Source organism: Nocardia sp. JW2, assembly GCF_051843015.1.
Classification (GTDB): Bacteria; Actinomycetota; Actinomycetes; order Mycobacteriales; family Mycobacteriaceae; genus Nocardia; species Nocardia coubleae.
Genome location: NZ_JBPXLK010000008.1, coordinates 57,264 through 114,934 on the forward strand (window position 1 = coordinate 57,264; position 57,671 = coordinate 114,934).

Here is a 57,671-nt window from a genome sequence, read left to right on the forward strand (position 1 = left end):
GAGGCGTGCGGCGGCGCGGTGACCCCTGCCATGATTCTCTCCGTCAGCGCGGTGACGGCCCGGGGCGTCCACCGGTCAGTGTTCGCAGGAGAGCAGCGAAAGCGTCATCGATGGCGTGCGGTTGTGGTCGGCCCGACGGCGCCAGGGTGTTCCAGCGCTGGAGATTCAGCGCGACGGAGGCTTGGCGGGTTCGGTCGGCGCTGGTCAGGGAGATGGCGCCACCACCCCAGACCGAGCCGTCGTGACCCCAGAAGGTGCCACGGCCGGGAACCTCCATCCGGTGCAGGCCGAGCCCGTAGTCGACGGTCTTGCCTTCGAAGGAGATCACCGCGACCGTACGCTGCATCCGTTCCAGCATCGCGCGGCTGATGATCTCACCGGCGAGGAGCAGATCGAAGAACCGGTTGAGGTCGGCGACGGTCGAGATCAGGGACGCCGACGGGCCTACCCACGACATGTCGTAAACGCTGTAGTCGCGCGGCGGGTCGATCATGCCGAACCACGATTCGTAATGGTGGGAATGTGGTCCATCGATCTCGGGACCAGTGGGCAGTTCGGTATCGCGCAGACCGGCACGTTCGATGACATTTCGGGTGATGAACTTCTCCGCCGAAGTCGCCGTGACCGACTCCATCAGCCGACACAGCAGCAGGTAATTGGTGTTCGAGTACACCCCCGGCGGCTTGCCGGGGACACCGACGGCCGGGGCGGCGACGCCCAATTCGATCAGCTCGTCCCAGTTGAACTTGCTGAACCTGTTGTCGTCCAAGCTTTCCGGTGTCGTCCTCGCCAGATCGGGGAACGCGGACAGCGACGGGTAGGCATGTGGGAGGTATTCGGCGAGACCACTGGTGTGGTTGATCAGCATCTCGACCGTGATCGCCGCACCGCGCTCGCCGGGGACCAGCTGCGGCAGATAGTGGCCGATCGGTGTATCGAGCCCGATCTCGCCGGCTTCGACAAGTTGCAGCACGGCCGCGGCGGTGAACGTCTTGGTGATACTGCCGACACGATGTCGCATATCTGCCGTCACCGGACGACCGGTGGCGAGGTCGGCGACCCCGGCAGCGCCGCGCCAGATCTGCTCACCGGCTCGCGCTTCGGCGAACACTCCCGGCACTCCGGCGCGATGCACCGCCTCGAGTGCGGCCTGTAGTTCGTCGGGATCAAGAGAATTACTCATGGCAGATGTCCTCTCGCGGTCGTCGCCTCGGCTGAGGCGAACACCACTATCGGCCGAGCGGACCCGTCGAGTATTGAGAAAATGTTCCCCACGCCCGGTGGCGGTAGCGCGCGATATCGGGCAGATAACGCGTGGCGAGCACCCCGGGTGTGCTGCCTGCGAAGATGGACACGTCACGGTGCAGATGCGCCTGATCTGCGTAGCCGCCATCCGCGGCGACCTCGGCGGCGGACCGACCCGCCAGCAAACCGTCTACCGCACAGCGGAATCGGACCAGCATTGCCGCACGTTTGGGGGTCAAGCCGATCTGCGACTCGAACCTCGACCAGAGCCGTTTACGGCTCCACCCGCACGACTGGGCGAGGTCGGCGACGCGTACCTGCCCACGGGCGGCGAGTATGTCGTTCCAACAGGCGACCACCTCCGAATCCGGCACGCGGCGCAGATCACTATGTGTCAGAAACGATTTCGTCAGAGCGAACCGCTCATCCCAGTCCGCGGCAGCGGCCAATGCGGCCCGCAGACGGCGAGCATGTCCACCCCACAGCTCCTCTGCCCCGACCACGCCTGAACCCAGATCACGCGGGCTGACGCCCAAGAGCGAATAGGCGCGCACCGGCGACATGCGGATCTCGATACACTCGGCTCGCGCGCAACGAACGCGCATCGCCGCGAGCGCGGGTCCGGCGACGAGTCCGGTCAACCTCTGCCGCCCGACGCCGTCGTCGACCACGAGCTCGGTATCTCCGAAGTGGATCACCACGGTGACCGCCGGCGCCGCCGCGACACGCAGGTCCAAGCCCTGCCCGATGCGGAAGCCGAGGATCGCTGCTCCCACACGCCTACCCTTGGACGGCCTTGCGAAATCCCATCCGGTGCCACCGAACTCCATTGCTCCCACCCAACCAGGCTAGTGACGTCCACGACCATCTGGTCGGCGCACCCGATCCCGGATCCCCGCACCCAGCGACGGACTCCCAGCCGTCACCGCGCCGCCAAGCCATGAACGCGACTGTCCATTTGTTGCCACAGACCTCGATCACCTGTGCCTGTACGAGCTCCTCGGGCCGGGACAGGGCGAACCGGAATCTTCTACGCTCTGAGCCATCCGGACAGCGCCCGCGTATTGTCCGAGCCGTTCCCGAGGAGGCCGGATGCCGGACAAGACGCCTACACGCGCGATAACGGGGTGGACCGTTGCCCTGTGGAGCTTCACGGCGGTGGCCGGTGGGGTGATCGTCGGAGGGCTTCTGCACGAGCCGGAACCTGAGCTCACCACCGCGCCGCCCACCGCCGCTGTTTCTGTCACGCCCGAGGCGGAGCTGCCGACGCCGGTCCGGGTTCGCCCGTCGGTGACGTTTCCGACGCAGATTCCCGGCTGTTCGAGTGTCGAAGCGCCGTCGTCCGACGAGACGTATGGCGCAGTCTTCGGTCCCGGCGAATACGACAACCCGGCCTATCCGTGGTTCTCCGGACGGAAGGCTGTCGCGATGTCGACGGCGCTGCGTGCCGCGCTGCCGACCGATGTGACGGTCGGATTCGGGTCGCCCGACCGATCACTGCTGTTCGAACCGATCCTCGGGGAACCCGACAGCCCGTTCGGTGGATTCACCGGTGCGGGAGCGGACCTGCGGCGCGGCGCGGGTGCCGGGTCGCTGTGGGTCACCGTCGAGCAGTCCGAAGAACCGGTCCCGGCGTGCACGGCGGGTTGGCTCGACGAGCGGCGAACCATGCCGGACGGTTCGACCGTCGACCTGCACGACACCTGGGAGGAGCTCGACGGTATCCGGACATTGTCACGCAGCGCCCAGGCCTATCGTCCCGACGGCAGCCGGATCATGGTCATCTCCACCGACGCGCCGTCCGGGTCGATGCCGACCGGAACCGTACCGCTCACCAAGGACGAGCTGGTCGCGATCGTGCTCGCCGACGGGCTCGGTGTCGGCGATCCGATTCCGCCGGGCACGATCGAACCGCCGCCGCCTTGTCATGTGCGAGTGGACAATTCGCCGACACTGGACGAAGCGGTGGCAGCACGGGTGAACGCGGCGCTGGCCGGTGCGCTCGACGGGAACAGCACGGACCGCCCGCTCGGCGACATGCGACCCGACGACTTCGGTCGGGGCGGGCTGTGTCAGACGGTTCGGGTCACGACGCCGGGGCAGCCATCCACGCTGACCGTGTCGATCGCCGCAGGACAACCGATGCCGAACACTGAACCCGAGCATGGCGGTTCCGCACGGACCAGCGCCGACGGCACCGTGATCGAAACCCGCGAGGACTACTTCACCACCGCCGATCAATCCGGGCGCACCGCAGAAGAATTCGTGCGGACCGTCGTTCTCACCAAACTGGACGGCACCCGCATCGACGTCACCTGTCGCGCAGAAAGGCCGTCGTCACCGATGCCGTTCGAACAACTCGAGAAGATCGCTCTCGCACCGGGTTCGGTGACGCCGTGACGACGCCGGGACTACGTGGGCTCATCGTCGCCGCTGTCGCCGCGCTCGCCACCGGCATCGGGGCGGTGGTGGTGTTGTCGCAACCCGCGGATTCCACTCGCAAGATCACCGGAACCAACAGTGCCGCACCGGGTCTGGCCTGGTCGGTGAGCGCGGCCGAGTTGTCCGGGTCAGCAGATGCGGTCTTCCGCTCGCCGGTATTCGGCACCGAATTCGATTCCGGCAGTTCCGGTTTCGTCGCGACCGACGACATCCTGGTGACCGTGGTCGGCACCGAGGACGCCTCGACCCTGTACGGCATCGATGCATACGACGGGAGCATCCGCTGGCGTGCGCCCGCCGCCGATCTCGGTGGTTGCGCCGACGTGCCCGTCGACGGGCACCTGGTGTGCTTCACGGGGTTCAGCGCCGACGGTACGGCAGTGGTCGGCTACGACCTGTCCACGGGACAATCGACACGCACCCCGATCGACTGGTCTCCGTTCGCGATCGCGGCCACCGAAGACCGGGTGTATCTGGTGGAGGGCAACGCGGAAGACGACGACGTGCGCGTGCGAGCGGGCACGCTGCAGGACCCGGATCGGTTCTGGACCACGCAGTTCGCGCTGGGCGGCGCCTGGGAGGACGTGTTGATGGACATCATCATCGACGTCACGCACGGCCAGGGCGTGCTCGCGCTCAGCAGCGACCTGGCAGGCTTCGCCCTCGACACCGGTGCGCCCACCTGGACCACCACCCGCACGGGCTGCGGCTGGTCGAGCGCCCTCGCGGGTGCGCTGGTACGACGCGTCTCCTGCGACACCGGCACCGACATCCTCGACCGCACCGGCAAGCCACTGGCGACGACCGAAACCCCCGGCCGCACCCTGCTCGATCACCCCACCGACGACACCATCCCCGTCGTCCTCGGCAACCACGCCTACGACCGCCGCACCGGCGCCACCGTGTGGACCTCCCCCGACCTGGAGGCCACTTCCACCTCGACACTGGTGGCCGTCGTCGACGACACCGCCCTCCTATCCGACCCGGAAGCCCAAACGCTGACAGCTCTCGACATGCACACCGGCCACCGCCGCTGGCAACGCCCTCACTCCGCCCCCATCGAGACCGTCGCCACCACCACCGACTCGATCGTCATCACCCACCCCAGCGGCCTCACCGCCCTCGACCCCACCACCGGCGACCCACTCTGGGAAATCCCCTTCCGCGCCGTTCACCCAGACCCCCACGCCCTCACCGGAGACGGCACACCACTCCCCCAGCCTGACGACCGCCTCGTCTACGTCAGCGCACGAACAGCCATCGGCCTACGCCCGCTGCCGTGATAGCGCAAATCCGAAGCGAGCAGGGTCGAATGCGGTCGCGACTGTTGGGTCACGCCGCTCCCCACCAATCTCCGTGCCGCGCCGAGCAAACCGCGGTCATGGATGTGAATTCAGCACGTTTGCGCTAACTCGTTCCTGGGTAAAGTCGAAATCCGTATGCTGACCCCTGCCTAATCCGGGTCACACAAGGGGCCAACCATGTTCGAGCAACGACCACAGCCGCCCACGCACCCGCGATATGTGTCAGCACCAGCCAACGCACCGAACCGGAATCCCTGGTGGGCGGCCGTACTCATCGGCATGTTCGCCTTCTTCCTGCTCGTCCGCGACGGCAGCAGTACGGGCGGCGCGCTGACCGCGATGCTCGTTCTCGGTGTTCCACTCGCCCTTGTCGTGCTGATCGTGCGCGCACTGTATCGAGTCGGTGAACCACGGCCTGCACCAATCGCTTTCGTCACACCGTCCATGCCACCGGGCTCCCGGTCCGCGCCGCCGCCGGGTTGGTACAACAACCCGGACGGTGACGACGAACGCTGGTGGGACGGGCGCGACTGGACCGAACACACGCGTCGGCCGAACTAGGGCGACCTCGGCAGGGACGACCCGAACTCGCGGGTGGGGTCAGTTCTGTACGTGCGGGTAGGCGTCGGAGCGGTGCTGGAAGGACAGGGCTACGAGGTTACGTCCTCGGCCGCCGCGGATTCAAAGGCTCGGCGGAGGATGTCACCGGCGTCCCAGTCGTCGGGGCCGGCGAGGACGATGGAGGTATTCGAGGAAGGTCACCGAGTTCCAGTGATTCACCTGTGGCCTTGTCGACCGGGTGGCCCAGGCGAGCTTGGTTCCGCTCGGTATCGGGAGCCTGAAGCAGATCGGGTTCACTAGCGCCGGACAGCTCGTTGTCGTAGGCCTTAACGAGGTCAGTGTCATCGCAGTTGCGAATCGCCGCGAGGGAAATTGTGTCGATCGAGGTGAGAATAGGAGGCGGATGGTGCGACCCGTACTGCGACGTTCGGCCTCGCCTGCCACGGCTCGCTAGGCTTCGCGACGGTGCATTCGCCACACGGACGGACCACCATCGAGCGTGATGTGGTCGACCACCGAGAACCCGAATCGTTGGTACAGCGGGAGGTTTCGTTCGGTCGAGGTATCCAGCCAACAGGCATGTCCGGCTCGATCGAGTTCGGTGAGGCCATGTTTCATCAGCGCCGTGCCGAGGCCGGTTCCCCTGGATTGTGGTGTGGTACCGATGGTGGCCAGCAGCCAGGCGCCGTCGGGCACCGGCAGCGTCGACATTCGTTCCTCGGCCACCAGCAGGTGGTCCAGTCCGTCGCCGTGCAGGTGCGCGATTTCGGCCGACACCGATGCGCTCGGCGCTGGGGCGTCGGGCGGTAGGAAAGCGATCACGCCATGGCCGGTGGTGTCGATGTAGGCCCTCCCGTACGGAAGCGCCATGTGTTCGAGATAGATGCGCTGTAGCGATGAGATGCGTTGTAGGTGATCGTCTTTCGCGACGCACCAATTCGTCCACGGGTAGTCGGCGAAGGCCTCGCCGAGCACCTGCGCGGCACGGTCGAGGTCTGGGGTGGACAAGGGGCGGATTACTGTGGGCATAGCCAATTTGTACCCATGTACAAATTGGCTGTCCAGTCTATTTCCCGCTCGCGTACGATCGCACTCCGATGTTCGGTGTCCGAGGCCGAACGACACGTGCGATGGAGAGATCGATGGCTTATATGGCCCGCGCCGCGCGCCGTCAATCGATCGTCGAGGCGGCAGCCACGGTGGTGGCACGAGATGGACTGAGCGCGGTGACGGCGCGCACCGTCGCGAGCGAGCTCGGCGGCTCCCAAGGACAGATTCACCATCACTTCTCCTCGACCGACGAACTCGCCGCCGATGCGTGGCGGCAGTACGCGGCCCGCGAGATAGCGGCCTACCAGCACGCGGTCCTCGACCTCGAGCCGGCCGCCGCGCTGACACTGTTCTTCTCCGACCTGGTCGGCGACGGCGAGGGTCACGCACTGGCTCGTTGGGCCGAGGCCGGTGCGCACGCCCAACTACGCGGCCCGGTCGCGAGCAGCTATGTCGAAACCCTCACGCAATTGACCGACGTCCTCACGGCCGTGCTGTCCCGTGCCGTCGCCGATGCGACCCAAGCGCGAGCGGCCGCCGCTCGCCTGCTGATGCTCGGTGTCGGTCTCGCCGGAGTTACCCGGATCACCGATAACCCGCCGGTGCCGATCCAGACGGTCATGGCTTCCGCGATTCGCGCCGAAATCCCCTGACAGATGCGTCGGGGCCTCGCCGTTCGGGGTTCCGAATCACCGCAACCTACGACCTATCGGTCGGACGGCAAGACCGCGTTGATCAGGGCGCGGGCTGCGCGGCCAGTGCGTTCTCGGTCGCCCGTGATCACACGGTCTTGAATGATGCCCCGCAGTCCCGAGACCAGAAGCGTCGACACCACTTCAGGATCTCGAGCCAATCCGGTCCTGCGCAGCGCCGCTGCGAGCTCGTCGACGAAGGTTGCGATCGCGGTATTCGCATAGTCCTGATACGGCGATTCCGGCGCACACGCGGCACCGAGCACCTGCAACAGCACCCGCACGCTGTCTGCCTCCGCGCCGTCGGAATTCAGATCGAAGAAGCCGATGAGCCGCTCACGTAGCTGCGCGGGTTCGACCACGTCGGCGAAAACGCCGGCCAGGTCTGGTCGCTGTGTTGCCAGGGCCTGGACCAGCAACTCTTCTTTGGTGTCGAAGTAGTAGATCAGCATCCGCGAGCTGGTCCCGAGCGCGGCGGCCAGCGGGCGCAGGGACAGTTCGGTCAAACCGTGCGAAGCGATATACGCGACGACACCGGCCAACAGCTCGGCGCGTTTGCGGTGGTCGAGAGGACGAGCCATAGGTTGACTGTACCGACTGCTACAGGTATTCATGACGGCATGAATGTACCGATCGCTTCAGAAACTGCGGAAGGCGTGGTGGTGACCGCGTACGCGGCGACTACCGCACTCGCCGACACCATGGACGAGACCTGGTCACGTCTGCTGCGCGGCGAGAGCGGAATCCGTGCGCTGCCTGCGGAATTCCTCGCCGAGCACGATCTGCCGGTTCGGATCGGCGGACCGCTGGTCATCTCGCCCGACACCGAGCTGACGCGGATCGAACAGCGCAGGAATTCCTATGTCGAACGTATGGCTCTCGTCCTGGGAAGGCAGGTCTGGCAGGCGGCGGGCGCGCCGGACGTCGACCGCGAGCGCCTCGCTGTCGCCATCGGCACCGGCCTCGGCGGCGGTGACGCGCTGGTCGATGCCGTCGACGCGATGCGGGCTGGCGGCTACCGCAAGGTCTCTCCGCTGGCCGTGCCGATGGTGATGCCCAACGGCCCTGCTGCCACCGTCGGGCTCGAAATCGGCGCGCAGGGTGGTGTTTTCGCACCGGTCTCAGCCTGCTCGTCGGGGTCGGAAGCGATCGCGCACGCGTGGCGGCTGATCCGAACCGGCGAGGCCGACGTGGTGGTCACCGGTGGCGTCGAAGGACACATCGACCCTGTCCCCATCGCGGGCTTCGCGATGATGCGGGCGATGAGTACCCGCAACGACGAGCCCGAGCGTGCCTCCCGGCCCTTCGACCGCGACCGCGACGGCTTCGTCTTCGGCGAAGCGGGCGCTCTGCTCGTGCTCGAATCCGAGCGGCACGCGAAAGCACGGGGCGCGCAAATCCATGCCAACGTGCTCGGCGCCGGTATCACCTCCGACGCCTTCCACATCGTCGCCTCCGATCCCGCCGGCACCGGAGCCGCCCGCGCGATGCGCAAGGCCATTCACGCTGCCGGACTGTATGTTTCCGATATCGACCACGTGAACGCGCACGCGACGTCGACATCGATCGGTGATGCCTCCGAAGCAGCCGCTATCACCGCCGTCACTCCCCATGCCTCGGTGTATGCACCGAAATCCGCGCTGGGGCATTCGATCGGCGCGGTCGGCGCGCTCGAATCGGTCCTCACGATCCTGAGCCTGCGTGAGCAAATCATCCCGGCCACCCTGAATTTCGAAAATCCCGACCCGGCGATCAATCTCGACATCGTCGCGGGCGAGCCACGACCACAGCGAATCGACTACGCACTCAACAACTCGTTCGGATTCGGCGGACACAACGTCGCACTTGCGTTCGGCAAAGCATAAGCGCACTCACCGGCTCCCTGGGCGGTTGGCTATTGCATATGATGCGGTGAGGGTCGGCCGCATCCATCGTCGGTGTCGGGACCGCGAGAAACATCACCCAGAGGGGATGAATCGAGTGACGCGCCCGCGCCGTCGTCAGCTTCTGGCAACTTCGAACCGGGCACAGCGAGACCTGCCTCTACCGGTCGGCGAATGGTCACCGAACGTCGGGTGGGGTCGTGACCGGCCACCGTGGAGCTTGCCTGGATTCCGGTCCTCGCCCCATTTCAGGCAATCATCACCGTAACTAGACTTGCCGACGCTGAGATCGCCACCGGGCTCGAGGAGGATACGGGTGCCGCCCAAATCGAACAACCGACGGCGCCCCACCCAAGACCGCGCCAAAGCAACACGCGAGGACATCCTCGACGCCGCCGCGGCACTGTTCGGCGAACGCGGCATCACCGACACCTCCACCAACCGCATCGCCGCCGCTGCCGGGGTCAGCATCGGAACCGTCTACCGATACTTCCCCGACCGAGCGACGATCGTCGAAGAACTACTCACCCGCATCCAGAACAACATCGAACGACGATTCACCGAACGCGTCCACGACCTCTCCCACACCCCGGTGCGACAACTGGTCTCGGGGGTTTTGGCGGCCATCGTCGACGAGATGGTCACCGACGTCCCACTCGTACGCGCGCTGATAGCCGGGTTGAACTTCTACAGCAGCGGCATGCCCGAGCTCGAAGTACGCCTACGCCTGCTGGTCAAAATGCAGATCATCCAAACTCTCGGACCCGGCGACGACGACGAGTACGACGTGCTGACCATCACGATCATCAGCGCGTGTTTCGGCATCGTCCTGCGCACCGCCGTACTCGAGGACCGGCGCGTACGCGACGAGGTGATCGCGACGACCTCCCGACTGGTCGCGGCATTCGCCGACACCGAGATCCAAGCCCGCGCAACCGGTTGATTTCTCGACACGACACGGCGACTGGGCCTGAGGCCGTGAAGGCCGCAACCGGATGTTCTGGATCGGCGCGAATAGCCGCGATCGACGTTGCGAGCTCTATGCCGGGTTCGCCGCGGTGCGCGAATTCCCGCCCGTCCCCGGTATCGCCGCCGGAGAGGAACAGTTTCACACATCCAGGCGTGACCCGGTCACGACCGATGAACCGAACGCGACAGACATGTACTCGGCGAAGTAGGTAACCAGCTCCCGATGCGTTCGGGTGCCCACGATCCGGTCCCTCAGCTCACCGTCGGTGAATATCAGAATGGTAGGCAGGGCGGTGATCCGATAGTCCTCGACCACCCTCGACCAGTCGTCGTACTCCATTGTCGCGCAAGAAATCGACCGCCCCTGGGTTCCGGCGAATTGCTCGAATACCTGTCTGATCTTGTGCGAATTCGGGTCGCGACCGCCGTGAAACAGCACCGCAAATAGCGGGTCTCGGCGTTGCACGATCTGGCGAAACGTGGTTGCGTCGGCGATTGTTTCGATCATTGTGCCCATACTCCATTTACCGGTCCCTACACACCCTCGGCCGGATGACCGCCGCCCCTCTCCCACAACCACGAAGGACGGGCCCGGCGACGACGATCGACCCCGGGCCCGGGCCCCTCCGAACACTGTTTCGTGCCGGTGGTCAGAGCGAGGAACCCGCGCGATCCCACGCTTTGTCACCGAATCACGAGTTCAGCGAACAAATCACAGGCAGAAGCTGACCTCGAGCGGACCCAAGTGGATGGGCAAGCACACTTCCACCGAGCCGGACACCGGAGCAGCCGTCGGAGCCTCCGCCGACGCCACGCCGGCGCCGATCGCCGTCGCCGACATTGCGATCGCCGCCGCCGCCAGCGGCCGATAGATTCTGGAACTCATACTGCCATCCTCGATAGTGCGATTGTGATGCGTCCCATGAGCGGGACCGGTCACATCAGATCATGACCCACGAGTAATGTCACGCTTACAGAAATAATTCGCGCTACTAGGCCGGGTATGTACAGCTCGTTCGACCAGAAGCCGGTCACAGGCTAATTTCTCAGCCAGAACACTCTTCTATATCAATGGAACTCGGGGGCATGTGCTCGAATTTTCACAGCACGAGTACGACCTGAAAACTTTTAATATAAATCCATAAGCTTTCACCGGAACCGTTGTAGGTTGCTCCATGGGTAAATCATCAGGACAGAACAGCCATGTCCGAACATACAAACTTGCAGTCGACTCGTTCATGCGGTTGACCAACGAAATAGGATTGCGCCCTGCGGATAGTCACGTGCAGGCGCCTCGTTCTCCTGCTCGCAGAATGCGCCGGTCGTCGACGACATGGCCGCGTAGGTCGGGGCGAGGAGCGCGGTCAGCTGGGTCCATGGCCGCAGATGGGTTCATCAATCCGATCCCGTCGCTGACCGCGCGTCGTCGCGCGAAGCTCTCACCGGACACCCCTCGACCTCAGTCGCCCAGCACGACCAGCCGCTCCGTCACACACGCCAGGGAGGCAGTCATGACCAGCTCCGCAACTGGCGGTTCAGCTGTCGGACCTGGTCCAGGTCCGGTACTCGGCCTCGCGGGACGGGGTGCCGTTCCATGGATGGGCCAGGAAGTCCTCGTCGCGTACTTCGGTCCGACTCGGGAGGTGGGCGCAGACGCAGGTGATGGTCAATGTGGCTGTGCGGGAGCCGAGTTCGTCGGCTTTGAGGTCGTGAGCCAGGTCGGTGGCGACCGGGAGGAGGTCGTTCATCGTCGCCGTGCCGGGCAGGCAGAGCTCGAGGTACAAGTCGACCGCGCCCGGTCGCTCGGGCGACAACGCCGATCTTCCTGCCGCTATACGGACATCCGGTGGGAGGCGGGTGCGCTGCATGAACTTCGACAGGTCGAATCCGGCGATCGTCTGTGGGCCGGTCACGAATTTGCCCTGGCACGCCAGAACGGTCTGCGGCGGCTCGGGTGGGGCGGTCTCGTCGGATGTTTGACAGGCGGCCATCAGCGCCGCCGCGACGATCCAGATCAAGGCTGTCGCGCGTCTCATCGGGAATCAGGCTAGCTGTTGCGGGTCATGACCGTGTAGGCAGCGCCACCCACCCTTGACCACGCAGCGACCGCCGAAGCCTCCGGCACCGATCTCATCGACCCGCCACCCCGGCGACGACGCTGCGATTGTCGGCAGAAGCCTAGGCCGCCTTCTCGACCGGGCGAGGTCCGCGCGAAGCGATCGGCGCACCGATCAGCGGCCGCCCGGTTGCGACCGCCAGCGCGGTGCCGACCACCCCGATCAGTCCGCGCAGACTCGGCGCTGAGATGCTCGACGACAGCACGGTTCGCGTGCTCGGTGGCGCCAACGGATTGGCAGCGATACGGTCCGACAACCAGCCCAAACTCATCGGGGTCGACAGCGGAAGCAACGTGAAGTGGTCACTCATGCGGTCGCGTACGTAGGTGACGTGGGTGCCCGCCGCCCGGTACCGTTCGACCTGCTGGTCGACACTGCCGCAATGGATCACCTGATCATCGACCGGCTGCATCACCAGCAGCGGACAGGCGGGGGCGGACAAACCCAACCGCAGATCGTCGAGCACTGCTCGGATCTTCGGCTCGGCGAGAATCTCGTCGAGCGGACGCCGTAGGTGCTCGTCGAAACTCTGTCCCGACATCCGCAGCAGCGCGACAATCGGCGGTAGTTTCTCGACGGCTGCCAGCAACGCCTGTCCCTCGGGCAGGATATCGGCATCGAGGGCAGCGTCGAGGTCCGGATACAGCCGACGCAGTGCCGCCACCACCATCAGCGGAAAACCGGAGAATCGACTGCCGTGCAGGCGAAGAAACACTTCGCCGGGATCGCCGACCGGTGCGCCGAGCACCGCACCCACCAGGTTCAACTCGGGCGCGTAACTCGGAGCCATCTCGGCGGCCCACGCACTGGCCATGCCACCACCGGAGTACCCCCACAACGCGATCGACGTCCGCGGATGCAGGCCGAGCGGCATGAACGACAGCGCGGCCCTTGCCCCGTCCAAGCTGCGATAGCCCGGTTCCCGCGGCGCGCCGAAACTTCCCTTCATACCACCGTGATCAGCGATACCGACCGCCCAGCCACGCCGGAGCGCGTTCGCGATCAGCGGCCATTCGAGCCGGGTGATCGAACCCGGCGCCCGCGTATGGTGGCGCAACACGTAGGACGGCGCACAACGCTCGGTCACCGAGTCGATTGCGGACTGGAACAACAACAGCGGACGGCCCTGGTCCGCGACAGCCCCAGCCGGGAGCACGACGGTGGTTATCGCGATCTCCGCGCGCCCGAAAAGGTCGTTGCTGCGGTAGGCCAACTGCCAGGCTTGGACCTGCTGCCGGACCGATCCGAACAGTGACAGTTCGACTCGCCTGCTCCGAATCAACGAGCCCGGTGCGTAGGCGGCGATATCGGCGGGACAGCGCATGAAGGGGTCGAGAGAGGGGAGCTGCGGGACGTCGCGGTGCGGTTCGGCACTTCTCGGGCCTGGTGAATGTTCAGTTTCGGACACGATTTCAGGGTCTTCCTGGGTTCGACAGACGAGCTGTGCGATATCGAAGCCCGGGTCCACAGACCCCATCTCACAAACGGCCGAAGGCGACCTTGCCCACTACCGAGCCTAGGCAGCTCCCACCCACTTCGTGCGCAACAGGACACCAATTGTGTTACCTCACATCAGTTTCGGCACACAGGTTGTATCCCGACGCAGCCTCTGTCCCCGCTGAGCAATCGCCGAAAACCCGTGGGTATCGGTTGGTCGAGGTTTTGGTTCAGCATCAGCGGGTGACGCTCTGCGCGAGGCGTCCATCGACCCCGCCACAGGAGCTAGTGGGTGGCGGCCGCTGAGTGCCGAGCCTTTCTGAACACCCCTCCTGGCCCGAATACGTTGCCCGCGAACCGTTGTCCCATGAGAGCGTCTGTGTCGGTGTCCGGGTGCAGGCCGTCGGGAAGTGGATGGCGCCGTGCGTCGCGCCGGCCGTAGAGAGTGCGGCCGTCGAGGTAGTGCAGGTTCGGGTCCTCCTCGGACCTGCTGTCGATGATCTCCGCCAAGGCATCCCGAATGACCCCAAGGGTCAAGCGGCCCAAGGTGGTATCGCCCTTCTTTCCGGTCGCGATGAACTGCACGGAGTCGGTGCCCAGCGTGGTCGGATCGATCGCACCGGGGCCGGGGGTGTCCTCGTGGATCGGGCACCGGATAGGCGAGATCAGCAGCAGCGGCGTGACGGGGTGGCCGTCACGGATGGTGTCCAGGAAACCGTGAACGGCGGGAACGAAGCTGCGCAGCCTCATGGAGTCGTGGTTCACCACATTGATTCCCAGCTTGACACTGATCACGTCCGCTGGAGTGTCACGCATGTGGCGCGCCATGAACGGATCCACGAGCGCGCTGCCACCGAAGCCCAGGTTGCGCAGCTGCGCGCCGCCGCGCAGCGCCGCGACGACAGGCCAGATGCGAGTGGGGCTCGTGGCGTTGGAGCCCTGACTGATCGAGCTGCCGTGGTGTAACCACAGCGGACCGCTCGGCGGTGCGGGCTGCAGTGAGGCGTCGGACCGCAGTGCGATCAGATCGATCTGTTCGTTGTGCGGGAGCCAGATCTCGACCGTTTTCTCGCCGGGCGCGAGAGCGGTGATGGTGACGAGTTCAGGAGCCCCCGGCACGAACGTTCGGGTGCCGGTGTGCGGGTCCATCTCGATGGTGTCCCCGCCGGTGAGGACGTGGGAATGGTGGAAGACGTCGTCGACCACCACGTCGATGGCACCGCGGGCGCGGGTCGCGCCGCGGTAGCTGACGCGGGTGGCGTGCACGTGCATACCGATGTCGACGCTCGTGGTACGCACGGCGACTCGGACCCCGGAAGGCTGCGCTTCCATGAGGGTGAGCTGCGGATCGGCGAACCGCTCTCGGATCGGTCGGGGAAGTCTGTGGGGACGTACGCCGCGCTCGGACGATTCCAGTTCTACTGCGCCGCAGATCAATTCATCGGTGAGCTGGGTGGTGAACATGGAGTTGCTCTCTCGCGGGCAGTGCCGCGATTGTGCCAATGGGCGAGGAGGAAGTCGAGGGCGTCGATCAGTTCCGGCCACGACTGCTCCGCCGGTGGCATGCTGTGGGCGAAGTTCCCGCTGCGTTCGAGGTTCAGAAATCCGCTCAATGCGCTACCCATGATGCGGGTGGCGTGAACCCGATCGGGGACGGCGATGTCGTAACCGAGCAGGACGGCGTCGGTCACCTGCACGATTCGGCGCGCGGCGCCCGAATCGACGGCGGCCTGTCCTGCCCGTCGCTGCAAGGACGCCCATCGGCCTGGATGTTCGGTCGAGTACTCACGGTGCGCCGCACCGGGGGCTAGCCAACGCGGTCGTCCCCCACCGCTTCCCGCTTGACAGCTGGACGCAGGCGCGGACCCATCCGGACGTCCAGGAGGAGAACCATCCTTCGACCGCCCGAAGTCTTGCCTCACGTAGTGACCGTCTGACAAGATTGGGTCACTACCTAGGAGCGCACATGCCCCGACCTCTACTTCCCGACCGCCGGCGGCGCATCCTTGCCGCAGCACAACAACTGCTGCTGGAAAAGGGATGGCCCGCAACGACGGTGTCGGCGATCGCCGCTCGGGCAGGTATCGGCAAAGGTGCCGTCTACCTGGAGTTCCCGGACAAGCCCGCGATCCTCGCCGCGGTCCTGCACGACCGGATGCGGCAGTTGAGCGCCCAAGTGCATACCCGGGTCGTCGAGACTTCGGACCTCGTCGATCTGCCGGCGGTCTACCGGTTCGGGGTCGAAGCTCTCCTCGCGGACCCGTTGATGTGCGCGCTGTACACCGGTGATCAGAACGTGCTCGGCGACTACGTGCACACCGTCACAGACGACCGCTATCTGCAGCGCCAGGACTGGCTCGGTGACTATATCGCTCGCCTTCAAGACATCGGCGTCATCGACGCGACGATCCCCGCCGACACCATCACCCAGGTACTCAGCGTGTTCACCGTCGGTCTGATCCATGCGCCGGGAACGCTCGGCGCCACCAGCGCTGAAATGCTCTCTGCCGCGGTGGGTCTGTTCGCTGATCTCGTCGGGCGCGGTCTCGCCACCGGCCTCCCCACCGATCCCGAAGCGGCGCGTGCAGCGCAGCTCGAATTGCTCGGACGGCTGGAAACCCAACTCGATCCGCAGGCGGCGCCATGACCGACATTTTCGACACCTACACCGACGTGACTGTTGCCGGTGGCCCGGTGCGGCTCTATCGCGCAGGCGATTCCGGCCCGCCGCTGCTCCTGCTGCACGGCGGCATGCTGGACACCGCCCAGGGTGTATGGCGCCGGATCGTGCCCGACCTCGCCGCCGACCACCGCGTCTACGCCATAGATCTCCCCCGCCACGGCAACAGCCGCCCCTGGGAAGGAGTCCTCGATGACACCTTCTACCGGCGGTTCCTCCACGAGCTGCTCGACACCCTCGACCTGCCCCGAGTGGCGATCATCGGTATCTCACTCGGCGCGGGCGTCGCAACCGGATTCGCCTTGGACCACCCTGAACGGGTCACCGCCCTGATCGCCATCGGCCCCGGCGGAATCGGCGAAAAACGCACAGCACAATTCCTCACCTGGTTACTTATCCGAACCCCCGGCGTCCTGCGGCTCACCAGCCGATACCTGGCGCGACATCCCGCTTCGATCCGCCAGTCGATGATCAGCACACTCACCGCGGGCGCAAACACACCCGATTTCGACACGATCGTCGAGCTGGCAACCGCCGAAGCCGTAGCGAAAGCCGAACACGGCGAACCGGTCCTCGACGACTGGATGACCCGCGCGTACGGCCCGTTCGCCATGCGCCTCAACCGTTTACCGGCCCTCCAGCACCTCACCACACCCACACTGTGGGTCCGAGGTGGCAACGACCGGCTCGTCGGCGCGGCCGAGATGTCGGCAGCGGCTGCCGCAACACCGAACAGTCGCCTGGTCACCATCCCGGACGCCGGGCACATCGTCACCTACGACCAGCCCGAGGAATTCAGTCGTCTCGCCCGCGAGTTCTTGGAGGCGACACTCGATCACTGCTGACCATGAAGCCGACCCCGAACGCACAGCCCACACCCGGCTGTTCGTTGGCGCTGTCAGTCGTCGTACGGCACAAGATCCGGAGGGCGAGCCCACTCGTACTCGCGTTCAACATGGCATATCCGCGCCCTGTACCCCAGGTAAAACCGTTCGCGGCCGTCGCGTTGAGCGGCCACGTGCACGATGTTCTCCCGCCAGTTTCGGAGGGCATCGAGATCGCGCCAGTACGACACGGTGATTCCACAGTGCTCGTCTCGCGCGAACTCCATTCCCAGGTACCCATCGATCTTCGTAGCAAGGTCGGCCATTCGTGCCGCCGCCTCTTCGTACCCAGCCAAATCCACAGGGTCGTCCGACAAGGCCGTGGTGAGAATCGCGGCGACATACGGCGGCGATGTTCCACGAACAAACGGCAGCGCACTCCACGACGTCATGGTTCCTCCCACCGCCTCGCCCCTGCAGGGTTGAACCAGGGAATCCGACCAAGAGACCGGAACTGTTCCGGCACGGCACCGTTCGCTACTCGAGGTGTCACCGCGTCGTCACAGCACTCCGAACAAACCCCGCAGTGAATAGTCCCGTCACGATACATCGAAAGCTCTACAACGACTTACAACTACGGACCGGGCTGCCTCCGGCACAGCAGACAAGGTTTTCTTCTACGCTACGCATCAGGGGCCAGGACCGAGCCTTCGCCTTTCTCGACGTCGACCATTCCGTCGCCGCGCTGCCGTCGGGAATCCTGATCAGCGTCGTGGTTGCGGCCGTACTGCGCTACGGGATGGCGTTGTCGCACGAATGGTTACCTGGTCGGCGTTCGCCGCACAGGAAGCCGAGATCACCGGCGTTCCGGGCCGGGGCGAGCGAGCCGATGGCAAAATCTATCGCGGTGATCAGTCGAGCTGTGTCGTGGCCGGCACGTTCTCTGACACGCAGGCCCAGGACGGTGGTGAACAGGGATTCGACTGCGGCGTCGATGTCGAGATCAGCGGGCAGTTCCCCTGCAGGGCGTCCGCGACGGAGCACATTGCGGAGCGAGTCGCGAGTAACTTCGAAGGCGCCTTCGATGCGCTGCCGCACTGCGGTATCGGTGGTGCCGAGTTCGGTGGCGGTGTCGACCACGAAGCACCCGTCGGCGTCCTCCGCCCCCGGTGCGCCACTGATCATCCAGATCATCCAGTCCTGCAACGCTTCTCGGCATGAAGCCGCCTGTTCGAGGCGACTGCTGACCCTCGCCGCACTTGCGGTGTGGACCCACCGCCCCTCCGATAGAGACGCCGGATAACCAGCTCGCGAAGCGGCTGAGCAACTGCATTTCGTTTCGGGGGATCGGTTCCGTAAACACGGGAGCGGTCCCCTGCCCACATCCGCTCATGCCGACCGCATTTCCGGACATGCCAATGAGCCTGTGTCGCGGGACGATTGGGGGCGCCGTCCGATTATCGCCAGCAAGCCGCAGACCACGCACCGATAGTGATAGTCGTGACCACACCTTCCGAAGACTCCCCCAGGCTCCTCCTCGAGCGCATGTACCAGGCCGAGGCCGAGTATCTTGCCGCTGGCGGACCCGGCGCAGCGTCATTCGCCACGCTTGCTCCGTTCTTCGGTCCAGCCGTCGTGCTGCGGCAGGCAGACTCTCTGCCCTACGGGGGAATCTGGCACGGCCACGACGGTCTTGAACGCTTCTTCCTCGCGATGAGCGCGACCTGGGACCGATTCGAACTGGCTGAACAGACGTTCCTGTCCGATTCGGCAATCGCCGATGCCTGTTTGCCGCCCACTCGCGAGCTCTACGGCGCGACCCCCAGGAATCATCTTCCGCTTGATAGCGATCCAGCACAAAGAGCTTGGCAATGAGCCCCCGAAAACCGTTGGAACAGCGGTGCTCTGTGTCAGTACCATGCTGCCGAACCCCGTGGTCTAGTTAAGGACATTCCGCTGTACATCCAGTGAGAACACCCCAGCGCTGAACCGTCGCGCATATGCGCCGCGCTCCTTTTTGCTGCGAACATCTCACTGAAACGGGTGTACTTCTATGCTCAAAATCTGGGTGGTCGTGCCCACCTGCCTGCCCATCGTTCTCCGACGTTGCCGCTCGTGCGCGTCCGAGCGCTTCCGGGCAAGCGGAAAATTCCGCGTCAACGCACACCACAAGCTCATCGACGCTTGGCTACTCGCGCTGTGCACCAGTTGCGGGGAAACCACCAAGCTCACGGTCCTGGAGCGAGTGAACGTGCGCTCGATACGACCTGAGCTGCTGGACCGGCTACATGACAACGACCTCGTTTTGACCACTGAGCTGCTCCAGGAACCAGTCGTCCAGCGCCGCAACCGCATAGCCCTCGACTGGGATAACGCCTGGCGCCTCGACGTCGGCGAATCGGACCACCTGGACTGCGAGCTGGTTGACGTCACGGTCCGTTTTCTGGCCCGGATCCCGGTCCGGCCGGTGCGCCTGATCGCTGAAGGTTTCGGTCTTTCGCGGGCCGAGGTCGACAGACTCCTGACGGAGGGGAACCTGGTTTCAGCAGTCCGGCTGAGCGGCAAACGCTCCGGCGACTTCACCTTCACGCTCAAGCGCTGAGCCAGGCCGAATCGCTACCTACCTTGCGAAATTCAGAGAAGAATTCCATCGCCGTGTGCGGGTCACGCCGTTTGGCCGCCGTCGACGACTAGGGCGTGGCCGATGATGAAGGCGGCTGGGGCGGAGCACAGCCATAGGACGGTTCCCGCGATCTCGTCGGGGGTGCCCATGCGGCCGATGGGTTCTTGGTCGATGACCTGCTGCCGTCCTTCGGGTGTGCCGCCGGAGAATCGGTCCATCATTTCGGTGTCGATGATGCCGGGGCAGATGGCGTCGATGCGGATCCCGGTGGCGGCGTAGTCGAGGGCGGCGGATTTCGTGAGGCCGATGATGCCGTGTTTGGCTGCGGCATAGGCGGACTGGCCTCGGAAGCCTTTGACCCCGGCTCCGGAGGACGTGTTGACGATGCTGCCGCCGTGCTCGCTCATCAGCGGGATCTGGTGCTTCATGCACAGGAATACTCCGCGCAGGTCGACGGCGAGGATGCGGTCCCAGTCGTCGACCGAGATGTCGGCCAGCGGCGCGACGGGTTGTTCGATGCCTGCGTTGTTGAAGGCGACGTCGAGGCGGCCGAAGGTCTGGATCGTCTGGTCCAGGGCCGTGCGCACGTCGTCTTCGTCGGTGACGTCGCAGCGGATGGGCAGTGCGGTGCCGCCGTTGTGTTCGATTCGGCGGGCGGTTTCCTCGATGCCGTCGGCGTTGATATCGGCCACGACGACGCGGGCTCCGGCCCGGGCGAAGGCCAGGGCGGTCGCTCGTTGGGTCGGTCAGCGGTCGGTGATGCGGCTCGGCTGATCGGAAGTGTGCTCGGCGAAGGTGGTGTCCGCCCAGTTGGCGAGCAGGGTCATCGCGTCCGCCGAGGGGCTGCCGGATCGGACGGTGTAGAGCGTGAGCACCAGACCGGGGTCCGCGGGCAGTGGCATCGTTTCGTAGTCGATCGTGATGTCGCCGACGACAGGATGGTGGAAGCTCTTGGTGCCCGTGTAGTGCAGGCGCACATTGTGTTTGGCCCAGCGCACCCGAAATTCGTCACTACGAGTGGATAGTTCGCCGACCAGGTCGGAGATGCCGCGGTCGTAGGGGTCGCGGCCGGCGTCGGTGCGGAGCAGGTTGACCGAGGCGTCAGCCATCTGGTCCCAGTCCGGATAGAACTCGCGGGCTCGGGGGTCGAGGAAGCAGAACCGGACGAAGTTGACCTGCTTGCTCAGGTCAGGGTGCAGCGGATCGGGGTAGAGGGGGGAGTAGAACGCGTAGGCCAGCCGGTTGGCGGCGACGAGGTCGTGGCGGGCGTTGCGGATGAACGCGGGCCCGGTGAATCCGTCGAGCAGCCGCTGCACCATCGGCCGCACCGTTTTCGTGGTCCGTCGTTGGCGGGTGCGCTGCGGGCTGGTGAGGGCGTTGCGGTGCAGATCGAACAGGTGTGAACGCTCGGCCTCGTCGAGTTCGAGCGCTCGAGCGATCGCGTCCAACACCGACTCGGAGACGCTGTTGACCTTCCCGCGTTCGATCTGGGTGTAGTAGTCGACCGAGAGCCCGGCCAGGGTCGCGACTTCCTGCCTGCGCAGGCCGGGAACACGCCGTTTCCCGGCGTCGTAGACGGGCAGTCCCACCTGGTCGGGAGTGATCTTGGCTCGGCGCGAAGCCAAGAACCTGCCGATCTCTGCCGCACGCTTGCTCGACTCCATGTGTCCGAGGCTAGGCGCCTGGCCTGCGTGTTTGCCAGGTGTTGATGAGAGGGGTGCTGCCGGCACCCCCCCTGAACTGCACCTCCCACAAACCCGATCGACGGCGTTGCATGGAACACGAAGCCCACGGACATGCCGACACGACCGGAACAGCACCAGATCAGCGGCCCGGCCCGTGTGTGCTGACCATGCACCGCCTCGACGACAGGAGTCCGATGCGATCGACCCGGCTGTTCGTCGCAAGAGCGCAGGAGGACACGTTCATGCAGATCCGGATCGGCACCGCCGCGGGAGAAGCAGGCGGCCACCTGTACGACAACGCCACGGCCCGCGACTTCGCGTCCCTGCTACCGCTCACCCTGACCGTCCACGAGCTCGGCGGGCGGGAGAAGGCAGCCACCCTCCCCCGCGAACTCGCCGACGGCCAGGGCCGAGCCGAGTACCGCGCGGGCCAGCTCGGTTACTGGGCGCCCAGCCACGACCTGGCCGTCTACTACCGCGAAGACGGCTTCCGCGTCCCCTCGCCCGGGATCGTGATGATCGGCGAGATCGAGTCCGGCCTGACGGCGATCACCGCCGAATCCGCCGGACTCACCCTCACCATAACTGCCGCCTGACCCCCAGAAGGAGCACCGCATCGTGAATCCCACCTACGACTTCACCGAACAGGTCGCCTTCGTCACCGGTGCCGCATCGGGCATGGGACTGGCCACCGCGACCGCCTTCGCCCGCGCAGGTGCCGCGGTCACCCTCACCGACGTCGACGACGCCGCCCTCGAGACCGCGGTCACCGAGATGCGCGCCGCCGGACACCAGGTACTGGCGGTGCACTGCGACGTGGCCGACGAAGATCAGGTCGCCGCCGCCGTGACCGCGACCGTCGAGCAGTTCGGCCGCCTGGACTTCGCGTACAACAACGCGGGCATCCAGTCCCCGACCGTCGACGCCGCCGACGAGCCCGGCGAGGTGTTCGACCGGGTCACCGGCATCAACCTGCGCGGAGTCTGGGCGTGCATGAAACACGAACTCGCCCAAATGCGCGAACAGGGCTCCGGAACGATCGTGAACTGCTCCTCCCTCGGTGGGCTGGTCGGGCTACCCGGCCGCGCCGCCTACCACGGCGCCAAACACGGCGTTATCGGCCTGACCCGTTCCGCCGCACTGGAATACGCGCCACGCGGCATCCGGATCAACGCCATCTGCCCCGGCACCATCGAAACCCCCATGGTCACCGCCATGTTCGACTCCGGCGACCTCGACCCCGCCCGAGCCGCCGCCGACGAACCCATCGGCCGCCTCGGCACCGCCGAGGAAATGGCCGCGGCCGTGCTGTGGCTGTGCAGCCCCGGCTCTTCCTATGTCGTCGGCGTCGCGCTTCCCGTCGACGGCGGCTACACCGCCCGCTGACCCGAACACCGAAAGGACACCCCCATGCGTGGAGTAGTCATGTTCGCCCCTGGCGATGTGCGCGTCGTCGACCGTGAAGACCCCGAGATCGTCGAACCAACCGACGCGATCATCCGGCTCACCGCCACCTGCATCTGCGGCTCGGACCTGTGGCCGTACCGCGGCATCGAACCGGTCGAGCACACCCTCATGGGTCACGAATACGTCGGCGTTGTCGAAGAAATCGGTGCCGACGTGCACACCCTCAAGGTCGGAGACTTCGTCGTCGGCTCGTTCTGCATCTCCGACAACACCTGCGAAATCTGCCGCTCCGGATTCCAATCCCGCTGTGTACACGGCTCTTTCGTCGCCGCAGCGATCGGCACCCAGTCCGAACTCGCCCGGATCCCCTATGCCGACGGCACTCTCGTCGCTACGCCGACGATGCCCGAACCCGAGCTGATCCCGTCGCTGCTGGCCGCTTCCGACGTACTCGGCACCGGTTGGTTCGCCGCCGACGCCGCAGCCGCCGGACCCGGCAAGACGATCGCCGTCGTCGGTGACGGTGCCGTCGGGTTAATGGGTGTGCTCGCCGCGAAACAGCTCGGCGCCGAACGCATCATCGCCATGTCGCGCCATGCCGATCGCCAAGCCCTCGCACGGGAATTCGGCGCCACCGACATCGTCGAAACCCGTGGTGACGAAGGCGTCGCCGCGATCAAGGACCTCACGAACGGGCTCGGCGCCCACGGTGTCATCGAAGCCGTGGGCACGCAGGAATCGATGATGCAGGCCATCAACTCCACCCGCCCCGGCGGGCGCGTCGGCTACGTCGGCGTCGCCCACGACGGCGTCACTCTGCCCGCCGACCACCTCTTCTTCGCCGAAGTCCACCTCCTCGGCGGCCCCGCCCCCGTGCGCCGGTTCCTGCCGGACCTCATCGACCGCATCTGGAACCGCAGCATCGACCCCGGCAAAGTCTTCGACCTCACTCTGCCCCTCGACCGAGCCGCCGAAGGCTACCGGGCGATGGACGAACGCCGCGCCATCAAAACATTGCTCACCCTCTGACCTCTCCGACACCCCACGCCAGGAGCACCACCATGCACACCACGCCCACTTCACCGCATCGTTGGGCCCGCATCACCGGAGCCGGTATCGCCGCTCTCGCCGTGCTGGCGGCCTCGGCATGCTCCGGCGCCGACACCACCACCGCGGCCGCGCCGGTCACCCCCATCGCGGGCCTGGCCTCCGGGGACCTGTCTCGCGGCGCGGACAACTTCTACACCAGCGACCAGGTCACCTCGACCCCCGTGAAGTTCAAGAACCAGTATCAGATGGAGGTCACCGGAAACCTCTTCGTCCCCAAGAATCTCGCCCCCGATACCCGCGCCGCCGCCATGGTGGTCGGGCACCCGATGGGCGCGGTCAAGGAACAATCGGCCAACCTCTACGCCACCAAGATGGCCGAACAAGGCTTCGTCACCCTCTCCCTGGACACCGTGTTCTGGGGCGGCAGCGACGGCGACCCGCGCAACGCCGTCGCCCCTGACATCTACACCGAAACCTTCTCCGCGGGAGTCGATTACCTGCGCACCCAGGACACCGTCGACCCCGAACGCATCGGCGCCCTCGGCATCTGCGGATCCGGCAGCTTCGTCATCTCCGCCGCCAAGATCGACCCCCGCATCAAAGCCGTCGCCACCGTCAGCATGTACGACATGGGCGCCGCCAACCGCGACGGGCTCGACCACTCTGTCACCGCCGAGCAGCGTCAGCAGATCATCGCCCGAGCCGCCGCCCAACGCGATATCGAATTCCGGGGCGGACCGGTCGAATACACCAGCGGCACCGTCCACGAACTGACGCCGGAATCGACACCGATCGAGCGCGAGTTCTACGACTTCTACCGCACCCAGCGCGGTGCCGTGACCCCCGAGGGCGCCACCCCGGACACCACTACCCACCCAACCCTGTCGAGCAACACCAAGTTCATGAACTTCTACCCGTTCAACGACATCGAGACCATCTCCCCGCGCCCGATGCTGTTCATCACCGGCGAGAACGCACACTCCCGCGAATTCAGCGAAGAGGCATACCGCCTCGCCGGTGACCGCAAGGAACTGGTGATCGTTCCTGGGGCAGGCCACGTCGACCTCTACGACCGCACCGAACTGATCCCCTTCGACAAGCTCGCCTCGTTCTACTCCCAGAGCCTCGCCTGATCGACCGGCTCAGTCGCCCGTTGTTCCCGGTGCGACAACCGTGCGCGCGGGACCGGTCGCGGTCAGTGGCTACGCATCGGCGGCCTCCTAGCGGCACGCACCGCTACCACCCGTCCCGACCTGCTGGCGGCCCTGGCCGCCTTCCACGCCCCTGTCTCCGCCGACGGCACCGACGCGCTGGCCGACGATCCATGCTCGTCGGATGTCAGCGCGGGGTGCGATCACGGAGCGGTGGGCACCGAGTCGTTCGGCGCGATCGAGGCGGGCCTGCGCTACGTCGATGTAGACGTCACCCAGATAACGCACCCCGCCAGGAGGAACGAGCCGATCGCGTCCGCTCCGACGAGGACGACACGATCACCAGCGTGCGGCCGACACGACTCGCGGCAGGGATGCCGACAGCGAGCAGCCGACCCGGGAAGTGGGTGGAACCCGATTCGAAGTGAATATTCTTGCCGCGCATGTACCTTCGGGACATGGGGAGTGCAGCCGGAGCGGTGCGCAGGTTACGCGGTCCGCTCACGGTGGTGATCGCGATGGTGGTCGCGATTTCGGTCGTGTGCGTGCTACCGAGATGGTGGTGCGGCCGGGACGCCGACGGGTGGTATCGAGGTGACCAGACGTTGCTGCGCGGACTCGCCGAGGAGATGGTCGCCTTCCAAGCCGCCGACGATCACCGGCGAGCCACCGGCGGAGGAGACGGGATCGTCGGCATGTGGGGGCTGCTCGCCCATCAGATGACAGCACAGGGTCTGGCGCAAGCGTGTCTGGAACATCCCGAATGGCGGGAGCGGTACGCCCCGGTCATCACTCGCGCCGCAATCAAAAGTCTTTTGCCCCAAATGCGTTCGGAGTTCACGTCGGCATGGCACGGCCGCGACGGACTCGCCGAACTCGACAGCACCGACGGTCACGCCTACCTCTCCTATCCGGCCCTCGCGCTCGGCATGGCCCGGTGGATCGATCCAGCCTTCCCTGCCGACCTCGCCGTTCAGCACGACGCGCTGATCACCGCCCTCGCGCGGCGGCTGCTCGCTTCGCCGACCGGGCTGCTCGACACCTTTCCCGGCAGGGCGTACCCCACCGATGTGGCCGCGGTCGCGGCGGCGATCGCGGTGCACGGCAGGGTGACAGGAGTCGATCACACGGCGGTCATCGCGCATTGGGCGCGACAGGTGCGCGCGGTTCAGATCGATCGCGACACCGGACTGGTGATCCAGCGCATGGGCACCGACGGCCGGGCCCAGGACGCACCACGCGCTTCGGGAACCGGTTTGGCGGCCTATTTCGCCGGCTTCGCGGACCGGTCGCTGGCCGAAGAGTTGGCAGCTGGGCTGTTCGGGCAGGAAAGAACTGTCCTCGGATTCAGCGCGATCGATGAGTACGGTGATGGCTACAGCGGCCCCGGTGATATGGACAGTGGCCCCTTGATCCTTGGAATATCGGTGTCGGCCACCGGTTTCGCACTCGCTCCCGCCCGCGCCTTCGGCCACCGCGACACCTTCACCCGCCTGTTCCGCACGGCCGACCTCTTCGGACTATCGCTACAGAGCGGAACCCGCACACGATTCGCGACCGGCGGCGCGATCGGCAACGCGCTCATGCTCGCGTTCCTGTCTTCGGGACCGGAGCTGGCCCGATGAAGGTCCCCAACGCAGTGTCGACCGTGTGGCGCCTGTTCCGCATTCCGCTGGCCCTGGCGGTGGTCTACCTCGCCCTGCATGCGGCTCTGGCGGCGTCGTCGGCTCGGCACGGGTATGGGTCACCCGATGGCCTCGGAGCAGGCTTCGTGACCCTGGCCGTTGTCGTGGTAGCGCTACGCCTCGTGCTGATCATTGCCGTCCCAGCGGTTCTCGCTTACCGCGTCGTGACACTGGTCCTGCCGAAGATCCGGCCAGTCGACACGCGATAGGTGGCTACGGGGCGTGCCAGAACCTCGAAGCGACGTCACGATCCCCTGCGACAACCCCTGCCTCTGGCAGCGGGTGGTCCGCCGGATCGAGTCGGTGTGGCGGCGGCACGAGGGACCGAGCACTCCACGATTTTCTGCCCATCGTCAGCAGATGCGCACCGATGGCGGCGCCTACCGCGTTCATCAGCACATCGTCGACTGATGACACCCGTCCGATGTTCAGAACATATTGGGCGAGTTCGAGTGTCGCCGACAGTGCGGCACCGACTACGAGCATCCGCCATGTGCCGGCGAAGCGAGGAAATCGCAAGGGCAGCAGGAAACCCAGTGGGACGAACATCGCGGTGTTCGCGCCGATCTGCACGACGGTGTCGAAGGAGAGCTCTCTCAGCGTCGCGGCGAGATCGCGCAGCGGAACCACACTGACCGTCCTGGTGCCGCCGGTCGGTGTCAGGATCATCCACACCCAGGGCAGCGTCCCGGCGACAATCCCCACTTCGGTCAGGCTGCGCAGCAACGCGATCGGCCGTTCGATTCCCGCGCGGGCTCGCCACCACAGCAGCAACGCCACGATGAGGGGAATCGCTGTGACCCCGATCCCCCATGCCACCAGCACCGGCCCCCAGGCCTCCCATACTCGCCCCACACACGAAACTTACGTGGTTGCCATGCGCGCATGCTTCATCAGCTTGCGGCCGATCCGACTCGTCTTCCGCACTGGGGACGCGAGCGATTCCCAGCGAGAGGTCCATACCAACGGCAAACCTGCCCTTGCTGTCTGCGCTCTCGACGGTACCGCCGACGGATGGGGCGCGACACTAGCTTGTCTCGCCTCGACCGCCTATACCTCCACGTAGATCAACCGTCGCGGAACGACCTCGACGGATCAACGACGCGCAGGTTCATCAACATGCCGAACCACACCGACTCCTCGTCGTTCTCCTTGGCGGCGGTCTATGGACCGCGGCGGCCGTTCTCGCCGCGTGCAGGCCGCCCACGGCGAGGACGTCCGATCGATCCTCGACCTGGCGTTGGCCGGACACGCCGGTCTCGGAGGTGATGTCCTCACTTGTTGAATACTTCCCGTCGCAGCAGTTGCGCCATGCTCGGATTGTCGGTGGCGGTGCCGCGACCACGACGGGCTGCTCGACCGCCTCCCACGGGGCGGTCGGGCCATCCGGGAGCGTGACCCAAAGCTCTATCGCGGACCTCGTCCGCCTGTGCGCGTAATCACCCACCACCAGCTGACACCGAACCGTTCGGAGGCGAACCGTCCATGACCTCCAACTCTAGTATCTGGCCTCGGCATCAGCGGGCGACGGCTGTCGTCGCGGCTACCCACTCCGCGAAGGACGGACCGGCCAGTGTGGCGTGCGGGGACGGCAACAGAGTGCCGTTTTCGAATTGCTCGCGGTCGGGGTTGGCCTCATCGGAGGTCTCGATGATCTGCAGGGCGTCGCCACGAGCAGCTACCAGCGCCGCAGCGGCAGAAGCCATCGTTTCCGGCTGGGGACCCGCGATCTCGGGGAACGGGATATCCTCGGCGGCAATCGGATTCATCGCCAGATCGACCAACGCTTCGGCGACGGTCCGCGCGGCAACCAGCTGGGTGCGCATGCCCTGGACGTAAGCAACATCGCCCTGGGCGCCCCACCCGACCATCACCTCGACGAGTTCATGGAACTGCGCCGCACGCAGAATCCGCACCGGCAGCGCGCCTTTGAGCAATTCCTGCTCGTGCGCGAGCTTGGCGGCGTTGTACCCGGCGAGCGAACCGTCGATCCCGATGATGGACACCACAACCAACCGCTCTACCCCGGCACGCTCTCCCGCCGCGTGCAGGTTCCGCGCGGAAGCGGTGAAGAACTTCGTGGCCACCTGCTGATCGGCCGAAGGGGTACTCGACGCGTCGATAACGATGTCGACCCCGGACAAAGCCTCATCGAGGCCGGCTCCGCTCTCGATGTCGACACCGTTGGCCCGGGAGAACGCGACAACCTCATGCCCACGCTCGACCAGCACATCCACCACGTGCCGCCCCAGCCGACCGGTCGCCCCAGCCACCGCAATCTTCTTCTGCTCCACCATGGTCCACTCCCTCATCGCGATTTCGGCGTTCACGGAGTCGACGAAGCAGCCAACCGAAGTGTGACATCGCACCTTGGTTCCGACGGGCCAACCCCCGCAATGCTGTCCTTCGCATCGAAGGTGCGTTCGGGGTCGCCAGGCATATTGGCCAGGCACCGAACGTCCGCTCATCTCGATGAAGGTGCCTGATCGAGGCGAGCGTCTGATGGCGTCGCAGACCACGGTGCGAACGCCGCAACCGAACCGCCGCTAGGGTTGGACACCCGTGTCGGCAAGATACAGGCCATGGGATTCACGCAGCCTCGTAGGGCATCACGTTCGCTTCACCTCTCGCGAGTCGGGGGCTTGATGCTGGGCGCGCTTATCTTGGCCATGGGGGTAAGCGCGTGTGGCGGGACCGTGACCGGGCAAGCCGAGCCCACCGTCGGCGTGGCCGATCCGACGCTCGACACGACCACGACGCAACTGCCGACCGTCGGCGACTGCACCAGGATCGATGAGTTCGTCCATCACGGACCGATCACCGTGATGGACTGCGCCGACCCGCAAGTAAACAAGCAAGTCAGGGTGCTCGAGATCGCCTCCGGCGAAGAGGGCAGGAATGTTGTCTGCGAGGACAAAGAAGTTCGGCTGATCATCACCGGTCTCAAGGACGGTTCCCTCGCCGTCGCACACGGATGCGCCGGCCCGCACCTGACTGTTGGACGTTGCTATGTGCCGATGATGACCATCTACTCCCACGACGCCACCTGCACCGAACCCACCTCGTTCCGACTGGACCGCACGCTGCCAGGGGTCAACAACGTAGCCGCGTGTGACCCACCATTGGCCACCGACGACTACGCCGGACAGATCAACTACATCCCTGCCAAGATCAACAACTTCATCGACAAGCGCACCGGCATCGCTTACTGCTTCCGACAGAAGTAGGTCTCACCACCCCCGCCCCACCACGCGGCGTCTGCCTAGGCACCCTCCCGATGCGATGGCTCGGCGCGTGCCAAGAGGCCGTCTGCCCTGCTACATGTGGCACACGATGAACGCGTTCGACGCCGCAAACACCATCGTGGTCGTCGGTCGCCGCATGCCGTCCCTGTGACGCGATGGACCCGCTGATCGCACCGGCGGTCTGCCGCGGCTGCATCGGTGGACATTGCACCTCGATTCGGGCGCGGTCACCGAGGAGCCGCTCGATGATGCCGATATCGAGCACCCGCCGACGCCGGGCTGACCTACCGGTTCGGTTACGTCACGAGCTTCTCCATGGACCCGCGGCCGGCGCACCGACACACGAAATCGAACCGAAACCATAGCTGGCAAGCAGCGCTGCACAGCAGTATCCGAGGTGATCACCGGTGACGACGGAGGCCCCGCATCGGATGTCTCCGATGCGGGGCCTCGAACGAAAAGTGCTGCTACGAGCTACTTTTCAACCACTCGCCATCACTACTTCTGCGCAGCCTTGAACTCACGACGACGACGGTGCAGGATCGGCTCGGTGTAGCCGTTGGGCTGCTTGGTGCCTTCCAGGACCAGTTCCTTGGCGGCCTGGAACGCGATGGAGTCGTCGAAGTTCGGCGCCATCGGGCGGTAGTTCTTGTCGCCCGAGTTCTGGCGGTCGACCACGGGGGCCATGCGCTCGAGGCTGGCGATCACGTCGGCCTCGGAGACGATGCCGTGGCGCAGCCAGTTGGCGACCAGCTGGCTCGAGATGCGCAGGGTGGCACGGTCTTCCATCAGGCCGATATCGTTGATGTCGGGCACCTTGGAGCAGCCGACGCCGTGGTCGATCCAGCGCACGACGTAGCCCAGGATGCCCTGGGAGTTGTTGTCGAGCTCCTGACGCTTCTCCTCGTCGGACCAGTCGGTGGACTGGGCCAGCGGGATCTCGAGGATCTGGTCGACGGTGGCGCGGGGGCCGCCCTTGGCGATCTCGGACTGGCGCTTGAACACGTCCACCTGGTGGTAGTGGGTGGCGTGCAGGGTGGCGGCGGTCGGCGAGGGCACCCATGCGGTGTTGGCGCCTGCCTTGGGGTGGCCGATCTTCTGCTCGAGCATGCCTGCCATCAGGTCGGGCATGGCCCACATGCCCTTGCCGATCTGGGCCTTGCCGGGCAGGCCCTTGGCCAGGCCGGTGTCGACGTTCCAGTCCTCGTAGGAGGTGATCCAGGTCTGGGTCTTCATCTCGGCCTTGCGGACCATCGGCCCGGCCTCCATGGAGGTGTGGATCTCGTCCCCGGTGCGGTCGAGGAAGCCGGTGTTGATGAACACCACGCGGTCCTTGGCGGCCTCGATCGACGCGGCGAGGTTGACCGTGGTGCGGCGCTCCTCGTCCATGATGCCGACCTTGAGGGTGTTGCGGGTCAGGCCGAGGACGTCCTCGATGCGGCCGAACAGCTCGTTGGTGAACGCGGCCTCGTCGGGGCCGTGCATCTTCGGCTTCACGATGTAGACCGAGCCGGTGCGGGTGTTGGCCAGCTCGGCGGTGCCGTTGAGCGAGTGCACGGCGATCAGCGAGGTGATCAGGCCGTCCATGATGCCCTCGGGCACCTCGTTACCCTCGGCGTCGATGATGGCGTCGGAGGTCATCAGGTGGCCGACGTTGCGGACGAACAGCAGCGAGCGACCGTGCAGCACCAGCTCGGAACCGTCGAGCGCGGTGAACACGCGGTCGGGGTTCATGGTGCGGGTGAAGGTCTTGCCGTTCTTGGTGACCTCTTCGGCGAGGGTGCCCTTCATCAGGCCCAGCCAGTTGCGGTAACAGACGACCTTGTCCTCGGCGTCGACCGCGGCGACCGAATCCTCGAAGTCCATGATCGTGGTGAGCGCCGACTCGAGCACGATGTCCTTGACGCCTGCGGAATCGGTGGAGCCGATGGGCGAATTCGGATCGATCTGGATCTCGATGTGCAGACCGTTGTGCTTGAGCAGCACCGAGGTGGGGGCCTCGGGGTCACCGAGGTAGCCGACCAGCTGGGAGGGATCGGCCAGGCCGATGTCGGTGCCGTCTTCCAGGCCGACCTCGAGCTCACCGTCGACGATCTTGTAGTAGGACGAACCGATGTGCGAACCGGTGATGAGGGTGACGGCGTCGTCGAGGAAGTTACGACCCCACTCGATGACCTTGTCGCCGCGCACGCGGTTGTAGCCGGTGCCCTTCTCGGCGCCGTTGGCCTCGGAGATGGCGTCGGTGCCGTAGAGGGCGTCGTAGAGCGAACCCCAGCGCGCGTTGGCGGCGTTGATCGCGAAACGCGCGTTCATCACCGGCACCACCAGCTGCGGGCCTGCGGTGGTGGCGATCTCGGCGTCGACGTTGCCGGTGCCGATCTGGAACGGCGCGGGCTCGGGGCGCAGGTACCCGATCTCGGCGAGGAACTTCTTGTAGGCGGCCTTGTCGTAGCCGGCGCCGGGGTTCTCGCCGTGCCAGGCGTCGAGCTTGCCCTGGATCTCGTCGCGTTCGGCCAGCAGGGCACGGTTGCGCGGGGCGAGGTCGTTGATGACCTGTTCGGCGCCTGCCCAGAACGCGGCGGAATCTACGCCGGTACCGGGAAGCGCCTCGTTCTCGATGAAATCGTGGAGAACGCTCGCCACCTGGAGCCCGCCGACCTGAATCCGCTCTGTCATCTACTGCCTCACTTCGGTTGAAAACCGGCTGGAAAAAGTCGATGTCATGTTACCCGTGGGTACATGCGACATCGCGTGTGGGTGGAACGCCCGGCGGGCGTCACGCATTCCGCCACGCCGAATCGTCGGGGTCGACGGCTGGGCGTGGCGAACCACCTCTCGATTGTAGGTTCCCGCCTCGCGGCCGCCGCGCACGCTCGAACACGGGCGCAGCAACCACCGGATGTCCACGAAAGGACGAGGTGGAGGAACTAGCCTTCGTCGCATGGGTGCCCCCAGCAATCCCGGCGACAACAGCACACCTGTCGGGGCGACGCAGGTGTCGTTGCACCCGGTGGCCGACAAGCGGTCGGTGAACAAGCCCGTGTTCCTCACCGCCGCGGGGCTCGTGCTGGCCTTCGCGGTCTGGGCGCTGGCCTCGCCGGAGAGTGCCGAAAGCGTCGTCGGCGAGGTGAAGACCTTCATCTCCACCTGGTTCGGCTGGTGGTATTTCGTGCTGGCCACCGTGATCCTCGGGCTCGTCGTGTTCCTCGGTGCGGGCCGCTACGGCCGGTACCGCCTCGGCCCGGAGGAGTCGCGCCCGGAGTACAGCCTGTTCTCCTGGACGTCGATGCTGTTCGCGGCGGGGATCGGCATCGACCTGATGTTCTTCTCCGTGGCCGAACCGGTTTACAACTACCTGCACCCGCCGGAGGGACCGGCCCAGACCGATCACACCGCCCGCGAAGCGGTCACCTGGACGATCTTCCATTACGGCATCACCGGGTGGGCGATGTACGCGCTGATGGGCGGGGCGCTGGCGTATTTCGCGTTCCGGCACAACCTGCCGCTGACGATCCGCGCCGCCCTCTACCCGATCTTCGGCAAACGCGTGCACGGGCGCTGGGGTGACGCCATCGATGTGGCCGCGGTGCTCGGCACTATCTTCGGTATCGCCACCTCGCTCGGCATCGGCATCGTCCAGCTCAACTACGGTCTGCACGAACTGTTCGGCGTCCCGCAGGGCAAGGCGGCCCAGATCGGTTTGATCGCGTTGTCGGTGGCGATCACCACCATTTCCGCGACCACCGGGGTCGACAAGGGCATCCGGCGCTTGTCCGAACTCAACGTCATCATGGCCATCGCCCTGCTGATCTACATCCTGGTGGCCGGTCGCACGTCGTTCCTGCTCAACGGGCTCACCCAGAACGCGGGCGACTACCTGTCGACATTCCTGGACCGCACGCTGAACACCTTTGCCTGGGAACGCAATCCGGAGACGGCGAATCAGCCCTCGACGTGGCTCGACAGCTGGACGCTGTTCTTCTGGGCGTGGTGGGTGGCATGGGCGCCGTTCGTCGGGCTGTTCCTGGCGCGTATCTCGCGCGGACGCACCCTGCGCCAGTTCATCTTCGGAGTGCTCGTCGTGCCGTTCAGCTTCACCCTGCTGTGGATCTCGGTGTTCGGCAACAGCGCGTTGCAAGTGGCGCGCGACGACCAGCAGTTCGCCGAACAGACCGCGGCCCGAGCCGAATTGGGCTTCTACTCCCTGCTCGAGCAGTACCCCGGGGCCACCTTTCTGCTCGGCATAGCCACCATCACCGGGCTGCTGTTCTACGTGACCAGCGCCGATTCCGGTTCGCTCGTGATGGGCAATTTCACCTCGAAACTGCCCGACCCGATGGCGGATTGCGCGCGTGGCACCCGGATCTTCTGGTCGGCCGCGATCGGCCTGCTCACGCTGTCGATGCTGTTCGCGGGGGCGGGCGGATCGATCATCACCCTGCAGAACGCGACGATCATCATGGGCCTGCCGTTCTCGTTCGTGCTGGCCCTGATCGGGATCGCGATGCTGCGCGCGGTGCGCAACGAGTCGTTCAAGATCGACAGTTACCGGGCGGCGCTGCCCAATGCCATCGCGGCCGGGCGCGGACCGAGCGAGCACGGCAGCTGGCGGCGCAGGCTGCTGGCCACCGTCCACTACCCCGGCCCGGCCTCGACCCGGAAGTTCTTGAACAATACCGTGATTCCGGCCATGCGTGAGGTCTCCGAGGAGCTGGCCAGGATGGGACTCACCGCGCACATCGACGAATCGGGCACCCACGAGGGGCTGCCGTATCCGCGGCTGATCGTCGATCAGGGCACCGAAACAGGCTTCGAATACGGTGTGTGGCCGGTCTCGGCGCCCGCGCCGTCGTACGCGGTGCTGGCCCAGCGCTCCGGTGACCGGTATTTCCGCTGCGAGGTGTATCTGGCGGAGGGTTCGCAGGGGTACGCCCTCAACGGGTACAGCCGTGAGCAGGTGATCGGCGACATCCTCGACCAGTACGAACGTCATCTCGGTTATCTCTACCTGCGCCGCTCCGCCACCGATCACCACGAACCCGAAGCCGTCGACACCGACGAATCGTGAAGGGACAACCATGAGCCAGACCCTCTATATCGATGGCACCTGGCGCGCGGCCGCGTCCGGTCTGACCCGCGAGATCCGCTGTCCGGCGGACGATTCCGTGGTCGGCACCGTCGCCGAGGCGGGCCCGGAGGACACCGAGGCCGCCATCGCCGCCGCCCGGCGCGCTTTCGACGACGGACCGTGGCGCAGCACCACCGCCGGTGAACGTGGCGATCTGCTGCTCGACATCGCCGACGCGATCGAGGGCAGACGCGAACAGTTCGTGGGCGCCGAAACCTTGGACACGGGCAAACGGCCCTACGAGTCCGAGATCGACATGACCGATATCGAGAACTGCTTCCGGTACTTCGGCAAGCTCGCCGCCGAGGACGCGGGCCGGGTGGTCGACGCGGGCAACGCCGACATCGATTCGCGCATCGTCTACGAACCGGTCGGGGTGTGCGGGCTCATCACGCCGTGGAACTATCCGCTGCTGCAGGCCGCGTGGAAGGTGGCACCGGCGCTGGCCGCGGGCAACACCTTCGTGCTCAAGCCCGCCGAACTCACCCCGCACACCGCGATCCTGCTGATGACCGTCCTCGACGACCTCGGGGTGCCGCCGGGCGTGGCCAATCTCGTCCTCGGCGCCGGACCGACCGCGGGCGCTCCCCTGTCGGCCCATCCGGACGTGGACCTCGTCTCGTTCACCGGCGGACTGTCCACGGGCCGCGTCATCGCCCGCGAGGCGGCGGCGACGGTGAAGAAAGTGGCCCTCGAGCTGGGCGGCAAGAACCCGAACATCATCTTCGCCGATGCCTGCGACACCGACGAACGCCTCAGCGCCTGTGTCGACAACGCCCTCAACGCGGCGTTCCTGCACTCGGGCCAGGTGTGTTCGGCCGGGGCGCGACTGGTGATCGAGGAGTCCGCGCACGACCGGTTCGTCGACGAACTCGTCCGCCGCGCCCGCCAGATCCGCCTCGGCCTGCCCTTCGCCGACGGCACCGAGACCGGTCCGCTGATCTCGTCGGCGCATCGCGACAAGGTGCACGCCTACGTGGAGCAGGCTCGCGCGGACGGGGCCGATATCCGTACCGGCGGTACCTTCGCCGTCGGTGATCAGGGCTCGGGCAGTCTCGACAACGGCTGGTTCTATCTGCCGACCGTCATCGACCGGGCGAACCGCACGATGGCCTGTGTGCACGACGAGGCGTTCGGCCCGACGGTCACGGTGGAGACGTTCACGACCGAGGAAGAGGCGATCTCCATCGCCAACGACACCGAATACGGCCTCGCGGGCGCGGTGTGGTCCAGCGATTCCGCGCGGGCGCGGCGGGTGGCGGCCCGGGTGCGCGCGGGCACGGTGTGGGTCAACGACTTCGGGCCGTATCTGCCGCAGGCGGAGTGGGGCGGGTTCGGCCGGTCCGGTGTCGGCCGCGAACTCGGCCCGTCCGGGTTGCACGAGTATCGCGAGGCCAAGCACGTGTACGAGAACCTCCGGCCGGGGGTCACCGGCTGGTTCGAGCTGCGGGAGGACCAGCGGTGAATTCCTATGACTACGTGATCGTCGGCGCCGGTTCGGCGGGCGCTGCGGTGGCCGCTCGTCTCTCGGAGGATCCGTCGGTGACGGTGTGCTTGCTCGAGGCGGGTCCGTCCGATGTCGACGATCCGGCGATCCTTCGCCTGGATCGCTGGATGGAGCTGCTGGAATCCGGCTACGACTGGGACTACCCGATCGAGCCGCAGGAGAACGGCAATTCGTTCATGCGCCATGCCAGGGCCAAGGTGCTCGGCGGCTGTTCGTCGCACAACAGCTGCATCGCGTTCTGGGCACCGCGCGAGGACCTGGACAGCTGGGAACGTGAACACGGTGCCACCGGTTGGGGCGCGGACTCGGTGTACCGGCTCTACAGCCGGATCGAAACCAACGATGCCCCCGGCGAGCACCACGGTCGCAGCGGGCCGGTGAACATCATGACGGTGCCACCGAACGACCCCTGTGGTGTGGCGGTGCTGGACGCCTGCGCGGAGGTCGGGATTCCGCGTGCGGAGTTCAATGCCGATCGCACGGTTGTCAACGGCGCCAACTTCTTCCAGATCAACAGCCGCACCGACGGCACCCGATCCTCGTCGTCGGTGAGCTACCTGCACCCGATTCTGGACCGGCCGAATCTCACCATTCGGACGGGTGCGTGGGCCAAGCGGATCCTCATCGAGAACGGGCGCGCGGTCGGTGTGGAGTACACCGACAACGCCTTCGGCCGCGCGACCCGGGTCACCGCCGAGCGGGAGGTGATCGTCTCGGCCGGAGCCATCGACTCGCCGAAGCTGCTGATGCTCTCGGGTATCGGCCCGGCGGATCACCTGCGCGAGAACGGAATCGACGTGGTGGTGGACTCCCCCGGCGTCGGTGCGCACCTGCAGGACCACCCCGAGGGGGTGATCGGGTTCGAGACGAAACAGCCGATGGTGCGCAGCTCGACGCAATGGTGGGAGGCGGGCATCTTCACCACCACCGTCGACGGGCTCGACCGGCCCGACCTGATGATGCACTACGGCAGTGTCCCCTTCGACATGCATACGCTGCGCCAGGGTTACCCGACGGCCGAGAACACCTTCTGCCTCACCCCCAATGTCACCCACGCCCGCTCGCGCGGCACCGTGCGGTTGCGCTCGCGCGACTTCCGCGACAAGCCTCGGGTGGACCCGCGCTACTTCACCGACGCCGAGGGCCACGACATGCGGGTGATGATCGCGGGTCTGCGCAAGGCTCGCGAGATCGCTTCCGCCGCAGCGCTTTCGGAATGGGTGGAACGGGAACTGTATCCGGGTCCGCAGGCCGAGACCGATGCCGAACTGGCCGACTACATCCGGCGCACCCACAACACGGTGTACCACCCCGTCGGCACCGTGCGGATGGGCGCACCGGATGATCCGCTGAGCCCGCTCGACCCGGAACTGCGGGTCAAGGGCATTCAGGGACTGCGCGTGGCAGACGCCTCGGTGTTCCCGGCGCACACCACGGTGAATCCGAACATCACCGTCATGCTGGTCGGCGAGCGGTGCGCGGAACTGGTGGCTGCCGACCGAAAGTAGGTTCACCCGCAGTCCACTCGCCGCACTTCGGTGGTGGCGGCGGTGACGACCGCGCCTGCCCGATCGCGCGGGCGTAGTTCGGCGAGTGGCCGGCCGTCGCGGTCCACGAGCGCCGAGCGGGGCTCGTCGGCGGCGAAGGCATGACTCTCCCCCCACTGCCGCAGCGCGACGACGACGGTGAACAGGTCCCGTCCCGCCGGCGTCAACTCGTAGACGTACCGTTTGCCGCTCGCGGTCGCGCTGGTGCCGAGGATGCCGTCGTCGACGAGTCGGCGGAGGCGGTCGGCGAGGATGTTGCGCGCGATCCCGAGCCGCTGTCGCAACTCGGTGAACGACGCCGGTCCGTCCATGGCGTCGCGCACGATGAGCAGACTCCACCGATCACCCACCAGGTCGACAGTTCGCGCCACCGGGCAGGTGGCATCGGTCCATTCGCGGTCGACACGGACCGTCGGAGCCATGGGCCACCTCCTAATAGGTTGCAATTCGAAACCATTATTGCCTACCTTTGATTTGGTTTCATTTTGCTACTCTTTGGAGGTCCGGTGGGTACACGACTGACGCGAGCACAACGGGTGATGCTGGCGGTGGTGTGCGCCGCGGCGGTCTCCACGATCTACGCGATCCAGCCGGTTCTCGCCGTGGCGGGTGCGGAATTGGGGCTGTCGCCGCAGTCGTCGGGCGTCCTGATCGCCGCCGGGCAGATCGGGTATTTCGCCGGGCTGATTCTGCTGGTCCCCCTCGGTGACCTGGTGAACCGCCGTCGGCTCATCGGCGGCATGCTCGCGCTCACCTCGGTCGGGGCCGCGATCACCGCCGTCGCGCCCACCGGTGTCGTCGCGGTCGCCGGGCTCGCGGTCGCCGGGGTGTTCGCGGTCGTCGTCCAGGTGACCGTGGCATATGTCGCCGCCGTTTCCGCGCCCGGTGAACGGGGCCGCAATATCGGCGCCGTCACCTCCGGTGTGGTGATCGGCATCCTCGGGGTCCGTGTCGTCGCGGGTCTGCTGGGTGACACGCTCGGCTGGCGGGCGGCCTATGCGTTGCTCGCGGTGCTCTGCGCGACGCTCGCCGTCCTCACCCGGAAGGTTCTGAGTCCGGACGTCAGAGCCCGCGAAGATCGGTACACCCAGGTGCTGCGGTCCACGGGACGGCTGGTGACCACGGACCGGCTGTTTCTGAGCCGGGGCTCGATCACCTTCTTCGTCTTCGCGTCCTTCGGATCGTTGTGGAGCGGTCTCGCGCTCCCCCTCGCCGCGCACCCTTGGTCGTTGGGCACGACCGAGATCGGGCTGTTCGGGTTGTTCGGTCTCGCGGGCGCCCTCGGCGCGGGCCGGGCCGGCCGGTGGGCCGATTCCGGTCACGCGCAGCGGGTCACCGGCTCGGCCGTGCTGGTGCTCGCCGCATCCTGGTTGTTCATCGCGCGGACCGGGACAGCGGTACTGCTCGTCGTCGGCATCGTGCTGCTCGATTTCGCCGTCCAGGCTGTGCACGTGAGCAGTCAGCATGTGCTGACCACCGCACATCCCGACCGCGCGGGCAGCGTCATCGGTGCCTACATGGCCTTCTACTCACTGGGCTCCGCACTCGGCGCGGTCACCACGACGTGGGCTTACACCGTGTGGGGATGGCAGGCGTCCTGCCTGTTCGGCGCGCTCTACGCCCTGGCCGGGTTCGCCGTGTGGGCGGCGGCCCAGCTCTCACGCGTCGGCGTCACGGCCACGCCCGAATCACCCTGGGCGCCGGTGGGATGCGCTGTCGCCCACCGAAAATAAATGAGCCGACATTCCGGACACGGTGTGTCACCATGATTCACACGAGGCCGACATCGCACCAGACGAGACCGGCAGAGCACGCAGAGAGGAGGAGACGACCGTGAAACCAGCTGTACGACAGCATGATTCGAAGCCCGGATATCAGAGCACCGGACATCGCAGCGCCGAGATGCGCGAAGCCGGTCGTCTCCCCATCGCGCACTGAGCGCACACACCTCTCCTTTCCGCTCGCTTCTTCGAAACATGGTGATTCCGATGATGATTCGTCATGCCGTCGTCCCGACGGCTCCCGCCGCCGACAACTGGATACACAGCCGCGTGCTGGTGCTCAACGCCAGCTACGAGGCGCTCGACGAGATCACCGCCGATCGGGCGGTGACACTGCTGCTGAGCGGTGCCGCCGAATCCGTCATCGACCGGGTGCCGCGTTTCCCGATCCGCTCGCAGCGGCTCGAGGTGGCGTTGCCGGAGACGATTCGGTTGCTGCGCTACGTGTACCTGGCGCATGTGCGGCCGGTCGGCGAGGACAGCCGCGCCACCCTGGCCGGTGTACTGCGCCGCGACAAGCACCGCTGCGGCTACTGCGCGAACTGGGCGGCCACCGTCGACCACATTCGCCCGCGCAGCCGGGGCGGCCCCAACACCTGGGGCAACCTCGTGGCCTGCTGCGCGCCTTGCAATACGACCAAGGCCGACCGCACCCCCGAAGAGGCGGGGATGCGGTTGCTGTGGGAGCCCAAGGCACCCGACCCCCTCGCCAGCACACAGCGCCGGATCTGGAAGGAGTACGCGCCGTGACCACCGCATTGACCGACCTGCTCACCCTGTCCGATTCCGGGCGGTGGCATCGCGCCGCCTGCCGGGGCGACCCCAACCACGAGGCGTGGTTTCCGTACCCGTCGCAGGATTTCGACTACGCCCGCCGCATCTGCGCCGGTTGCCCGTTGCTCGCGGGGTGCACCGAGTACGCGGCGCGCACCGGTCAGTCCGGGGTGTGGGGTGGTCGTGAATACGACCGCGGCCGCGTGATCCGCGAATGACCGACCAGGGGCCGGGTGTCGACCACGACGCCCGGCCTCCGGCTGTGAGCTGCGACGATGCGCCGGGGGATGCGCGGTGCGCCGCCCCGGCAACGAGTCCTTAAACTTGCCGCGTGGGTACACATCGCAGCGGGACCAGATCTCGACGTATCAGCAAAGGTCCGGTTATCGCGGCATCGGTGCTCGTGCTCGTACTCGTGGCCGTGTTCGCCTGGTTCCAGCTGCGCGATCGTGCCGCCGAATCCGATGTGGCCGCCGCGGCGGAATGTGTGGAGGGGCCCGCCGCCCTCGATGTCACCGTCGACCCGGCCGTGGCCGGTCCGGTGCGTGCGGCAGCGGAACGGTTCAACGCGACAAAGCCGCGCGTGCGCGACCACTGCGCGCGCGTCGAGGTGACGGCCCGGCCGTCGGCGGCGCTCGTCGGCGCGCTGGCCGACACCAGCACCTGGGAACCCGGCCTCGGCCCGAAGCCCGGGCTGTGGATCGCCGACTCGAGCCGTTCGATCGAGCTGGTCCGGGTGCCCGGCCTGATCGAGGGCACCCCGGCGTCCATCGCGACGAGTCCCATCGTGCTCGCGGTGCCCGATCCGCTGCGACAGGCTCTCGAGCAGCACCAGATCACCTGGGCCGACCTGCCCCGATTGCAGCAGGGCTCGCTCGACGAGATCGGCTTGAACGGCTGGGGTGGACTGCGGATGGCGCTGCCCCCGGGTGATGCGACCACCGCGGCCGCGGCCGCGATCGGGTCGGCGGTGTCGGGCACCGATCCGCTCACCGAGCAGGCCGCCGCGTCCGGGCAGGTGGTGGCCGCCATTTCCGGTCTGGCCGCCGCTGCCGAGAAACCCGCCGACCTGACCACGGCGATGGCCGGGATCAGCGCGGATCCGGCCGCGAACGATATCCACGCGGTGGCCGCTACCGCTCAGCAACTGGGGACCGGTGGGCTCACCGCGTTCCGTCCGGCGGGCACCGCGCCGCTGGCCGACTACCCGGCGGCGGTGCTGTCGGGTCCGTGGGTCGACAAGATCCAGAACCTCATCGCCTCGCGCTTCATCGACTTCCTGCGGGCTCCCGAGCAGGCGGCCGCTTTCGCCGCCGACGGTTTCGGCCCGGCCATCGGCTCGGCGCCCGCGAATCCGGGGAAGGCGGCGCTCGAGAAGGTGCGCGCCACCATCGACAACCCGGTGCTCGGTGTGAATGCCACTGTGCTGCTCGATGTCTCGTCGTCCATGGGCACCACCGACGGCTCGATGACCCGCCTCGCCACGTCGGGCGCCGCGCTCGCCTCGACCCTGCAGGTGATGCCGCCCGACTTCGGGCTCGGCCTGTGGACGTTCGGCAAGAACCTCGACGGAACCAACCCCTACCAGGTGAACGTGGCCACCGGCCTGCTCACCGACACCCAGCGCAATGCCGTGGGATCGGCGGTCACCTCACTGAAGCCGAGCACGGTGAGTACCGACCAGGCGTATCCGAGTCTGCTCGCCGCCTACCGCGCCGCGGTGGCGAACTACTCCCCCGGCCGCACCAATTCGATTCTGCTCATCACCGACGGACCGGACGACGATTCCTCGCTGACCGGCGCCGACCTGCTCGCCCAGATCGCGGCGGCCAACCAGTCCGGCAAGCTGGTGCGGGTGGACATCATCGTGGTCGGCGGCGAAGGCACCCAGACCTTGCAGGAGCTGTCCGCACAGACGGGCGGCACCTACACCCGGATGCCGACCAGCAACGATATCGGCTTCGGAACGGCCGTGGTCAAGGCACTGACCACCCCGTAGTCAGTGGCCCCAGACGGGTCGTAAAGGGTCGAGCGCCTCGTCCACATAGGCGGCGACGGGGCGGTCGCCGCCGTCGAGGAACCACTGTTCGAGCGCGGCGAGGTAGCCGAAGATGAGCGCGTTGGTCGCCACCTTGGCCTGCGCCTGGGTGAAGCGGCCGGTCGAGGCGAGCAGCGGTGACAGCCGCTGACTGGTGCGGTCGGCCGAGGCATAGGCCGCGCGCCGAACCGAGGGTTCGGTGAAGTGATAGCGCAGGCTGCGCCGCCATGGGCCGGGTTCGGAGCCCGATTCGTTCGTGCCCGTGTCGTATTCGCGGACGGACCGGATGAGGCTGCCGATCGGATCGCCCGGGTCGACGACCTTCGCCAGCTGTTCGTCGCTGAGATTGTCGAACTCGTCGGCGACGATGATGCCCTCCTTGGTGCCGAAGAGCCGGTAGATCGTCGAGGGTGAGACCTCGGCCGCGGCGGCGATCTCCTCGATGGTGACCGCGGCGAAGCCCTTCGCGTCGAACAGGTCGAGCGCGCGTTCCTGAACGGTGTGCATGGCGTTGAGCCGCCAGCGTTCGCGTAGTCCAGCCATGCGGCCAGATTATCAGGAAGTTACTGTCTGCTGACTGTCGCTCTCATTCAGACATTGACTGTCTGTAACGACGCTCGTACAGTCGCTGTCTAGAGACAGTGACTTTCTGAATCGAGTGTGCGATGACGATGACAATCGAACGTCCCGAGGCGGAGTCGGTGACGCATTCCCCGCCGCCGACTCTTGTGACATCGGTCCGACCCCATGTCCCCGGCTTCGCCGTGGTGATGATCGCGCAGGTCATCGGCTCACTGGCCGGGCTGGCGCCGCTGCTCGCGGTGGTCGAGGTCGGCCGGGTGCTGTTGTCGGCCGGGCCGGTCGATCACGACCGGGTGTGGCTCGCGGTAGCGATCGGTGCGATCGGTCTACTGGTGCGGCTGGTGTTCACCGGTACGGCGGCAGGACTCGGCCATGTGCTCGACGGCCGGGTGCAGCTGGCGTTTCGGCGGCAGCTCGCCGCCCAGCTGGGGCGCGTGCCGATCGGCTGGTTCTCCGGGCGCCGGACCGGTGAGCTGGCCAAGGTGGTCGGCGACGACGTGAGCGCGGTGCATCCGGTGCTCGCGCACGCGCCGGGTGAGCTGGTGTCGGCGTTCGTGGTGCCACTGGTGTCGCTGGCGTATCTGTGCACGGTGGACTGGCGGCTCACGCTCATCACGCTCGTCCCGGTCCTGCTCGCGCTCTTGCACGTGCCACTGCTCCTGCTGCCGGCGAGGGAACGTGAACAGCGGGAGTTCGACGCCGCGATGGGTCGCATCGCCGATGCGGTGGTGGAGTTCGTGCAGGGCATCGCGGTGGTCAAGGCCTTCGGCGGTGGCGATCGGGCGCATCGGCGATTCCGCACGGCCGCAGACGAATTCGCCGATACGTTCCTGCGTTTCGTTCGCGGTCTCGCTCCGGTGGCGGCCGGGATGCAGCTGGCGTTGTCGCCGCCGTTCGTGCTGCTGGTGATTCTGAGCGGCGGCACCTTCCTGCTCACCCGTGGCGAGCTGGCCGCCGCCGATCTGCTGCCGTTCCTGTTGCTCGGGCTCGGCCTGACCGCGCCGGTCGCGGCGCTGCAACACGGTTTCGACGATCTACAGGCGGCCGGTCACGCGATCGGCCGGATCAACGAGGTGCTCGCCGTGCGGCCACTGCCCGAACCCGCGCGGCCCGTGGCTCCGCGCGGGCACCGGGTCGAGTTGCGGGACGTGCGCTTCGGCTACGACGACCGGGAGGTGCTGCGCGGTATCGATCTGGTCCTCGAGCCGGGTACCGTCACCGCGCTGGTCGGACCGTCGGGCAGCGGCAAATCGACACTGGCGCAACTACTTCTGCGATTCTCCGACCCGAGTCACGGCAGCGTCGTCCTCGGTGGTGCCGATCTGCGCGACATCGGCAGCGATCGGCTCTACCGGTCGGTGTCGTTCGTCTTCCAGGATGTGCGACTGCTGCGCGCCTCGGTGGCCGACAATATCGCGCTCGCCGTGCCGCACGCCGACCGCGAACGGGTGATCGAGGCCGCCCGACTGGCCGGGATCCACGAACGGATCCTCGACCTGCCGCACGGGTACGACACCGTTCTCGGCGAACAGGCCGGACTCTCCGGCGGTGAGGCACAACGGCTTTCACTCGCCCGTGCCCTGCTGGCCGACACCCCGGTACTGGTGCTCGACGAGGCGACCGCCTTCGCCGACCCACAGACCGAGCGGGCGTTACGCCAGGCCATGGCGAACCTGCGCGGTGACCGCACAGTGCTCGTCATCGCCCACCGACACGAAACCATCGCCGACGCCGACACCGTCGTCCTGCTGCGGGACGGCGTGATCGTCGAGCGCGGCGCACCCACCCGGCTGCTGGCCGAGGGCGGCGCGTTCGCCGCGTTCTGGCGGGCCGAACAAGGAAGCGAGCTGTCATGATCCGCACACTGTTACGGGTGCTCGGCCATCAGTACGCGGGTCCGGTTCGCCGGACCGTGGTGTTGATGGGTGTCACCGCCGTGCTCGAAGGGTTGTCCTACCTGCTGCTCGTTCCCGTATTGCGTGAGCTGTTCGGCAGCGAACCCGCGCGTGCCTGGCCGTGGCTGATCGGGTTCGGGTGCGCGGTAGCGGTGTACGCCGTGCTGCGTTATGTCAGCGATCTGTCGGGATTCCGCTCGGGCACCACGCTGTTGCGCGGGACTTACCACCGCATCGGCGACCACCTGGCGCGGCTGCCGGTCGGGTGGTTCGGGCCGGACCGGGTTGGTGAGGTGTCGGTGCTGGCCAGCCGAGGTGTGCTCGAGGCGATGGGCGTGATCGCGCACCTGCTCAGCCCGTTCATCACCGCGACGTTGACGCCGGCGACCATCGTGGTGGTGATCGCGGTCTTCGATTGGCGGCTCGGACTGGCCGCGCTGGTCGCCGTCCCCCTGGTGGCCGCGGTGCAGATCCGGGCGAGCCGTGCGCTGGCCGCCGTCGATGCCGAACGCCACGCCCGCGACCACGAGGCGGCGGGCCGCGTCATCGAATACCTGCGGGCCCAGCCGGTGCTGCGCGCGGGTGGCCGAAGCACCGAGCGGTTCGGTCTGCTCGACGATGCGCTGCGGGAGCTGCAGCGGGCCACTCATCGCTCGGTGCGCACCGCGCTGCCGGGGATGGTCGGTCTCACGCTCGTCGTCCAGACCATGTTCACCGTGCTGCTCGCGCTCGGCGCCTACCTCGCCCTCGGCGGCCGAATCGGCGCGGCCGAGCTGCTGGCGATCCTGGTGCTCGCCGCCCGTTGCGCCGAACCGTTGCTGTCACTGGCCGATCTGGGTGGCAAGCTGCGCAGCGCGCACTCCCAGCTCACCCAGCTGGACGAGCTGCTCAGTACCGAACCGCTTCCTGAACCGCGTGATCCGGTCCGACCGCTCCGCCACGATCTCGCGTTCGATGCCGTGGGCTTCGGGCGCGACGGTCACACCGTGCTGGACGGGCTGACGTTTCAGGTGCCGCAGGGTCAGCGGTTCGCGATCGTCGGCCCTTCCGGCGCCGGAAAGTCCACGGTGCTCCAATTGCTCGCCCGTTTCCACGATGTCGACGCGGGCGCGGTGCGCATCGGCGGTGTCGACGTACGCGACATCGACACCGCGACTCTGATGTCGTCCATCGCCATCGTCTTCCAGGAGGTGTACCTGTTCGACGGCACGATCGAGGACAACATCCGCCTCGGCCGACCCGACGCCACCGACGCCGAGGTGCGGGCGGCAGCGACCGCGGCCGGGCTGGACGAGGTGGTCGACCGTCTGCCGGGTGGCTGGTCTGCCGCTGTCGGCGAGGGCGGCGCACTGCTGTCCGGTGGTGAGCGCCAACGTGTTTCGATCGCCCGCGCGCTGCTGAAGGACGCACCCATCGTCCTGCTCGACGAAGTCACCTCGGCGCTCGACCCCGCCAACGAAGCAGCCGTCCACCAGGGCATCGAACGCCTGATGGCCGGACGAACCGTCATCGTCGTAGCCCACCGCCTGCGCACGGTTCGAACCGCCGACCACGTCCTGTTCCTCGACAAGGGAAGTGTCGTGGAGCATGGCACCCACCATGAACTCGTCGAAAAAGGCGGGCGCTACGCAGATTTCGTGGCAATCACCGACGCTGCGGCCACCACAAGTCGATGACCGCAGCAGTACCCACCTGGCGTGGCAGAGGTACCCCAAAGGTCAGCCTGGTGAAACCTCGACCAGAGCACCGGATTCCATAGCCACCCAGAGATGGCCGGTGGAGTCCACGGTGAGTCCGTGGGGCTCGGCGCCGGGGAGGGTCAAGTGGTCGATCTTGCCGTCGGTGTCGATCCGGCCGAGGTTTCCGCTGGCCCATTCGGTGAACCAGAGCGCACCGTCCGGGCCGGTGACGATCGCGTGTGGGCGTGAATCACGGTCCGGCAGAGCGTATTCGGTGACGGTGCCCGCGTGGTCGATCCGCCCGATCGCGCCGACGCCGATCTCGGTGAACCACACCGCACCGTCCGGGCCTGCGGCGATGCCGACCGGGGCCACCGAAGGGGTGGGCAGGGGGTGCAGTGTCACCGTGAGGTCGGTGTCGATGCGGCCGATCGCGTTGCCCTGGTTCACCGTGAACCAGACCGCACCGTCGGAGCCCGCGGTGATCATCGACGGCATTCCGTCGACCGCGACCCCCTCGATCCCACCGTCGCCCGCGATCCGGCCGACCCGACCGGCCTGCAATTCGGTGAACCACATCCCGCCGGGCCCAGCACAGACACCGTAGGGCCCGTCCATCGTCAGACTGCTCACCGCGCCGTCGAGGGTGATCCGGCCCAGTCGGCCACCGTGGAACTCGGTGAACCACAAGGCGTTATCGTCTCCCGCCACGATCACCGTGGGTTGGCCGCCGACGGGGTCGAGGGCGAAGGTCTCGACCTGCCCCTCGGCATACCGCCCGATGGCACCCTGGGTCACCAGGGTGAACCACAACGCACCGTCCGGTCCGACGGTCACCCCGTACGGTGCTCCGGCTACCTCGATCTCGCGCACTATCTCGCCGATACTCAACGATTCGATCCCCTCCTGGTCATGGGAACATCCCGCCCCACCCGCCACCGTACCGACCGTCGCCACGCCGGGCAGCCCACCGGGTGCCCGAATTCCGGGCCGTGAACGAATCCGGGCCCCGCCGAACAGCATCGGCGGGGCCCGGATCAGCGGGGATCAGTCCTGGTACGCGTCGAGCGGCGGGCAGGAGCAGACGAGATTGCGGTCGCCGAACGCGCCATCGATGCGGCGCACGGCAGGCCAGATCTTCGGCCGGGCGTGTCCCACACCGCGCGGGTAGACGGCGGTTTCCCGGCTGTAGGGGTGGTCCCACTCGCCGACGAGGCAGGCCGCGGTGTGCGGTGCGCCGCGCAGCGGGTTGTCGGTGACGGGCCAGACGCCGGCGGCGACCTGGTCGATCTCGCCGCGGATGGCGATCATGGCGTCGATGAAGGCGTCGAGTTCCTCGAGGTTCTCGCTTTCGGTCGGCTCGACCATGAGCGTGCCTGCCACCGGGAAACTCATGGTCGGCGCGTGGAAACCGTAGTCCGCCAGGCGCTTTGCCACGTCGTCGACGGTGACACCGGTCTGCTTGGTGATCTCGCGCAGATCCAGGATGCACTCGTGGGCGACCATCCCGTTCTCGCCGGTGTAGAGCACCGGGAAGGAGGCGTCGAGACGGCGGGCGATGTAGTTGGCCGACGCGATGGCCGTCAGCGTGGCCGAGCGCAGGCCGTCGGCACCCATCATCCGGATGTAGGCCCAGGTGATCGGGAGAATCGAGGCCGAACCGTAGTTGGCGGCCGATACCGCGTGCGAACCGTTCTCGAGCGGATCACCCGGCAGGTACTGCGCCAGGTGCGAGCGCACCGCGACAGGGCCCACGCCCGGACCGCCACCACCGTGCGGGATGCAGAAGGTCTTGTGCAGGTTCAGGTGGCTCACGTCGCCGCCGAACCGGCCCGGACGGGCAAGTCCGACAAGGGCATTCAGGTTCGCACCGTCCACGTACACCTGACCGCCCGCGTCGTGCACCAGCGCGCACAGCTCGGCGACCTCGTGCTCGTACACGCCGTGGGTGGACGGGTAGGTGATCATGATGCAGGCCAGCCGCTCGGCGTGGTCGGCGATCTTGGCGCGCAGGTCGTCGAGGTCGATGTCGCCGTTCTCCCGGCACTTCACCACCTCGACCCGCATGCCCACCATGGCCGCCGAGGCGGCGTTGGTGCCGTGGGCGCTGGACGGGATCAGGCAGGTGTCGCGGTGGTCGTCGCCGCGGTCCAGGTGGTAGCGGCGGATCGCGAGCAGTCCCGCGTACTCGCCCTGGCTACCGGCGTTGGGCTGCAGGCTCACCGCGTCGTAGCCGGTGATCTCACACAGCCACTGCTCGAGGTCGGCCACGAGCTTGCGGATGCCGGGCGAGTCCTCGGTGGGCGCGAAGGGGTGCAGCCGGGCGAAACCGGGCCAGGTGATGGCCTCCATCTCGGCGGTCGCGTTGAGCTTCATGGTGCACGAACCGAGCGGGATCATGCTGCGGTCCAGGGCGATGTCCTTGTCCGAGAGCGAACGCAGGTAGCGCAGCATGGCGGTCTCGGTGTGGTGGCGGCTGAACGCCGGATGCGTCAGGTACTCCGAGGTACGGGTCTCGATGCCGACCGGTTCGGCGCCCGCGCCGGACTCGGGAGTCAGTGCGGTGCCGAAGGATTCGACGACGGCGGCGACGTGGGCTTCGGTGGTGGCCTCGTCACAGGCGATGGAGACGTGGTCGGCGTCGACCAGTCGCAGGTTGATCCCCTTCGACTTCGCCTTGGCCACAACGGCCTCCGCACCACCGGGCACGTGCGCGAGCACCGTGTCGAAGAACGCGCCGTGCACCACCGCACCGCCGAGACCGGTCGCGACGGCGGCGGCGTGCTCGTGCACCCGGCGCGCGATGGCCCGCAGCCCGTTGGCACCGTGGTAGCTCGCGTACATGGCGGCGACGATGGCCAGCAGCACCTGGGCGGTACAGATGTTGGAGGTGGCCTTCTCGCGGCGGATGTGCTGCTCACGGGTTTGCAGCGCCAGGCGGTAGGCCGGAGCGCCGTCGGCGTCGACCGACACACCGACCAGGCGGCCCGGCAGCTGACGGGCGAACGCGGTGCGCACGGCCAGGTACCCGGCGTGCGGGCCACCGAAGCCCATGGGGACACCGAAACGCTGGGTGGTCCCGAAGCACACGTCGGCGCCCTGTTCCCCGGGCGGGGTCACCAGGGTCATCGCCAGCAGGTCGGCACCGGCGGCGACCAGCGCGCCACGCTCGTGGGCGGCGGTGAACACCTCGGTCCAGTCGACGATGCGGCCCGACGCGCCGGGGGTCTGCACGATCACGCCGAAGAAGTCGCCCTCGGGCAGCACCCCGGTGGACAGGTCGGCCTCGACGAGTTCGATGCCCAACGGCTCGGCGCGGGTCCCGATGATGGTCTTGGTCTGCGGGAACAGGTCGGTGTCGAGCAGCAGCCGGTTCGACTTGGACTTGCCCGCGCGGCGCAGCAACGTCATCGCCTCGGCGGCGGCGGTCGCCTCGTCGAGCATCGAGGCGTTGGCCACGTCCATGCCGGTCAGGTCCGACACCATGGTCTGGAAGTTGAGCAGCGCCTCGAGCCTGCCCTGGCTGATCTCGGGCTGGTACGGGGTGTAGGCGGTGTACCAGGCGGGATTCTCGAGCAGGTTGCGCACCAGCACGGGCGGGGTGAGCGTGTCGTAGTAGCCGAGCCCGATCATCGAGGTGGCGACGGTGTTGGCCTGGGCCAGGCCGGCCAGCTCGGCGAGTACCTCGTGTTCGCTCGCGGGCGCGGGCAGCGCGGCGAGGCCGGACTCGTCGAGGATGGTGGCGGGCAACGCCGTGGTCGCGAGCGCGTCGACGGACTCGACGCCGATGGTCGCGAGGATCCGGGCGAGTTCGTCGGAATCGGGTCCGATGTGGCGGTCGGCGAACGAACGGGTCACGGCAGCTCCAGGTCGGGCGGGTCGGCCTCGTGGCCGACGGGTACCAGCCCTCCCCCTCTGTCTGTGCGCCTGAGAGATTCGGTAGCCGGTCGAGACCGTGCCCCTTTCCCCGTGGGCGGGCAGCCGGATGCCACCGCTTTCCAGAGGCGTCGAATCACCGCGCGGTCCCTGTTGCCTGAGAGATTGACGGGGAGGTGCTGCTCCTTCGGCGCCCGGACTCTTGCGATCCCAGGACTCTCCCGCACGACGGCGACGCACCTCCGAGTCTAGAGGCAGCAAACCCCCGGTCGCGCCACCAGGGGCCCGCCGGGGGTGTAGTGCTCGTCACTCCCCCACCGGGACGGGGAGACGTTTCGATCCTCCTGCGCGCAACCGGTGAATCCGGCGGCCCGCTGCGCGATCGTGTCGGCATGACTTCCTCCTCCACGTCCGCGATCACAGATTCCGAGCTCGATGCCGTCTTCGCCCCGATCTTCGACCGGATCGCCGCCGGTGCGGTGGCCAGGGAGGTCGACCGGCGATTGCCGTTCGACGAGGTCACCTGGCTGAAGGAGGCACGGTTCGGTGCGCTGCGGGTACCGGTCGAGTTCGGCGGCTACGGTGCGAGCGTGCGTCAGCTGTTCCGGCTGCTCATCGACCTGGCGGCCGCCGAGTCGAACCTGCCGCAGGCGCTGCGGGTGCACTGGTCGTTCGTGGAGGATCAGCGTCTTGCCGAGCCCGGCCCGCAGCGGGAGCGGTGGCTGCGGGCGGTGGCCGCAGGGACGCTGGTCGGTAATGCGATCACCGAACCCGGGGTGGGCGCCGTCGACCGGTATCGCACCCGGCTGACCGAGGACGGTGACCGGCTGCTCCTGAACGGGGTGAAGTACTACAGCACCGGTTCGCTGTTCGCCGATCACATCCTGGTCGCCGCCGATCGTGACGGTGAGCGCCTCGGTGTGCTGGTCGACGCGAACGCCGAGGGGGTGGTGCAGCACGACGACTGGGACGGTTTCGGACAGCGGCTCACCGCCAGCGGCACCACCGAGTTCACCGATGTCGTGGTGGCGCCCGATCGCGTCCTCGGGCCCGGCTACGGTGTCGCGGGCCCCACGTACGGCACCGCCTACTTGCAGTTGGTGCAGCTCGCGGTGCTCGCCGGGATCGCCGCTCGCGCCGAGCGCGACGCCAGGGAATGGGTGAGCGCGCGCACCCGCACCTACACGCACGCCTCGGCGGATCTGCCGCGCGAGGACCCCCTCGTCCAGCAGGTGATCGGCAAATTGTCGGCGGCGGCGTTCACCGCGCGCGCGACCGTGCTGGCCGTCGCCGACATCCTCGACCGGGTCCTCGACGCCGGGGCGAAGGACCACGGTGACCTCGCCGCCGCCGAATTGGCCGCCGCGCAAGCACAACTCGGGGTGATCGATATCGTCCTGGCCGCCACGACCCAGCTGTTCGAGCTCGGTGGCGCATCCATCGTGTCCGAACAGCTGCGCCTGGACCGGCACTGGCGCAATGCGCGCACCGTCTCCGTGCACAATCCGGCGATCTTCAAAGCCCGCGCGGTCGGTGACCACCTGCTCAACGGCACCGAGTTGCCGTTCGGTTGGAGCGCGGGCGAGCGCCGCACGGAGGTGACGCGATGAGCAGGCCGATCCGCTTCAACGCGTTCGACATGAACTGCGTGGCCCACCAGTCACCGGGACTGTGGCGTCATCCGCTCGACCGGTCCCACCGCTACACCGATATCGGGTACTGGACCGAGCTGGCGAAACTCCTGGAACGCGGGCGGTTCGACGGCATCTTCATCGCCGATGTCCTCGGCACCTACGACGTGTACGGCGGCGACGACACCGCCGCGCTGCGCCAGGGGGCGCAGACACCCGTCGCCGATCCGCTGCTGCTGGTGTCGGCGATGGCAGCGGTGACCGAGCATCTGGGCTTCGGCATCACCACCGGCACCGGGTTCGAGCATCCGTTTCCGTTCGCGCGCCGCATGTCGACCCTCGACCACCTCACGCGCGGGCGCCTCGGCTGGAATGTGGTGACGGGCTATCTGCCTTCGGCGGCAAGGAATTTCGGTGACGCCGATCAGCTCGATCACGACGAACGCTACGACCGGGCCGACGAGTACCTCGAGGTGCTCTACAAGCTCTGGGAGGGCTCGTGGGAGGACGGCGCGGTGATCCGCGATGCCGATCGCGGCGTCTACACCGACCCGGCGAAGGTGCACCACATCGGTCATTACGGCAAGCACTACACCGTGCCCGGAATTCACGTGTCGGAGCCGTCACCACAGCGCACGCCGGTGATCTATCAGGCGGGCGCCTCACCGCGCGGGGTACAGTTCGCGGCCGAGAACGCCGAGGCGATCTTTATCGCAGGTCCCTCCAAACGCGTGCTGGCCCAGACCGTTTCGCGAGTTCGCGACGCGTTGGAGGCGGCGGGACGTGGGCGGTACGAGGCCAGAATCTACGCGCTGGCCACCATCATCACCGACGAGACGGACGAGGCGGCACGGGCCAAACACGAGGAATACCTGTCCTACGCGAGCGTCGAGGGCGGGCTGGTGTTCATGTCGGGCTGGATGGGAATCGACCTGTCGCGATACGACCTCGACGACCCGATCGGTGAGGTGCACAGCAACGCCATCCAGTCCGCGGTGGCGGCATTCCAGGAATTCGACGACGACGGCCGCGAATGGACGGTGCGCGACATCGGGCGCTGGGCAGGCATCGGCGGCATGGGGCCGGTGTTCACCGGTTCCGGCGAAACGGTCGCCGACCTGCTGCAGGAGTGGGTCGCCGACACCGATCTCGACGGGTTCAACCTCGCCTACGCCATCACCCCCGGCACGTTCGAGGACATCGTGAACCATGTCGTTCCGGTGCTGACCGAACGCGGTGTGTACCGCACCGAATACGAGCCGGGGACCTTGCGCAACGCCCTCTTCGGGGCCGGTGATCGGCTACCCGCCCACCATCGTGGTGCCGGATATCGCGTCGGTGGTCCGCGGTCCACCGTGCTGCCGCACGCGGTGTCACGGCCGGGGTCGGTGAACGAACCGGCGGGCGCGTAGGAATGAATTCGCGCTGATCGCAACACTCTTCATCGGGTGCAGGTCAGCGCAGTATTCCGGTATGACATCGCAGACTCCCGCTTCCCGCTCCACTCGTTCGGCCGCGGTAATCGGCGCCGGCCAAACCGGCGTCACTGCGGCGCTAGGACTACTCGACGCCGGTTTCACCGTCACCCTCTACAGCGACCGAGATCAACGCGCACTGCGCGACGACGTGCCCGCCACCGGCACCGCCCTCGAATTCGGCGAAACCCAGCAGGCCGAAGCCGCGCTCGGGCTCGACAGCTACACCGGCCGCGCACCACGCCACACCGGACTCAGTGTCCGCATCGCCGGACCGGAGAACGCCGAACTGATCGCGTTCGACGGCACCTTCGACGGGTATGTCGGGGTCGCGGTCGACACCCGGCTCAAGGCCGACGAACGACTCACCGCCTTCCGGGCACGCGGCGGCGAGTTCGTCGTCGACAACGTCACCCCGCGGTCACTGGACGCGATCGCCGCCGCCAACGACCTCACCTTGGTCGCCACCGGTCGCGGCGGATTGTCCGACCTCTTCCCGATCGACACCACCCGCACCGTCTACGACAAGCCGCAACGCTCGCTGCTCACCGTCACCGTGACCGGCCTCGGCTACGACTCCGGTGTGTTCGCGCACCGCGGCCCGGCCGGCGGCGCGCACAGCCTGTTCTCCATCCTGGCCGAACAGGGCGAAGCGTGGTGGGGCCCGTACCTGCACAAGGATGTGGGTCCGAGCTGGGCCTTCCTCGGCTGGGCGCGTCCGGGTAGCGACTGGGAGTCCCGATTCGCCGCGGCCGATTCCGCCGAGTCGGCGTTGCGCATCGTGAAGGACCTCTACCGCGATTACATCGACTGGGATCTGCCGGAGGTCCAGGCCACCCAGGTGATCGCCGAAGACCCGCACTCCTGGCTCAAGGGCGCGGTACGGCCGGTCGTGCGGGCGGGTGTGGGACGCACCGAGGGCGGCCACCCGGTCGCCGCCCTGGGCGATACCGCGGTCGCCTACGACCCGGTCGCCGGGCAGGGCGCCCAGAGCGGGCTGATCCAGGCACAGCGCCTGGTCGCGGCCGCCGCGGTGCACGACGGGCCCTTCGACGAGCAGTGGATCGGCGAGCAGTACGCCGCGTTCCTGGCCGCCCGCAGCGATGCCGCCGCCAAGGTGACCCGGCTGTTCCTCAGCGACCCCGAGTTCGCCGACATCGGCGGCCAGTTCTTCGCCACCGCCGCCGTCGACCCGCGCTTCGCCTCGGCGCTGGTCGGGCTGCTGCACCGGCCGCAGCCGTTCCTCACCATCGACACCCCCGAGGACGCCGCCGCCTACATCACCCAGGTCACCGGTGTGGACGCGGGCGAGTTGCTGGCGAAGTTCGCACCGGCGGGCCGCTTCGCACGGTCGACGTTCGCACCGGTCGCCGTCGGATAGCGACAGCCAACCCACTCCCGCACCAACCTCTGGAGCAGCTATGACAACCGAGCGGATCACCGATCAGATCCAGTTCGCCTACTGGGTGCCGAATGTGAGCGGTGGCCTCGTCACCAGCGATATCGAACAGCGCACCAGCTGGGATTACGAGTACAACAAGAAGCTCGCGCAGACCGCCGAACGCAACGGCTTCGACTACGCCCTCTCGCAGGTGCGCTACACCGCCTCCTACGGTGCCGAATTCCAGCACGAATCCACGTCGTTCAGCCTGGCGCTGTTGCTGGCCACCGAACGGCTGAAGGTGATCGCCGCCATTCATCCCGGGCTGTGGCATCCGGCGGTGCTCGCGAAATTCGGCGCGACCGCCGATCACCTCTCGAACGGCCGGTTCGCGATCAATGTGGTGTCGGGCTGGTTCGCGGGCGAATTCCAGGCGCTCGGCGAGCCGTGGCTCGAGCACGACGAACGGTATCGGCGCAGCGGCGAATTCCTCGAGGTGATCCGCAAGATCTGGACCGAGGACGAGGTGAACTACGGCGGCGACTTCTACCGCATCCGCGATTTCACCTTGAAGCCGAAACCGCTGAACACCCCGGAGCGGCCCAATCCCGAACTGTTCCAGGGCGGCAATTCGACGGCTGCCCGGCGCAACGGCGGCCGCTACGCCGACTGGTATTTCTCCAACGGCAAGGACTTCGACGGTGTCACCGAACAGCTCGACGACCTGCGAGCCGTCGCCCGGGAGAACGACCGCGAGGTGAAATTCGGGCTCAACGGGTTCATCATCGCCCGCGACACCGAGAAGGAAGCGCGCGATACGTTGCGCGAGATCATCGAGAAGGCGAACAAGCCCGCGGTCGAGGGTTTCCGCGACGCGGTGCAGCAGGCGGGTGCGTCCACCAGCGACCGCAAGGGTATGTGGGCGGATTCGTCGTTCGAGGATCTCGTGCAGTACAACGACGGATTCCGCACGCAGCTGATCGGCACACCCGAGCAGGTGGCCGAGCGGATCGTCGCCTATCGCGATCTCGGGGTCGACCTGATTCTCGGCGGATTCCTGCATTTCCAGGAGGACATCGAGTACTTCGGGGCCAAGGTGCTCCCGTTGGTTCGTGAACTCGAGGCGGCCCGGGTTCCCGCGACGGTGGTCGGCTGATGACCGCGGCCACCGCCCAGCTCATCACCTCCGCCGACCAGGCCGTGACCGTCGCGACCGAACTCGCCCGCGAGTTCGCGCCCGGCGCCGCCGCCCGTGATCGCGACCGCGATTTGCCCTACGCGCAGCTGGATCGGCTGGCGTCCTCGGGTCTGCTCGCGATCACGGTTCCCGCCGAATTCGGTGGGGCCGATCTGGCGCCGAGCGTGGTCACGGAAGTGGTGCGGCTGCTGGCGGTGGCCGATCCGAACATCGCACAGATCCCACACAGTCATTTCGTCTATCTGAATCTGCTACGGCTGGCCGGTACCGACGAACAACGACGCGAATACTTCGGAGCGGTGCTCGACGGTGCGCGCATCGCCAATGCCCAATCCGAACGCGGTGGCCGGACCATCACCGACATCTCGACCACGCTGCGTCCGGTGGACGACGAATTCCGGATCGACGGCACGAAATACTATTGCACCGGCTCGTTGTTCGCGGATCTGCTCGCCGTGCTGACCCGGCTCGACGACCCGGACGCGCGCAGCGGCCTGCCCGCAGGCGAATACATCGCCTACCTACCTGCCCGAACACCGGGCGTCCGGATCGTGGACGACTGGAACGGCCTCGGTCAGCGCACGACCGGCAGCGGCACCGTCGAGTTGGACGGTGTGCGGGTGCGAGCCGAGCAGCTCGTTCCCCGGGCGCAAGCCCTCGCCGGACCCACCGCCTACGGCGCGTACGCCCAGCTCTTGCACGCCGCGATAGACACGGGTATCGCACGCGGAGCTCTCACCGCCGCAACGGAATTCGTGCGCGAACATGCCCGGCCATGGTTCGAGGCCGGTGTCGACCGTGCCATCGACGACCCGCTGCTGATCCAGCGATTCGGCGAGTTGGTGGTGACGGTGGCAACGGCCGAAGCGACCTTGACCGCTGCGGCGACCGCCGTCGATTCGGCGATCCGCGCCCCGCTCTCCGGCACCGACGAACAGACCGCGGCCGGTCAGGCGTCCCTCGCCGTCGCGACGGCCAAGATCGTCGCCGACCGCGCTGCCGTGGACGTGTCGAGCGCCCTGTTCGAGGTGAGCGGAACCCGCAGTGCCGCAGCGGATCTCAACCTGCACCATTTCTGGCGCAATGCGCGGACGCACACTCTGCACGACCCGGTCCGCTGGAAATACCA

At 67.0% G+C, this 57,671-nt stretch carries 53 protein-coding genes and 1 riboswitch (2 of these 54 cut by a window edge); of the genes, 31 read left to right on the plus strand and 22 right to left on the minus strand.

Going from position 1 to position 57,671, the window contains the following annotated elements:
* The 3 genes in view from ACSVDM_RS13740 to ACSVDM_RS13750 are tightly spaced (at most 46 nt apart) and all read right to left on the minus strand, a layout consistent with a single transcriptional unit that may run on beyond the window.
* Positions 1–32, minus strand: the beginning of a protein-coding gene (locus ACSVDM_RS13740; RefSeq protein WP_439265205.1) for an AraC family transcriptional regulator. Its footprint begins 733 nt before the window's first position; 32 of the gene's 765 nt are visible here — the first part of the coding sequence; it begins with the start codon at positions 30–32; the stop codon falls past the left edge of the window.
* A gap of 11 nt (positions 33–43) precedes the next feature.
* Positions 44–1,183, minus strand: coding sequence for a serine hydrolase domain-containing protein (locus tag ACSVDM_RS13745; protein ID WP_439265207.1), 1,140 nt, complete (start codon positions 1,181–1,183; stop codon positions 44–46).
* 46 nt (positions 1,184–1,229) lie between these two features.
* Positions 1,230–2,075: a helix-turn-helix domain-containing protein gene (locus ACSVDM_RS13750; protein ID WP_439265209.1), complete on the minus strand. Its 846-nt coding sequence runs from the start codon at positions 2,073–2,075 to the stop codon at positions 1,230–1,232.
* A gap of 262 nt (positions 2,076–2,337) precedes the next feature.
* Here ACSVDM_RS13750 and ACSVDM_RS13755 point away from each other — a divergent pair, with 262 nt between their 5' ends.
* The 3 genes from ACSVDM_RS13755 to ACSVDM_RS13765 all read left to right on the plus strand — a co-directional run bounded on the left by ACSVDM_RS13755 (position 2,338) and on the right by ACSVDM_RS13765 (position 5,552).
* Entirely contained in the window at positions 2,338–3,645 is a 1,308-nt protein-coding gene (locus ACSVDM_RS13755; protein WP_439265211.1) for a hypothetical protein, read from the plus strand.
* Positions 3,642–4,970 carry an outer membrane protein assembly factor BamB family protein gene (locus ACSVDM_RS13760; RefSeq protein ID WP_439265213.1) on the plus strand — a complete coding sequence of 443 codons (1,329 nt, stop codon included), beginning with the start codon at positions 3,642–3,644 and terminating at the stop codon, positions 4,968–4,970. Before ACSVDM_RS13755 ends, ACSVDM_RS13760 begins: the two co-directional genes overlap by 4 nt.
* Before the next feature lie 240 nt (positions 4,971–5,210).
* On the plus strand, positions 5,211–5,552 hold the full coding sequence (locus ACSVDM_RS13765; protein WP_439265215.1) for a DUF2510 domain-containing protein: 342 nt from the start codon (positions 5,211–5,213) through the stop codon (positions 5,550–5,552).
* A 450-nt stretch (positions 5,553–6,002) separates the two neighbouring features.
* Here ACSVDM_RS13765 and ACSVDM_RS13770 read toward each other — a convergent pair whose 3' ends face one another.
* Positions 6,003–6,581 carry a GNAT family N-acetyltransferase gene (locus ACSVDM_RS13770; RefSeq protein WP_439265217.1) on the minus strand — a complete coding sequence of 193 codons (579 nt, stop codon included), beginning with the start codon at positions 6,579–6,581 and terminating at the stop codon, positions 6,003–6,005.
* A 113-nt stretch (positions 6,582–6,694) separates the two neighbouring features.
* On the opposite strand from ACSVDM_RS13770, the gene ACSVDM_RS13775 reads away from it, so the two are divergent.
* Positions 6,695–7,255 (plus strand): TetR family transcriptional regulator, encoded by a 561-nt coding sequence (locus tag ACSVDM_RS13775; RefSeq protein WP_439265219.1) that lies wholly within the window; start codon positions 6,695–6,697, stop codon positions 7,253–7,255.
* A 53-nt stretch (positions 7,256–7,308) separates the two neighbouring features.
* Here the strand turns inward: ACSVDM_RS13775 and ACSVDM_RS13780 are convergent, their stop codons facing one another.
* Entirely contained in the window at positions 7,309–7,836 is a 528-nt protein-coding gene (locus ACSVDM_RS13780) for a TetR/AcrR family transcriptional regulator (protein WP_439265221.1), read from the minus strand.
* 78 nt (positions 7,837–7,914) lie between these two features.
* On the opposite strand from ACSVDM_RS13780, the gene ACSVDM_RS13785 reads away from it, so the two are divergent.
* Together ACSVDM_RS13785 and ACSVDM_RS13790 are read left to right on the plus strand one after the other, a co-directional pair.
* A complete protein-coding gene (locus tag ACSVDM_RS13785) occupies positions 7,915–9,159 on the plus strand; it encodes a KasA/KasB family beta-ketoacyl-ACP synthase (protein ID WP_439265505.1) in 1,245 nt (414 codons plus the stop codon).
* Between the two features lie 334 nt (positions 9,160–9,493).
* The gene (locus tag ACSVDM_RS13790; RefSeq protein ID WP_439265223.1) at positions 9,494–10,120 is read left to right on the plus strand and encodes a TetR/AcrR family transcriptional regulator; all 627 of its coding nucleotides are present in this window, start codon (positions 9,494–9,496) and stop codon (positions 10,118–10,120) included.
* Between the two features lie 165 nt (positions 10,121–10,285).
* Here the strand turns inward: ACSVDM_RS13790 and ACSVDM_RS13795 are convergent, their stop codons facing one another.
* From ACSVDM_RS13795 to ACSVDM_RS13820, 6 genes are all read right to left on the minus strand, one after another.
* A complete protein-coding gene (locus tag ACSVDM_RS13795; protein WP_439265225.1) occupies positions 10,286–10,654 on the minus strand; it encodes a thioredoxin family protein in 369 nt (122 codons plus the stop codon).
* 204 nt (positions 10,655–10,858) lie between these two features.
* Positions 10,859–11,032, minus strand: a complete 174-nt coding sequence (locus tag ACSVDM_RS13800) for a hypothetical protein (RefSeq protein WP_439265227.1) — start codon at positions 11,030–11,032, stop codon at positions 10,859–10,861.
* Positions 11,033–11,681: 649 nt separating this feature from the next.
* Positions 11,682–12,182, minus strand: coding sequence for a hypothetical protein (locus ACSVDM_RS13805; RefSeq protein WP_439265229.1), 501 nt, complete (start codon positions 12,180–12,182; stop codon positions 11,682–11,684).
* 142 nt (positions 12,183–12,324) lie between these two features.
* Positions 12,325–13,671, minus strand: a complete 1,347-nt coding sequence (locus tag ACSVDM_RS13810; RefSeq protein WP_439265231.1) for a lipase family protein — start codon at positions 13,669–13,671, stop codon at positions 12,325–12,327.
* Between the two features lie 314 nt (positions 13,672–13,985).
* Entirely contained in the window at positions 13,986–15,164 is a 1,179-nt protein-coding gene (locus ACSVDM_RS13815; protein WP_439265233.1) for an SGNH/GDSL hydrolase family protein, read from the minus strand.
* A complete protein-coding gene (locus tag ACSVDM_RS13820; RefSeq protein WP_439265235.1) occupies positions 15,134–15,718 on the minus strand; it encodes a TetR-like C-terminal domain-containing protein in 585 nt (194 codons plus the stop codon). The genes ACSVDM_RS13815 and ACSVDM_RS13820 overlap by 31 nt, the downstream gene beginning before the upstream one ends.
* On the opposite strand from ACSVDM_RS13820, the gene ACSVDM_RS13825 reads away from it, so the two are divergent.
* Positions 15,667–16,347: a TetR/AcrR family transcriptional regulator gene (locus tag ACSVDM_RS13825; protein ID WP_439265236.1), complete on the plus strand. Its 681-nt coding sequence runs from the start codon at positions 15,667–15,669 to the stop codon at positions 16,345–16,347. The two genes, ACSVDM_RS13820 and ACSVDM_RS13825, sit on opposite strands and share 52 nt — an antisense overlap.
* The gene (locus tag ACSVDM_RS13830) at positions 16,344–17,225 is read left to right on the plus strand and encodes an alpha/beta fold hydrolase (protein WP_439265237.1); all 882 of its coding nucleotides are present in this window, start codon (positions 16,344–16,346) and stop codon (positions 17,223–17,225) included. Before ACSVDM_RS13825 ends, ACSVDM_RS13830 begins: the two co-directional genes overlap by 4 nt.
* Positions 17,226–17,278: 53 nt before the next feature.
* Here ACSVDM_RS13830 and ACSVDM_RS13835 read toward each other — a convergent pair whose 3' ends face one another.
* Entirely contained in the window at positions 17,279–17,656 is a 378-nt protein-coding gene (locus ACSVDM_RS13835) for an antibiotic biosynthesis monooxygenase family protein (RefSeq protein ID WP_439265239.1), read from the minus strand.
* Between the two features lie 340 nt (positions 17,657–17,996).
* Entirely contained in the window at positions 17,997–18,398 is a 402-nt protein-coding gene (locus tag ACSVDM_RS13840) for a TetR family transcriptional regulator C-terminal domain-containing protein (protein ID WP_439265241.1), read from the minus strand.
* A 306-nt stretch (positions 18,399–18,704) separates the two neighbouring features.
* Here ACSVDM_RS13840 and ACSVDM_RS13845 point away from each other — a divergent pair, with 306 nt between their 5' ends.
* Together ACSVDM_RS13845 and ACSVDM_RS13850 are read left to right on the plus strand one after the other, a co-directional pair.
* Positions 18,705–19,079, plus strand: a complete 375-nt coding sequence (locus tag ACSVDM_RS13845; RefSeq protein WP_439265243.1) for a hypothetical protein — start codon at positions 18,705–18,707, stop codon at positions 19,077–19,079.
* A 178-nt stretch (positions 19,080–19,257) separates the two neighbouring features.
* The gene (locus tag ACSVDM_RS13850) at positions 19,258–19,806 is read left to right on the plus strand and encodes a DUF1062 domain-containing protein (protein WP_439265245.1); all 549 of its coding nucleotides are present in this window, start codon (positions 19,258–19,260) and stop codon (positions 19,804–19,806) included.
* Positions 19,807–19,868: 62 nt separating this feature from the next.
* Here ACSVDM_RS13850 and ACSVDM_RS13855 read toward each other — a convergent pair whose 3' ends face one another.
* The gene (locus ACSVDM_RS13855) at positions 19,869–20,519 is read right to left on the minus strand and encodes an SDR family oxidoreductase (protein ID WP_439265247.1); all 651 of its coding nucleotides are present in this window, start codon (positions 20,517–20,519) and stop codon (positions 19,869–19,871) included.
* A gap of 54 nt (positions 20,520–20,573) precedes the next feature.
* Complete coding sequence (locus tag ACSVDM_RS13860; protein ID WP_439265249.1) at positions 20,574–21,491, minus strand: helix-turn-helix transcriptional regulator; 918 nt, start codon at positions 21,489–21,491, stop codon at positions 20,574–20,576.
* A 215-nt stretch (positions 21,492–21,706) separates the two neighbouring features.
* On the opposite strand from ACSVDM_RS13860, the gene ACSVDM_RS13865 reads away from it, so the two are divergent.
* The 6 genes from ACSVDM_RS13865 to ACSVDM_RS13890 all read left to right on the plus strand — a co-directional run bounded on the left by ACSVDM_RS13865 (position 21,707) and on the right by ACSVDM_RS13890 (position 27,014).
* Positions 21,707–22,108, plus strand: coding sequence for a cyclophilin-like fold protein (locus tag ACSVDM_RS13865; protein ID WP_439265251.1), 402 nt, complete (start codon positions 21,707–21,709; stop codon positions 22,106–22,108).
* Between the two features lie 22 nt (positions 22,109–22,130).
* On the plus strand, positions 22,131–22,898 hold the full coding sequence (locus tag ACSVDM_RS13870; RefSeq protein ID WP_439265253.1) for an SDR family NAD(P)-dependent oxidoreductase: 768 nt from the start codon (positions 22,131–22,133) through the stop codon (positions 22,896–22,898).
* A 24-nt stretch (positions 22,899–22,922) separates the two neighbouring features.
* Entirely contained in the window at positions 22,923–23,948 is a 1,026-nt protein-coding gene (locus tag ACSVDM_RS13875; RefSeq protein ID WP_439265254.1) for a zinc-dependent alcohol dehydrogenase family protein, read from the plus strand.
* Positions 23,949–23,980: 32 nt separating this feature from the next.
* On the plus strand, positions 23,981–25,102 hold the full coding sequence (locus tag ACSVDM_RS13880; RefSeq protein ID WP_439265256.1) for an alpha/beta hydrolase: 1,122 nt from the start codon (positions 23,981–23,983) through the stop codon (positions 25,100–25,102).
* A gap of 476 nt (positions 25,103–25,578) precedes the next feature.
* On the plus strand, positions 25,579–26,745 hold the full coding sequence (locus ACSVDM_RS13885) for a hypothetical protein (RefSeq protein ID WP_439265258.1): 1,167 nt from the start codon (positions 25,579–25,581) through the stop codon (positions 26,743–26,745).
* Entirely contained in the window at positions 26,742–27,014 is a 273-nt protein-coding gene (locus ACSVDM_RS13890; RefSeq protein ID WP_439265260.1) for a hypothetical protein, read from the plus strand. Before ACSVDM_RS13885 ends, ACSVDM_RS13890 begins: the two co-directional genes overlap by 4 nt.
* A gap of 4 nt (positions 27,015–27,018) precedes the next feature.
* On the opposite strand, the gene ACSVDM_RS13895 is transcribed toward ACSVDM_RS13890, so the two are convergent.
* Positions 27,019–27,660 (minus strand): VanZ family protein, encoded by a 642-nt coding sequence (locus ACSVDM_RS13895; RefSeq protein WP_439265262.1) that lies wholly within the window; start codon positions 27,658–27,660, stop codon positions 27,019–27,021.
* Positions 27,661–28,322: 662 nt separating this feature from the next.
* Positions 28,323–29,273, minus strand: a complete 951-nt coding sequence (locus ACSVDM_RS13900) for an SDR family oxidoreductase (RefSeq protein ID WP_439265264.1) — start codon at positions 29,271–29,273, stop codon at positions 28,323–28,325.
* A 228-nt stretch (positions 29,274–29,501) separates the two neighbouring features.
* On the opposite strand from ACSVDM_RS13900, the gene ACSVDM_RS13905 reads away from it, so the two are divergent.
* Positions 29,502–30,032, plus strand: coding sequence for a hypothetical protein (locus tag ACSVDM_RS13905; protein ID WP_439265266.1), 531 nt, complete (start codon positions 29,502–29,504; stop codon positions 30,030–30,032).
* Between the two features lie 516 nt (positions 30,033–30,548).
* On the opposite strand, the gene ACSVDM_RS13910 is transcribed toward ACSVDM_RS13905, so the two are convergent.
* A complete protein-coding gene (locus ACSVDM_RS13910; protein WP_439265268.1) occupies positions 30,549–32,726 on the minus strand; it encodes a malate synthase G in 2,178 nt (725 codons plus the stop codon).
* A gap of 265 nt (positions 32,727–32,991) precedes the next feature.
* On the opposite strand from ACSVDM_RS13910, the gene betT reads away from it, so the two are divergent.
* The 3 genes from betT to ACSVDM_RS13925 are packed head-to-tail and all read left to right on the plus strand — an operon-like array spanning position 32,992 to position 38,193.
* Positions 32,992–35,118: a choline BCCT transporter BetT gene (gene betT, locus ACSVDM_RS13915; protein ID WP_439265270.1), complete on the plus strand. Its 2,127-nt coding sequence runs from the start codon at positions 32,992–32,994 to the stop codon at positions 35,116–35,118.
* 10 nt (positions 35,119–35,128) lie between these two features.
* Entirely contained in the window at positions 35,129–36,643 is a 1,515-nt protein-coding gene (locus tag ACSVDM_RS13920; RefSeq protein ID WP_439265272.1) for an aldehyde dehydrogenase family protein, read from the plus strand.
* Positions 36,640–38,193 (plus strand): GMC family oxidoreductase, encoded by a 1,554-nt coding sequence (locus ACSVDM_RS13925; RefSeq protein WP_439265274.1) that lies wholly within the window; start codon positions 36,640–36,642, stop codon positions 38,191–38,193. Before ACSVDM_RS13920 ends, ACSVDM_RS13925 begins: the two co-directional genes overlap by 4 nt.
* Positions 38,194–38,195: 2 nt before the next feature.
* Here ACSVDM_RS13925 and ACSVDM_RS13930 read toward each other — a convergent pair whose 3' ends face one another.
* On the minus strand, positions 38,196–38,654 hold the full coding sequence (locus ACSVDM_RS13930; RefSeq protein ID WP_439265276.1) for a winged helix-turn-helix transcriptional regulator: 459 nt from the start codon (positions 38,652–38,654) through the stop codon (positions 38,196–38,198).
* Between the two features lie 84 nt (positions 38,655–38,738).
* On the opposite strand from ACSVDM_RS13930, the gene ACSVDM_RS13935 reads away from it, so the two are divergent.
* From ACSVDM_RS13935 to ACSVDM_RS13950, 4 genes are all read left to right on the plus strand, one after another.
* Positions 38,739–39,965 (plus strand): MFS transporter, encoded by a 1,227-nt coding sequence (locus ACSVDM_RS13935; RefSeq protein WP_439265277.1) that lies wholly within the window; start codon positions 38,739–38,741, stop codon positions 39,963–39,965.
* Between the two features lie 255 nt (positions 39,966–40,220).
* Entirely contained in the window at positions 40,221–40,763 is a 543-nt protein-coding gene (locus tag ACSVDM_RS13940; RefSeq protein ID WP_356983169.1) for an HNH endonuclease, read from the plus strand.
* Complete coding sequence (locus ACSVDM_RS13945; protein ID WP_067488664.1) at positions 40,760–41,005, plus strand: WhiB family transcriptional regulator; 246 nt, start codon at positions 40,760–40,762, stop codon at positions 41,003–41,005. The genes ACSVDM_RS13940 and ACSVDM_RS13945 overlap by 4 nt, the downstream gene beginning before the upstream one ends.
* A 113-nt stretch (positions 41,006–41,118) precedes the next feature.
* Positions 41,119–42,786: a substrate-binding domain-containing protein gene (locus ACSVDM_RS13950; RefSeq protein ID WP_439265280.1), complete on the plus strand. Its 1,668-nt coding sequence runs from the start codon at positions 41,119–41,121 to the stop codon at positions 42,784–42,786.
* Here ACSVDM_RS13950 and ACSVDM_RS13955 read toward each other — a convergent pair whose 3' ends face one another.
* Entirely contained in the window at positions 42,787–43,368 is a 582-nt protein-coding gene (locus tag ACSVDM_RS13955; RefSeq protein WP_439265282.1) for a TetR/AcrR family transcriptional regulator, read from the minus strand.
* A gap of 122 nt (positions 43,369–43,490) precedes the next feature.
* Between ACSVDM_RS13955 and ACSVDM_RS13960 the strand changes: the two genes are divergently transcribed.
* Together ACSVDM_RS13960 and ACSVDM_RS13965 are read left to right on the plus strand one after the other, a co-directional pair.
* Positions 43,491–45,263, plus strand: coding sequence for an ABC transporter ATP-binding protein (locus ACSVDM_RS13960; RefSeq protein ID WP_439265284.1), 1,773 nt, complete (start codon positions 43,491–43,493; stop codon positions 45,261–45,263).
* Positions 45,260–46,978 carry an ABC transporter ATP-binding protein gene (locus ACSVDM_RS13965; RefSeq protein WP_439265286.1) on the plus strand — a complete coding sequence of 573 codons (1,719 nt, stop codon included), beginning with the start codon at positions 45,260–45,262 and terminating at the stop codon, positions 46,976–46,978. The genes ACSVDM_RS13960 and ACSVDM_RS13965 overlap by 4 nt, the downstream gene beginning before the upstream one ends.
* A 42-nt stretch (positions 46,979–47,020) precedes the next feature.
* Here ACSVDM_RS13965 and ACSVDM_RS13970 read toward each other — a convergent pair whose 3' ends face one another.
* Positions 47,021–47,872 (minus strand): Vgb family protein, encoded by an 852-nt coding sequence (locus ACSVDM_RS13970; protein ID WP_439265288.1) that lies wholly within the window; start codon positions 47,870–47,872, stop codon positions 47,021–47,023.
* 156 nt (positions 47,873–48,028) lie between these two features.
* Positions 48,029–50,839, minus strand: coding sequence for an aminomethyl-transferring glycine dehydrogenase (gene gcvP / locus ACSVDM_RS13975; RefSeq protein WP_439265290.1), 2,811 nt, complete (start codon positions 50,837–50,839; stop codon positions 48,029–48,031).
* 152 nt (positions 50,840–50,991) lie between these two features.
* Positions 50,992–51,091, minus strand: a riboswitch (glycine riboswitch).
* Positions 51,092–51,249: 158 nt separating this feature from the next.
* Here gcvP and ACSVDM_RS13980 point away from each other — a divergent pair.
* The 5 genes from ACSVDM_RS13980 to ACSVDM_RS14000 form a co-directional block, all read left to right on the plus strand.
* Entirely contained in the window at positions 51,250–52,467 is a 1,218-nt protein-coding gene (locus tag ACSVDM_RS13980; protein WP_439265292.1) for an acyl-CoA dehydrogenase family protein, read from the plus strand.
* On the plus strand, positions 52,464–53,900 hold the full coding sequence (locus ACSVDM_RS13985; RefSeq protein WP_439265294.1) for an LLM class flavin-dependent oxidoreductase: 1,437 nt from the start codon (positions 52,464–52,466) through the stop codon (positions 53,898–53,900). The genes ACSVDM_RS13980 and ACSVDM_RS13985 overlap by 4 nt, the downstream gene beginning before the upstream one ends.
* Positions 53,901–53,961: 61 nt before the next feature.
* Entirely contained in the window at positions 53,962–55,344 is a 1,383-nt protein-coding gene (locus ACSVDM_RS13990; protein ID WP_439265296.1) for a styrene monooxygenase/indole monooxygenase family protein, read from the plus strand.
* Positions 55,345–55,384: 40 nt separating this feature from the next.
* The gene (gene sfnG, locus ACSVDM_RS13995) at positions 55,385–56,500 is read left to right on the plus strand and encodes a dimethylsulfone monooxygenase SfnG (RefSeq protein WP_181698871.1); all 1,116 of its coding nucleotides are present in this window, start codon (positions 55,385–55,387) and stop codon (positions 56,498–56,500) included.
* Positions 56,500–57,671, plus strand: the 5' portion of a protein-coding gene (locus ACSVDM_RS14000; RefSeq protein ID WP_439265298.1) for an SfnB family sulfur acquisition oxidoreductase. The gene runs 58 nt beyond the window's last position; 1,172 of the gene's 1,230 nt are visible here — the first part of the coding sequence; its start codon is at positions 56,500–56,502; the stop codon falls past the right edge of the window. Before sfnG ends, ACSVDM_RS14000 begins: the two co-directional genes overlap by 1 nt.

Bases quoted from the DNA above. Each gene is read 5' to 3' on its own strand.
- sfnG (WP_181698871.1), top strand. From the start codon at position 55,385: ATGACAACCGAGCGGATCACCGATCAGATCCAGTTCGCCTACTGGGTG.
- ACSVDM_RS13900 (WP_439265264.1), bottom strand. From the start codon at position 29,273: ATGAGCGGACGTTCGGTGCCTGGCCAATATGCCTGGCGACCCCGAACG.
- ACSVDM_RS13910 (WP_439265268.1), bottom strand. From the start codon at position 32,726: ATGACAGAGCGGATTCAGGTCGGCGGGCTCCAGGTGGCGAGCGTTCTC.
- ACSVDM_RS13840 (WP_439265241.1), bottom strand. From the start codon at position 18,398: ATGATCTGGATGATCAGTGGCGCACCGGGGGCGGAGGACGCCGACGGG.
- ACSVDM_RS13865 (WP_439265251.1), top strand. From the start codon at position 21,707: ATGCGATCGACCCGGCTGTTCGTCGCAAGAGCGCAGGAGGACACGTTC.
- ACSVDM_RS13885 (WP_439265258.1), top strand. From the start codon at position 25,579: ATGGGGAGTGCAGCCGGAGCGGTGCGCAGGTTACGCGGTCCGCTCACG.
- ACSVDM_RS13860 (WP_439265249.1), bottom strand. From the start codon at position 21,491: ATGGAGTCGAGCAAGCGTGCGGCAGAGATCGGCAGGTTCTTGGCTTCG.
- ACSVDM_RS13880 (WP_439265256.1), top strand. From the start codon at position 23,981: ATGCACACCACGCCCACTTCACCGCATCGTTGGGCCCGCATCACCGGA.
- ACSVDM_RS13890 (WP_439265260.1), top strand. From the start codon at position 26,742: ATGAAGGTCCCCAACGCAGTGTCGACCGTGTGGCGCCTGTTCCGCATT.
- ACSVDM_RS13825 (WP_439265236.1), top strand. From the start codon at position 15,667: ATGCCCCGACCTCTACTTCCCGACCGCCGGCGGCGCATCCTTGCCGCA.
- ACSVDM_RS13805 (WP_439265229.1), bottom strand. From the start codon at position 12,182: ATGAGACGCGCGACAGCCTTGATCTGGATCGTCGCGGCGGCGCTGATG.
- ACSVDM_RS13750 (WP_439265209.1), bottom strand. From the start codon at position 2,075: ATGGAGTTCGGTGGCACCGGATGGGATTTCGCAAGGCCGTCCAAGGGT.
- ACSVDM_RS13875 (WP_439265254.1), top strand. From the start codon at position 22,923: ATGCGTGGAGTAGTCATGTTCGCCCCTGGCGATGTGCGCGTCGTCGAC.
- ACSVDM_RS13850 (WP_439265245.1), top strand. From the start codon at position 19,258: ATGCTCAAAATCTGGGTGGTCGTGCCCACCTGCCTGCCCATCGTTCTC.
- ACSVDM_RS13755 (WP_439265211.1), top strand. From the start codon at position 2,338: ATGCCGGACAAGACGCCTACACGCGCGATAACGGGGTGGACCGTTGCC.
- ACSVDM_RS13940 (WP_356983169.1), top strand. From the start codon at position 40,221: ATGATGATTCGTCATGCCGTCGTCCCGACGGCTCCCGCCGCCGACAAC.
- ACSVDM_RS13785 (WP_439265505.1), top strand. From the start codon at position 7,915: ATGAATGTACCGATCGCTTCAGAAACTGCGGAAGGCGTGGTGGTGACC.
- ACSVDM_RS13990 (WP_439265296.1), top strand. From the start codon at position 53,962: ATGACATCGCAGACTCCCGCTTCCCGCTCCACTCGTTCGGCCGCGGTA.
- ACSVDM_RS13960 (WP_439265284.1), top strand. From the start codon at position 43,491: ATGACGATGACAATCGAACGTCCCGAGGCGGAGTCGGTGACGCATTCC.
- betT (WP_439265270.1), top strand. From the start codon at position 32,992: ATGGGTGCCCCCAGCAATCCCGGCGACAACAGCACACCTGTCGGGGCG.
- ACSVDM_RS13770 (WP_439265217.1), bottom strand. From the start codon at position 6,581: ATGCCCACAGTAATCCGCCCCTTGTCCACCCCAGACCTCGACCGTGCC.
- ACSVDM_RS13965 (WP_439265286.1), top strand. From the start codon at position 45,260: ATGATCCGCACACTGTTACGGGTGCTCGGCCATCAGTACGCGGGTCCG.
- ACSVDM_RS13830 (WP_439265237.1), top strand. From the start codon at position 16,344: ATGACCGACATTTTCGACACCTACACCGACGTGACTGTTGCCGGTGGC.
- ACSVDM_RS13795 (WP_439265225.1), bottom strand. From the start codon at position 10,654: ATGATCGAAACAATCGCCGACGCAACCACGTTTCGCCAGATCGTGCAA.
- ACSVDM_RS13955 (WP_439265282.1), bottom strand. From the start codon at position 43,368: ATGGCTGGACTACGCGAACGCTGGCGGCTCAACGCCATGCACACCGTT.
- ACSVDM_RS13980 (WP_439265292.1), top strand. From the start codon at position 51,250: ATGACTTCCTCCTCCACGTCCGCGATCACAGATTCCGAGCTCGATGCC.
- ACSVDM_RS13815 (WP_439265233.1), bottom strand. From the start codon at position 15,164: ATGTTCACCACCCAGCTCACCGATGAATTGATCTGCGGCGCAGTAGAA.
- ACSVDM_RS13800 (WP_439265227.1), bottom strand. From the start codon at position 11,032: ATGAGTTCCAGAATCTATCGGCCGCTGGCGGCGGCGGCGATCGCAATG.
- ACSVDM_RS13775 (WP_439265219.1), top strand. From the start codon at position 6,695: ATGGCTTATATGGCCCGCGCCGCGCGCCGTCAATCGATCGTCGAGGCG.
- ACSVDM_RS13930 (WP_439265276.1), bottom strand. From the start codon at position 38,654: ATGGCTCCGACGGTCCGTGTCGACCGCGAATGGACCGATGCCACCTGC.
- ACSVDM_RS13745 (WP_439265207.1), bottom strand. From the start codon at position 1,183: ATGAGTAATTCTCTTGATCCCGACGAACTACAGGCCGCACTCGAGGCG.
- ACSVDM_RS13835 (WP_439265239.1), bottom strand. From the start codon at position 17,656: ATGACGTCGTGGAGTGCGCTGCCGTTTGTTCGTGGAACATCGCCGCCG.
- ACSVDM_RS13920 (WP_439265272.1), top strand. From the start codon at position 35,129: ATGAGCCAGACCCTCTATATCGATGGCACCTGGCGCGCGGCCGCGTCC.
- ACSVDM_RS13985 (WP_439265294.1), top strand. From the start codon at position 52,464: ATGAGCAGGCCGATCCGCTTCAACGCGTTCGACATGAACTGCGTGGCC.